Raw genomic sequence first — 57215 nt, 5'->3', positions numbered from 1 at the left:
TTGAGGATCACCACTTTCTCAGCGATGACCTCGATCTCACCGGTGGCAAGAGCGGGATTCTCGTTGCCTTCGGGACGCTTGCTGACGGTGCCCACGATCTGCAGCACGTATTCGTTGCGCAGGCCGTGGAAGACCTCTTCCTCGCGGACAACCACCTGGGCGACACCGGACGCGTCACGCAGATCGACGAAGGCCACGCCACCGTGATCGCGGCGGCGGCCTACCCAGCCTGCCAGGGTGACGGTCTGTCCAATGTGCTCGGAACGCAAGGATCCGAGGTCATGTGTGCGCAGCACAGCATTCCTTTCAACATGATTTTCAGCGGATCATGACAAAACGATCCCGTTCGAGTTTACCCGTATGGATGAAGCGTCGCCCCACCAGGCGCGGCGCCGACCGGTTGATGCCGGCAGGCTGGCGCCTGCGGGCATCGGCTCCCGGGTATCGGCTCGCGCCTAGCGCGTGGTGATGCGGACGTGCAGGTCCTCGGCGGACGGCTCCCAGCTGGCAGGATCCGCATCCACCTGTTCGCCGGTGCGGATGTCCTTCACCTGGTGCTTGCCGTCGTCGTCCGTGAACCAGACAAAGGGGATGCCACGGCGATCGGCGAACTTGATCTGCTTGCCGAATTTTTCGGCCTTGGCCGCAACTTCGGTTGCAATCCCCCGTCCGCGCAGCTGGGCCGCGACCTCCTGGGCGGCGGACCAGCTTTCGTCATTGTTCAGCGCGACAAGCACGGCCGTGGGAACCGAGCGGGACGCCGTCGCGAGTTCCTGGCTCAGGATCCGGGATACGAGGCGGGTCACACCGATCGACAGCCCGACGCCGGGGAACTTGCGGTTGCCCTTGCTGGCGAGGGCGTCGTAGCGGCCACCGGAGCAAATCGAACCGAGCTGCTCGTGTCCCACCAGGATGGTTTCGACGACGGTACCGGTGTAGTAATCCAAGCCCCGGGCGATGCTGAGGTCGGCAACAACCTTGCCGGGGGCACGCTGCACGGCAGCCTCAATGACTTGTTCGAGTTCGCTGAGGCCTTCCTCGAGCAGTTCGTCCGTCACACCGAGGGCACGGACCTGCGCCACAAACGAAGTGTCCTCAGTGCGGATGCTTGCAAGCTTCAAGGCAAGTGCCGCCTGCTCATCCGTGGCGCCAAGCTCGCTCCTGAGCAATTCGGCAACCTTCGCTTCGCCGATCTTCTCAAGCTTGTCGATGCTTCGAAGCACGCCCGCAGTGTCCGTGAGGCCGATGCCACGGTAGAAGCCCTCGGCCAACTTGCGGTTGTTGATGCGCAGGCGGAAGTCCGGGATGGGAAGGGCACTCAGGGCTTCTGCAATGACGAGCGCGATCTCGACGTCATAGCGGAACGGCAGCTCGCCGTCGCCCACGACATCGATATCCGCCTGCGTGAACTCGCGGGCGCGGCCTTCCTGCGGACGTTCCCCGCGCCACACCTTCTGGATCTGGTAGCGGCGGAAAGGGAAGGCGAGGTAGCCGGCGTTTTCCACGACGTAACGGGCGAACGGCACCGTGAGGTCGAAGTGGAGGGCCAGGGCGTGGGGATCTGTCTTGTCCGACTTCCCGCCCTCCGCGGCGGAGTCGTCCTCATCTTCCTGCAGGCGGCTCAGTCCGTAGACCTCTTTGTCGATCTCGCCCTTGCGCAGGAGCTGGCCGACCGTCTCGACGGCGCGGGTTTCGATGGAAGAAAAACCATGAAGCTCGAAGGTCTTGCGCAAGGTGTCCAGCACATGCAGTTCCACCAACCGCTCCTGGGGAAGCCACTCGGGGAATCCGGACAGGGAGGCGGTACGAGCCATGGTGGAATTTTCTCCTCAATGATTGCGCGGGCCGGACCCGCCCCAAAGAACCACGGGCCGATTCGGCTCAGGATAGGCGGGCGTCCAGCCAGTCATGCATAAACTATGTGCGGCAGCCAGTTTATGCTTTCGGCGCGTGCACATCTAATGCGGGCCCTTTGCTTGGGTTGCCGGTGATGGAAGCTTGTCCAGACAACCAGGAGGACTCTTGGCTACAAGGCCGCGGGACAACCGTGAAGCCAAACGGCGCATCAGGCAAATGCAAGCCAAGCGCGAGCTTCGGCGTGCGCAGGGCAAGCGGCGCCGCCGGGACAATGTGATCGCCGTCGGTGTGGGTGCCGCCGCACTGATTGCCGCCGCCGTACTTCAACTCACCGTGTTCAACTCGAACCCGAGCGAGTCCGAATTCGCAGCGGCTCAGGCCGGTCTCAGCTCACCGTCGGCGTCGCCATCCGCCACCGCGGCTCCCTCGTCGAATAGCGCGGACATTCCCAAAGCGGACACCGCGGCAGGCAAGACTTTCACCGGCCAACTCAGCCTCAACGGCGGGGCCGTCGGAGTCGAACTCGACGGCACCACGGCTCCCCAAGCGGCCGCCGTGTACAAATCCCTCACCGATGCGGGCTACTACAGCGGGCTCAAGTGTCCTCGCCTGACCACCGGTGACAATTTCGCGGTGCTGCAATGCGGTACCAAGGGCGCCGACACCACTGATGACCCCAACTTCCACTGGGGACCGCTGGAGAACACGCCCACCGACAACAAATACCCCGCTGGAACCATCGCCGTCGCGCGAACCGGGAACAACGCCTACGGCAACGGTCACCAGTTCTTCATCGTGTACAAGGACACCGTCATCCCTCCGGATTCCGCCGGCGGATACACGATCGTAGGCAAGGTCACCAGCGGAATGGATGTTGTGACGAAGATTGCTCAGGCGGGCGTCAATCCAGGCACCAGCGCCACGGACGGCTCTCCTGTGGCACCTGTCACGATAGACTCGTTTTCTCTGAAGTAAACAGTCCGGACAGCGGTCCAGGGCGCCTTACCTTAGTAATCCCTCCAAGCGAAAGACTTTTAGCGGTGACAGACAGTCAGAAATCCGACGAAACTGCAGTAATGGCCAACGAAGAAGAAATTCAGGCGCCGACACCCGGCGAAACCGGCGTTGAACCAGCTGCCCCGGCAGACGACGCGGCCGAGTCCGCACCGAAGCCGGCCTCTCCGGCGCCACGCCCGGCCTCCTCGCACGCACCGTCTCCTGCAGCTTTTGCTGCCCGTCCAAAGGCCCCTGCGAGCGTCATTCCGGCCGCACCGGCGGCCCAGCCCACCGCCGTGTCGCTCGCGGAGGCCGCCAAATGGGGGCGCGCCGAGGGCGATGGTCACGTCTTCCTGACCATCGACGGCGAAGAGCAGCCGGTGGGACAGTATCCCGGCGTGAGCACTGACGAGGCGTTGGCCTACTTCGCCCGGAAGTACGAAGACGTGGTTGCGCAGATCGTCCTCATGGAACACCGCGTGGAGTCCAAGGCCCCGGCCACGGATATGCAGAAGACGGTCGACCACCTGCGCGAGCAGCTGGCTGAGCGCAACATGGTGGGCGACATCCGCACCGCGGAAACCCGCCTGGACGCGTTGGCCGGACAGATTTCCGAATTGGAGAAGTCCGAGAAGGCCGCGCACGAAGCCGCACGCTCCGCGGAACTCGCGGCACGCGAGGCGATCGTTGCCGAAGCCGAATCGATTGCGTCCCAGGATCCGTCCCAGGTCCAGTGGAAGACGTCGAGCGCCCGGATGAACGAACTCTTCGAGAGCTGGAAGACAGCCCAAAAGAACGGCATCCGGCTTGGACGAAGCAATGAGGACGCGCTGTGGAAGCGGTTCCGCTCGGCACGCACCGTCTTCGACCGCCACCGCCGCGCCTACTTCTCCCAGTTGGACAGCACGAACTCGGCAGCGAAGGTTGCCAAGGAACAGCTGATCGTTGAGGCCGAAGCCCTCTCCAGCTCCACGGATTGGGGTTTCGCAGCCGGTGAGTACCGCCGCCTCATGGACCAGTGGAAGGCCACGCCTCGCGCCAGCCGCAAGGACGACGACGCCCTCTGGCTACGCTTCCGCGCCGCCCAGGACGTCTTCTTCAGCAACCGCCAAGCCGCCAACGATGAGATTGACCAGCAGTACACGGCCAACCTTGCCGTCAAGGAAGAGCTCATCAAAGAGGCCCAGGCCTTGCTGCCGATCACCGATCTGAACGCCGCCAAAAAGGCCCTTCAATCCATCCGCGACCGCTGGGAAGAAGCCGGCAAGGTGCCCCGCGCCGACATGGGCAGGATTGAAGCCGGACTGCGCAAGGTGGAGGATGCAGTCCGGGAAGCCGAAGATGACAAGTGGCGCCGGAGCAACCCGGAGACCAAGGCCCGCACCAACAGCGCCCTGTCGCAGCTGGAAGCTGCCATCGCCGGGCTGAAAGAAGACCTCGAAAAGGCGGAAAAAGCCGGGGACCAACGCCGCATCAAGGTTGCCCGCGAAGCCCTTGAAGCACGTGAGGCCTGGCTCGACCAGATCCAGCGCTCGGCCAACGACCTCGCCTAGGGCCATCTAAACTGACAGGCTCTGTCCCGGTTATCCACATAACCGGGACAGAGCCTGTTTTCATTGCGGCAGCCACGCGATGATTGCTGAATGGCCCTTGGATTCCCGCCCCCGCAACAGGACTTCCTCACCCAGGAAGTGTATGCGCCCAGCCCGCTGTTCACGTGGGCCGAGCTTCAATCAATGGCCGCCGACGGCGTGCTCACGCCACTCTACGAGAAGAGCTTCACCCCTCCTGGATTGGCTGTCACGCCACGGCTCCGCGCCCGAGCGGCCGCCTTGGTGGTACCGGATCGCATCCGCAGGAAAGTCATTGCCGGCCGGATGACTGCGGCCTGGATCTACGGCTGTGCCGATGCCCCCGAGAGGCTCTCGCTCCTGGTGGACGCGAAACACCGCATATCGAGCGTGCGCTCGGCCCGTGGCTGCATTCTGCACGAAGTCCGATTAGGCCAACTGGATGTGGTCAGCGTCGGCGGTCTGATGGTGACCAGTCCTCTCCGGACGGCGGTGGATGTGGCCCTGAACGTCGAAGCCGACAGGGCCCTGCCCGCCCTGAGAATGATGTTGTCCAAGGATGAACTGGGCGTCCGCCTGAGGCTACTCGCCCTCGCTGTGGAGGCATCCCCAAGGGTCCCCCACAAGAAGTCCGCGTTGCGCAAGCTCGCCGCGTTATCGACCCAGCCTCAGTCGCTCCCACCTGAGGCGGCCGCCTGACTTCCTACGGTTCAGCTTCTCCGGCGGTTTCCCGTCGTCCTGTAAACATCGAAGACGCCATCGATCCTGCGCACGGCACTAAGTACGTGGTGCAAGTACTTCGGGTCTCCCATTTCGAAGGCGAAACGCGAGATGGCCACACGGTCGCTGGAGGTATGCACGGAAGCGGCCAGAATGTTGACATGGTTCTCAGACAGCACGCGGGTGACATCCGACAGCAACGACTTCCGGTCAAGTGCTTCCACCTGGATCTCGACCAGGAAGACGCTGGACTGCGTGGGAGCCCATTCAACTTCGACGATGCGGTCCGGCTGGTCACGCAGATCCGAGACATTCGTACAGTCCGTGCGGTGTACCGACACGCCCGAGCCCCGGGTCACGAAGCCCAGGATCGGGTCAGGTGGGACAGGCGTACAACAGCGGGCCAGCTTGACCCAGACATCCCCGGCTCCCCGGACAATGACGCCGGAGTCCGAGTACTTGGTCTTCTGAAGTTGCGAGGGGATGCTGACTTCGTCCAGGTCCTCGTCGGGTGTTTCATGGCCGCCAAGGTGCTCCATGAGCTTTTCCATGACGGACTGCGCCGAAGTGTGCCCATCACCTACACCGGCGTAGAGACCCGAAATATCCACGTAGTGGAACTCCTCTGCCACCGTCGACAGGGCGTCATGCGTCATCAGGCGTTGCAGCGGCAAGTTCTGCTTGCGCATGGCGCGGGTGAGCTGGTCCTTGCCGCGCTCGATAGCCTCTTCGCGCCGTTCCTTGCTGAACCATTGGCGGATCTTGTTGCGGGCCCGGGCGCTCTTGACGAAATGCTGCCAGTCCTGGCTCGGACCTGCACCCTCGGCTTTGGAGGTGAATATCTCCACCCAGTCGCCGTGATTGAGCTCGCTGTTAAGCGGCACCAGTTTGCCGTTGACACGCGCGCCGATGGTCCGGTGACCCACCTCGGTATGGACCGCGTATGCGAAGTCCACTGGCGTGGAGCCTGCGGGAAGGGCCATGACCTCGCCCTTGGGGGTGAAGACGAACACTTCACGGGCATTGATCTCAAAACGGAGGGAGTCCAGGAACTCACCCGGATCCGAGGTTTCCTGCTGCCAGTCGACCAGCGAACGCAACCAGCCCATGTCGCCGTCCTTGGGACTTCCCGGGCCCACAGCCGTCCGGTTGGGCTGGTCCTTGTATTTCCAGTGGGCCGCCACGCCATACTCGGCACGGCGGTGCATCTCGTGCGTACGGATCTGGATCTCGACAGGCTTGCCGCCAGGCCCTATGACCGTGGTGTGCAAGGACTGGTACATGTTGAACTTCGGCATGGCGATGTAGTCCTTGAACCGCCCGGGCAGGGGGTTCCAGCGCGAATGCAAGGTGCCAAGAGCGGCGTAACAATCACGGACGGAGTCCACCAGAACACGCACGCCCATGAGGTCGTTGATGTCGTCGAAGTCCTTGTCCCGGACGATCATCTTTTGGTAGATCGAGTAGTAGTGTTTGGGCCGTCCCGTGATGGTGGCCTTGATCCGGGCAACCCGCAGGTCTTCGGCAATCTGGTTGCGGATGACGCTCAAGCTCTTCTCGCGCTCCGGGGTGCGGTCCCCCACCATCCGGACGATCTCCTCGTACACCTTCGGGTACAAGGCGGCGAAAGAAAGGTCTTCGAGTTCCCACTTGATGGTGTTCATGCCCAGGCGGTGGGCCAGAGGCGCAAAGATCTCAAGTGTTTCACGCGCTTTGCGGGCAGACGATTCAGCGGAAACGAATCTCCACGTGCGTGCATTGTGCAGGCGGTCCGCAAGCTTAATCATCAGCACGCGGATGTCCTTGGCCATGGCCACAACCATCTTGCGGACGGTCTCGGATTGCGCGGCTTCACCGAATTGAACCTTGTCCAGCTTGGTGACGCCGTCCACGAGCATCGCGACCTCGGGGCCGAAGTCACGGGTCAAGTCAGCGAGGGTGTAAGGCGTGTCCTCCACTGTGTCGTGCAAGAGTGCAGCAGCCAGGGTGGTGCCAGTGAGCCCGAGCTCAGCCAGGATCGTGGCCACCGCCACGGGGTGGGTGATGTATGGATCGCCACTCTTGCGCTTCTGCCCCTGATGGCTGCGCTCGGCTACCGTGAAGGCCCGCTGGATGAGGTCGAGGTCTTCCTTGGGGTTGTTCGCCCTGACTGTCCGCAGAAGAGGTTCAAGGATAGGCGAATACGTGCTCGCGCCGCGCCCTGTCAGTTTCGCCAGCCTTGAGCGCGTCCGTTCGCGCCGTCCGGGAAACGTCGGGCGCACGCCTGGGCTGTCCACGGGAACACCACCTGAGGTGCTGCCCGTAGCTGCAGAAGCGGTGCCGGGCACGCGGCTCAGGCCGTCTTCCCCGCCCGCCGGTGGCGCCGACGTCGTACGTTCCTCCACAAAAGCACCTCTCACGACTGACTTAATTCTCCCAGTCTATTCCCGCTGGTGACCTGTCCAAGAACCGGTACCCACATGACGGGGCAGGGAACGGAAAGGGCCGGCACCGCAATTCAGCGGTGACCGGCCCTTTCGAGGGATCCCAGGTTAGACGGGGGCAGTTTCCGAACTCGAGCTGGCGGCCGCCGCGCGTCGATTCGCCACCTTCTTGGCCTGCTTCTGGAGCTCCGGTTCGCTCTGGCGCAGCCACGCGTAAAGAGGTGCTGCGATGAAGATCGTGGCAGCGGTACCGATCAGGATGCCAACGAACAATGCCAGGGAGAGGTCACGCAACGTTCCCGCTCCCAACAGGCCGGCACCGATGAAGAGAATCGCGGCGACAGGAAGTACCGCCACCATCATAGTGTTGATGGAGCGCACCAAAGTTTGGTTGACGGCAAGGTTGACCTCTTCGGCAAAAGTGCGCCGGCTGGAGGTGCCGATGTCCGAGGTGTTTTCGCGGATCTTGTCGAAAACCACCACGGTGTCGTAGAGGGAATAGCTCAGGACCGTCAAGAAGCCAATAATAGCCGACGGTGTCACCTCAAAATCGCTCAAGGAGTAGACGCCTGCGGTGCTGAACATCGTGACCAACATGCCGGCAAGGGCGGAAACCGACATCTTCCAGGTGCGGAAGTACAAAGCCATCAAAAGAGCGGCCAAACCGACGAAAACCGCAAGGCCAATCAGGGCCTGCTTGGTGACATCCTGGCCCCAGGTGGGGCCAATGAAGGTTGAGGTGACCTCGTTGTCTGTGACGCCGTAGGCCTTCGCGAGGCCAGCCTTGATCTTGATGGTTTCGTCGTCACTGAGCTTGTCCGTCTGGATCCGCATGGTGTTGCCGGCCACGTTTGCGACGCGCGGGATCGCGCTCGAAACAACACTGTGAACAGTCTTTTCACCGACTCCGGGATCCGTCGTCTTGACGTTGGAGACCGTGAACTCAGAGCCGCCCCGGAAATCGATCCCGAGGTTGTAGCCGCCCTTGACCACCGGCAGGAGGATGGAAATCGCCACTGCGACTGCGGCGATGATGAACCAGATCTTCTTGGCACCGACGAAGTTATAGGAGCGCTTGCCCGTGTAGAGCTCGTTACCGAATTTAGCGAAGCTCGTGGTCATTACTTCTCCTCCTTGGTGCCGTTGGAAGAACCAGCCAGCTGCGCTTGCTTTTCCGCAAGCCGGCGTTCGGCGATGGTCATGCGGCGCTCTGCTTCCGCTGCGGCACCTGTGTTGCGGGCGCGCACGACGGCGGGCTTTTCCGTCGGCGTGCGGAGCCTGCCGGCACCGCGGTACAGCGGCACGGCGCCGAGGCGCTCAGGGTCCAGACCGGAGAAACGGTGGCCTTCCCCGAAGAACTTGGTCCGTGCCAACACCTGAAGGGTCGGGTGCGTGAACATGAACACAACCAGCAGGTCTGCCAAGGCGGTGAGGCCGAGGGTGAAGGCAAAGCCGCGAACGTTTCCAACGGCAACGAAGTAGAGAACCAAGGCCGCGAGCAGGTTGACCGCCTTGGAAGCCAGCACGGTTCGCTTGGCGCGCTTCCAACCATTCTCAACGGCCGATACGAGGCCCTTGCCTTCGCGCAGTTCGTCACGGATGCGTTCGAAGTACACAATGAACGAGTCGGCAGTCTGGCCGATGGCCACGATCAGGCCCGCCACGCCGGCAAGCGAAAGGCGATAGTTCTCCGTCCAGCCAAGGATCGCGATGGCGAGGTAGGTAAGCCCGCCCGCCACCACGAGGGAGGCGATGGTAACGAAGCCCAGTGCCCGGTACTGGAAGAGGGAGTAAACCACGACGAGCAGAAGGCCAATCACGCCGGCCATGAGTCCCAGGCGCAGTTGATCGCCACCGAGCGTAGCCGAGATCTGCTCCTCGGACTGGATGTCGAAGCTGATGGGAAGGGCACCGTACCGCAACTGGTCTGCCAGGGCCTTTGCGGATGCTTCTGTGAAGTTACCGGTGATCTGCGGCTTCCCATCAGTGATAACGGCAAGGGCACGCGGCGCAGAGATGACCTGATCATCCAAGACGATGGCGAACTGGGCCTTGGGGTCGTTGCCACCCTGTGCCTGCGAAGCCACGTAGAACTGGTTAAGCCTTTGGGTAACGTCCTTGAAGGTCTTGGTGGCGTTAGCGTCGAACGTGATGGTTACGCCCCAGGCATTGGTGACGGAGCCCTGGGCGCCCTGAACGGGATCGAAGGAGGACGACACGATGTCCTGGCCCTTCACTTCAACCGGGCCAAGGATGTACTTGACCGCAGGGGTGGTGGCCGTTGCGGGCTCGCACGTCACCAAGGGCTTGGCGGGATCGGACCGCGGCTGCTTGTCCTGGGCCGGATTGGCGCAGTCCAAGGCTTCGAATGCCTTGTAGACGTCCGCAGTTACCCAGTTGGTGTCACTGGCGTTCGTCGGCGCAGCCGTGGGCTTGGGCAGGCTTGCGTCCGGAGTCCGCGATGCCGCCGGTACCGCCGCAGGGTCTCCCGCCGTGATGACGGGACGGAAGTTCATATCCGCCGAGGCCTGGATCAAGGCACGGGTTTCCGAACTGGGCGTGCCAGGGAGGCTGACAACCACGTTCCGGCCGGACTGCGTGGTGATTTCCGCTTCGGCTACGCCTGAGCTGTCAACGCGCTGGCGAATAATCGCCACAGCTTGGTTCAGCTGTTCCTCGTTGATGCCCGAAGAACCCTCGACCTTCGGTGCGAGGATCATCTGCGTACCGCCCTCAAGGTCAAGCGCGAGCTTTGGTGCCCAGCTTGCATGACCAGTAATGACGCCGCCACCGAGGACTGCTGTCAGTACAGCGAATATTGCGACAAGCCAGATCAGCACCCTGCGGGCTGCATTTTTGTGGCCGGTTCGTGCCATGTTCGATCTTCCTGTTGATGACGGAACAGCCGCCGACGTGCACTGGTGAGCGCAGGCCGGCGGCGATTCATTGCCGTAGAACTTTTCCCGCTGGTGATGCGGGTACGGACTAGCTGTCCTTCTTGCCCTCATCGTTGAGGTGCTTGAGGGTTTCCTCCGGGGTCTCAGCAGGGGCTGGCGCGTCGGTGTCAGCGGCCGTCAGGGACGACGCATCATCAGGAACGTCAACAGCCGCTTCCTCGGCGGGCTCAACAATTTTGGTAACAGCCTGGCGGTGCACAGTAGCCAGGTTGCCGGGAGACAGTTCAAGGACAACTTTGTTCTCGGCGTCGTCCATCGAGACGATTCGACCGAACAGACCGAAGCTGGTCATGACGTCAACGCCAGGAGCGAACTGAGACTGCAGCTTGGCCTGCTGTTGCTGCGTCTTCTTGTTGCGGCGGAACATCATGAAGATGAAGACGCCAAGCATGGCAAACAGCAGGATTGTCATTGGATCCACAGGGAAGTTCCGTTCTTTACTTACGTTTTTGGTTTCACGGCCATGTCTGCCCGGTGGATCCGACGGCCGTGGAGCTTTCCCCACTTGGCCGCACAATGCTCCGACGGGCGGGCATAGAACCAAGGACTCGAACGTGCCGAGTGTCATACCAGTCTAGGGGCTAAAGCTGAATAGATCGTGCTAACGCCCGGTATCGATGATTTCGGACTCGTTTTCGCTGACCTCGAACAACGCCAGCGGATCCTGCCCGAACACTCCGGCCGGCACGGCATATCCAAGGTGGGTCCATGCGGACGCCATGGCAATCCTGCCCCGCGGTGTCCGCCCAAGAAGCCCTTCACGAACAAGGTAGGGCTCAGCCACGGTCTCAACCGTCTCGGTCTCTTCCCCGACAGCGATCGCGAGGGTGGACAGCCCCACCGGACCCCCGTTGAACTTGGTGATGAGAGCTTCCAGGACGGCGCGGTCCAAACGGTCCAGTCCGCGCTGGTCCACTTCGTACATGTCCAAAGCGGCAGAGGCAGCACGGGCGTCGATCTGTTCGATTCCGTGGACCAAGGCCCAGTCCCGCACGCGGCGCAGCAGACGGTTGGCGATACGCGGTGTTCCACGGGAACGGCCGGCGATCTCGCTGAACCCGGCGGAATTGACCTTCAAGTCAAGAAGTCCTGCTGAGCGGCGCAGAACCAACTCAAGCTCTGCCACCGAGTAGAACTCCAGATGTCCGGTAAATCCGAAACGGTCACGCAATGGTCCGGGTAGGAGTCCGGCCCGGGTAGTCGCCCCCACGAGGGTGAAAGGCGGCAGCTCCAGCGGAATAGCGGTTGCCCCTGCCCCCTTGCCCACCACGATGTCCACCCGGAAATCTTCCATGGCCATGTACAGCATTTCCTCGGCGGGCCGGGACATGCGGTGGATTTCATCGAGGAAGAGCACTTCGCCTTCTGAAAGCGAGGAGAGAATAGCAGCCAGATCCCCGGCATGCTGGATGGCCGGTCCGCTGCTGATACGCAAGGGAGCGTTCATCTCGGCAGCGATGATCATGGAGAGCGTGGTCTTGCCCAGTCCCGGGGGGCCCGAGAGCAGCACGTGGTCTGCGCTGCGCCCACGCATTCTCGAGGCCTCCAGGACGAGTGAAAGTTGCTTGCGAACACGGTGCTGACCGACGAAGTCGTGGAGGTTCTTCGGGCGCAGCGCGGCCTCGATGATCCGCTCCTCGGGCTCCTCTCCCCCCGCAACGAGGGACTGCTCAGCCACGGCTGCCTACCCGGTTTCCTGCGCGGGCGCCATCCTGGCCGAGCCAACGCAGGGTAGCGCGCAGGATGTGGGCGACATTACCGGCGTCCGCAAGCTCCGGGGAATCCGCCATTGCCTTGTCGATGCTGCCGGCGGCATCCTTCTCAGACCAGCCGAGACTCGTCATGGCCGCGACCACTTGCGGCTTCCAAACCGTTTCGGCGGCGACGGCGGGGGCAGCCCCCGGCGCGGTGCCGTGCGGTACAAGCTTGCCCGCAAGCTCCAGGACGATCCTGCCGGCCACCTTGGGCCCGATGCCGGGAACTTTGGTGAAAGACTTGGCGTCACCGGAATGGGCGGCAACCCGAATTGCTTCGGGTTCATGAACGGCCAGTACGGCGAGGGCCAACCGCGGCCCCACCCCGCTCACACTGAGCAGGACATCGAAAACTTCCCGCTCGTCGTCGTTCGAGAAACCAAAGAGCGTCAGGGAGTCCTCCCGGACGATCAACGAGGTGAACAGCTTCGCTTCCTGGCCGACATGCAGGTGGCTGAGGGTCTGGGGCGTGGCATAAACGCTCATTCCGGCACCGTTGAGATCGATAACAGCCGTGGACAGGCTGACGTGTGCCACGGTTCCGCGGAGAAAACTGATCAAGACCCGGCTCCTGAAGTACTGCCCGTGCGTGCTGCGCCGCGGGCTATCCGAACATATCTACGAATACCCTAGCAAGGGCCATGGACAATTACCGGGCGCGGCGCGCCTTCGCCTCGGCTTCGGCCCAGGCCCTCTGGGCGGGCGTCAGCGCGCTACTCCCTGGTCCGGTGGTCGCAACGGCGGCGCCGCTGCCCGCCCGCCACGCGTGCGTGACGGCAAGGGCCAGCGCGTCTGCGGCGTCCGCGGGACGGGGCGGGGCGTCGAGGCGCAGGATCTTGGTAATGAGTTTCGTCACGGCCTCCTTGTTGGAGGTACCGCTACCCGTGACAGCGGCTTTGACCTCCGACGGCGTATGGAGTGCCACCGGGATACCGCGTCGCGCGGCGGCGGCGATGACCACGCCGGACGCCTGGGCCACACCCATGACCGTGCTCACGTTCAGCTGGGAGAAGACCCGTTCCACCGCAAGGACGTCGGGTTTGTAGAGGTCGAGCCATTCATCGATCGCCTCAGCGATGACCAGCAACCGCTGGTCCAATGACTGCTCCGGCGAGGTTCCCACGACGCAGACGGCCACCATGGTGGCGCGCCGGTTCCGTTCGACGTCGACCACTCCGATGCCGCAACGGGTGAGGCCCGGATCGACTCCCAATACGCGAAGAGTCAAGTCCGGGCCTCCCTGTTTGTTATGAAGCTGTGTTGCAAGGGGCGCTACTCGGCTTCGAGGGCAGCCTGGACTTCCTCGCTCATGTCCGCGTTGGTGTACACGTTCTGGACGTCGTCGAGATCCTCAAGGGCATCGACGAGCTTCATGAACTTCTTGGCGCCGTCGAGGTCCAGTGGCACCTGCATTGAAGGGACGAATTCAGCTTCGTCCGTCTCGTATTCGATGCCGGCTTCCTTGAGCGCTTCGCGGATGGACTGGAGGTCGGTGGGCTCCGAGTGGATTTCCCAGTTCTCGCCGCTGTCCTTGACTTCCTCGGCGCCGGCGTCGAGCACGGCCATCAGGATGTCGTCTTCGCTGAGCCCGTTTTTGGGCAGGTTGACGACGCCCTTGCGGGTGAAGAGGTAGCTCACGGAACCGGGATCGGCAATGGTGCCGCCGTTGCGGGAGATAGCCAGCCGGACCTCGGAGGCGGCACGGTTCTTGTTGTCCGTAAGGCACTCGATCAGGAGGGCGGAACCCTGCGGGCCGCGGGCTTCGTACATGATCTCCGTGTAGTCGACCACTTCGCCGGTCAGGCCGGCTCCGCGCTTGATGGCGCGGTCGATGTTATCAGCGGGGACCGATGTCTTCTTGGCTTTGGTGACAGCCAGTTCCAGGCTGGGGTTGCCGGCAAGGTCTGGTCCGCCCATGCGGGCCGCAACTTCGATGTTCTTGATCAGTTTGGCGAACGACTTTGCCCGGCGGCTATCGAGGATGGCCTTCTTGTGCTTGGTCGTCGCCCATTTGGAGTGGCCTGACATGCTTTAAACTTCCCCTCTGATCATTCGAATAAACAATTCATGCACGCGCTTCTCCCCAGTCACTTCCGGGTGGAAGGAGGTGGCCAGCAACCGACCTGAGCGCACTGCAACAATTCTAGCCAACCCGTGCAAAGTGTCGGTGTGGGTGGCTTTTCCCGGTTCCACCTGGGCAAGGATTTCGACGCCGGGACCCACGCGTTCCACCCACGGTCCGCGGATGAAGACGGCGTGGACGGGGTCGACGCCGGACTCGCCTGCGCTGAACTCGAGGCCTTTGAAATCAAGGTCGGTTTCGAAAGACTCGCGCTGCCGGCCGAAGGCGTTGCGACGGACCGTGATGTCCAATCCACCGAAAGTCTGCTGGGGGTTCCCGCCGAGGTCCGTGGCGGGATCGGCGATGTCGTCCGCCAGCAGGATCATGCCGGCGCAGGATCCATAGACCGGCAGCCCGGACGCGATCTGTTTGCGGATGGGATCGGCGAGTTCAAAGATGCGCGCCAGCTTATCGATGGTGGTGGACTCACCGCCGGGAATAATGAGGCCGTCAATGTCGTCGAGTTCTGCCGGACGCCGGATGCCGACGCCAGTGGCACCGGCCGCTTCGACGGCGTGGAGGTGCTCACGGAAATCGCCTTGTAGGGCGAGGACGCCGATGCGCAGGCCGGAACCCACGCTTGATGACGCCTCGGAAGGGGGATTGGTCATTCGACCATCATAATGCGCCGCTGATGCCAGGCTCGCCCCGGGGCCCAACCACGGGCTCACGGCACGTGGTCCATGCCCCAACTGGGATATATTACAGAGCATGTTTTCGTTCACCGTTCCACTCGGCAAGCTGGTCCGTGCTGTGTCCCGGCTTCGCGGCGGAGGTTCGGCTCTGCCTGGCCTCGTGGTCGAGAAGATCGACCCCGGCTTCATGCAACGGACGCTGTCCTCGCTCCCCCATGGCGTGGCAGTGGTGAGTGGGACCAATGGCAAGACGACCACCACCAAGATGGTGGTGGAACTGCTTGAAAGCCAAGGCTTGAAGGTCTTTACCAACCGCACGGGCAGCAACTTCACCCGCGGCGTGGCAGCGGCCCTCCTGGGTGAGGTGGACTGGCGCGGCAGGCTGGACGCCGACGTCGCGGTGTTGGAACTTGACGAGGCACATGCCGTGCACTTCGTGAACAAGGTCCCGCCGCGCTATTGCCTCCTCCTCAATGTTCTTCGCGATCAGCTGGATCGTTTCGGCGAAATCGACACGACTGCGCTGCTTCTTCAGCGCATCGCCGAAAGAACCACGGGAACCGTGGTCTTGAACCGCGAGGATCCGCGGGTCGCCCGGATCGCAGGAGCGATAAAGGGTCCCGAGGTGCTCTACTTCGGTTTGGACGAATCGCTGCGCAGCACCTTCCCGAACGACGACGACATGCGCGCGGCGGCTCCCGGAATAAGCGCTCAAGGTGAGCTTCCCGCCGTCGAAGCGGCCGACGTCGTGCTCCGCCGGGTCGGTGCCGACGACGCCGACTTCGAGTTCGACGGAACCCTGGTGACGACGCACATGAAACTCCGCGGCGTCTACAACATCTTCAATGCGGCCGCCGCACTGGTGCTGGCCAGGAGCATCACCGGCGCAAGCGGACGGCCCGGCGACGCAGCCAAGCTGGTCAAGGCGCTCTCCGAGGTGGCTCCGGCCTTTGGCCGCGGGGAGAGCCTGACGGTGGATGGCCAGCCCCTTGAGTTGGTGCTGGTCAAGAACCCGAGCGGTTTCCGCCTGGGCCTGAAGTCCTTCCCGGCGAAGGGCTACGCCTCCATGATCGCCATCAACGACAACTACGCCGACGGCCGCGACATGTCCTGGCTCTGGGATGTTGAATTCGAGTCACTCCGCGAGGACGGTGTCGAGGTCCTCACCGGTGTCCGCGCGTACGACATGGCCCTGCGGCTCCAGTACGACGACGTCCGTTTCGGTTCCGTGGACACCGACATCCCCGCGGCCCTGACCGAATTCATCCGGGGTTCGGCGGGCAAGCCGAAACGGGTTTTCTGCACTTACACGGCCATGTTGGCCATCCGCCGTGAACTCTCCAAAATCACCACAGTGGAGGTGGTCTCATGACCCCGGCCGAAGACACCGCACAACATGCAAGCAAGGGCACCATCCGGGTGCTGCAGCTGTATCCCCGCGACATGAACATCTACGGGGACTGGGGCAACTCCCTGGTCCTGCGGCAGCGCCTGCTCTGGCATGGCTACACACCTGACCTCCTTGAGTACAACGTGGGCGACGACTTCCCCGAAGATGTGGACATCATTGTGGGCGGCGGCGGCCAGGACAGCGGCCAGCTCGTCATTCAGGACGACCTCCAGGCACGCGGCGATCAACTCCGCGGGATGGCGGAGGACGGAACGCCCATGCTGGTCATTTGCGGGCTGTACCAGCTCTTCGGCAAGTTCTTCAAGACGAAGGCGGGCCCGGTGATCCCCGGGATCGGCATCCTGGACGTCGAAACCGTGGGCACCGACGAGCGGCTCATCGGCAACGTCGCGCTCACCTCGCCGGAGTTCGGCGAAATCCTGGGCTACGAAAACCACAGCGGGCAGACCTCGCTTGGCCCCGGCGTCGAGCCCCTCGGCACCGTGTCCAAGGGCGCCGGCAACAACAGCAAAGACGGTCATGAAGGCGCGCGACACCGCAACGTCGTTGCCAGTTACCTGCACGGATCCTTGCTGCCCAAGAATCCGGCCATCGCCGACTTCCTCATCCGTACCGCCGTCGAACGCAAGTACGGCACCTTTGTTCCCGGGGCGCCCGACGACGGCTTTGCTCGCCTGGCGCGCGAACACGCGGCGCGGCGCCCGCGCTAACCGCGCACCGTGCGAACGGGCTGGGCAGCGCAGCTATTTCTCCTTGGTGATGAGGAGTTCATGCGCTCCGGCCGCTGCCGCGCCCATGGACTCAACCACTGTCCTTGTTACGTGCCCGTGTTTCCGCATCGGCGGCAGGCGTGGCACAAACGCCCTGTGGAGCGTCGCTGGCAACCGAACACCATCGGTACGGATTTCGCACGATGACCGAAGGCGCCCACGCGAGGTCCGAGGCAGTCCACTTGCCACCCTGATCCTGGCTGAACTGCGCCCTCACTAGCAAGCCCTCATTGTTGACGACATACCAAGGCGACAGTTCCGTCACGCCATTGCCGAGGCCATACACGATCCACGTTCCCTTGTACTTTTCGATCGGCAGCACCGAATGCGTGTGGTGGCCATAGATCATCGTGAATTGCCCGCTGTCCACCAAGGCGTGCGCGACGTCCTGCTGCTGGGCGTTGGCTTGGCTCGCATACTCATCACCGGCATGCATGACGCCCAGCACGATGTCGGCGCCCATCGAACGCGCCTTCTTGGCTTTCTCGATCATGATGACAGGATCGAGCATGTCCACTTGCCAGTTATATGCCGGAACCTGGCCGTTGAGCCCATAGGCCCCGGCAATCACTGCGACAGTGGCAGAGTCAGCCTTCAGGAGCAGGATGCCTTCGGATTCCGCCTGCGTGCGATACGAACCCGTGTGCTTCAGTCCGGCCGCGTCCAGTGCGTCGAGGGTCCGGACGACTCCGGCTGTTCCCTGGTCGATCGTGTGGTTGCTGGCCGAGGTGCACGCTTGGTATCCCACCGCTTTGGAAGCGGTGGTGATCTGGGGCGGGACGTTGAAAGACGGGTAGGCCGAGAAAGGGCCCTGCGGGACAGCAACGGGAGTCTCGAGGTGGCAGATGGCCAAATCACTCTGCTTGATGTATTTCCGTTGCCCCTCAAGGAGCGGCCCAAAATCGTAGCCGGTCCCGCCCGCGGCGATGGCATCCTGCTTCGCTTGCTGCCAAAGCTGCGCGTGCACCAGCATGTCTCCCGTGACCAGAACGGAAGCACAGCGCAGGGCGACGCACTCAGGCCCCTTGCCGGGTGTCGGCGTCGGCGTGGGTGCCGGGGTGGAAGTGGGAGTCGCTGGGCCCAAAGTGGCCTGAGCTGCACTGGATTTCTTGGAGTCGAGATCGGCAACCACTCCGCATCCCACAGCCGCGGTGAGCAAAGCGGCAGAGGCCGCAGCTAGTACTGACAAACGCTTGCGGGTGGGTGCGGCCATGGCCCTCATCCTACGACGGCGGGCACGCGGAATCGCGCAGGACATCGTTGTGAACCGGGGCCCTGCATGAAAGGGTTGCTTGATGACGAACCCTCTTTTGGAGCCGAGCAAGCTTCCTTTCGGATTGCCACCCTTTGCAGAGATCCAGGACCGCCACTACGCAGAGGCAGTGGATGCGGGCATCGCTGGGCACCTGGCCGAAATCCAGTCCATCGTGGACAATCCTGAGCCGGCATCCTTCGAGAACACGGCGATTGCGATGGAACGCTCCGGCCGCCTGCTGGAGCGGGCAGCGGCATCATTCTTCACCTTGGTTTCCGCCCATGCTTCCGAGGCTATCCAGAAGCTCGAAACGGAACTGTCTCCCCTCTTCGCAGCGCACCAAGACGCCGTGTACCTGAACCGCGAGCTGTACGAGCGGTTCGCAGCCATCGACACTTCAGGGCTCGATGACGAGTCCATCCGGCTGGTGCAGGAATACCTGAGGGAATTCCGCCAATCCGGGATTCAACTCGATCCCGACGACCGGGAAAAACTCACGAGCCTCAATGCCGAACTGTCCCGGTTGGGCACGGAATACGGCCAACGCGTCAAGGAAGCCATGAAGGACGCGGCCCTTGTGCTGGACGACGCCGCAGCACTTGCCGGTATGCCGGCGGACGAGATCGCCAGCGCTGCCGAGGCAGCACGCACTGCAGGATATGAGGGGAAAAACCTCCTGACTCTTATCCAGCCGAGCAACCAGCCCGCTCTGGCTTCTTTGGAGAACCGCGAGCTCCGCCGCCGCTTGTTTGAGGCATCCGTCGCTCGGGGCAGCGACGGCAGCAGACTGGACGTCCTGGAGCTCGCGAAGTCGATGGCGCGCTTGAGGGCTGAAAAGGCAGCCCTTCTGGGGTTCGGAAACTACGCGGAACTATTCATGGACCGGCAGACAGCTCCTGATTTTGCGGCCGTGCAGGCAATGCTCAACCGACTCGCTCCCGCCGCAATCCGCAATACTGACGCCGAAGCCGGTGCGTTGGCGCAGAGCGCAGGACACCCGCTGGAAGCCTGGGACTGGGCGTACTACTCCGCGAAGGTCCGGCGGGAACGATATGCGGTAGACGAGCAGCTTTTACGGCCCTATTTCGAACTGGACGGGGTGCTGGTGGATGGAGTGTTCTTCGCAGCCACGAGCCTCTTCGGTATTACCTTCCATGAGCGCAAAGACCTTGAGGGGTACCACCCAGATGTCCGCTTCTGGGAGGTACGAAACGAAGACGGCTCCGAGCTTGGCCTTTTCCTGGGCGACTACTACGCGAGGGACTCCAAGCGCGGCGGCGCCTGGATGAACTCGCTCGTCGAACAGTCAGCGCTCCTGGGTACCAAGCCAGTGGTGGTCAACAACCTGAATATCTCCAAACCGCCAACCGGAGAACCGACCCTTCTCACTTTGGACGAAGTCCGGACGACTTTCCACGAGTTCGGCCATGCGCTGCACGGACTTTTCTCCAACGTCACCTACCCAAGATTCTCCGGAACCTCGGTTCCCCGGGATTTCGTGGAGTATCCGTCACAGGTCAACGAGATGTGGCTCATGTGGCCCGAGATTATTAGCAACTATGCCCGGCACTACGCCACGGGCGAGCCGCTCCCCCAGGAGATCGTTGAACGCCTCAACGAGTCCAAGCTCTGGGGCGAAGGTTTTGCCACCACGGAATACCTTGGGGCGGCACTATTGGACTTGGCTTGGCACGTGCTGGACGCGGAAGATGTTCCGCAGGACGCGCAGGATTTCGAGGCCAAGGCACTGGCTGCGGCCGGCGTAGCACACTCCCTCATACCGCCCCGCTACCGCACGGGGTACTTCCAGCACATCTTCGCCGGGGACTTCTACGCAGCCGGGTACTACTCCTACATCTGGAGCGAGGTGCTGGACGCGGAAACGGTGGACTGGTTCACGGAAAACGGCGGGTTGCTGCGCCGGAACGGTGAACGATTCCGCTCGGAACTGCTCTCCCGTGGTAACAGCCGGGATCCGCTGGAATCCTTCCACGCGCTCCGGGGACACGATGCTTCCCTGGAGCCGCTCCTCAAGCGCCGCGGGCTGTACTAACCCCTGTCAAAAGACGACGCCGGTCGGTCACCTTTCGTGGTGACCGGCCGGCGTCATACTAAGCCGCACTACATGGAGGGGGGGCACGGATCCGGCAGCGTGCGTAAAAGGGGCCCTGCGTCCGGCTCGCCGCGAAGCGGCCTAGCCGTGCGTGGGGAATAGCACGCAAAGGATCGGGGCCCGCCGGCGCGCCAACCGCGCGTGGGAATAGCACGCAGAGGATCGGGGCCTGCCGGCGCCCTCCCCCAAGGCGAGTCCTACCAGCCGCGTTCTGCGAGGCGGTGGGGTTCGGGGATTTCCTCGACGTTGATGCCCACCATGGCTTCGCCCAGGCCGCGGGAGACCTTGGCGATGACGTCGGGGTCATCGAAGAACGTGGTGGCCTTCACGACGGCGGCGGCGCGCTGTGCCGGGTTGCCGGACTTGAAGATGCCCGAGCCGACGAACACGCCGTCCGCGCCCAGCTGCATCATCATGGCAGCGTCGGCCGGGGTGGCGATGCCGCCGGCGGTGAACAGCACCACGGGGAGCTTGCCGGTGGCGGCGACTTCCTTCACGAGCTCGTACGGGGCCTGCAGTTCCTTGGCCGCGACGTACAGCTCGTCCTCGGGCAGCGTCGACAGCCGGAGGATCTCGGCGCGGATCTGGCGCATGTGCGTGGTGGCGTTGGAGACGTCCCCGGTGCCGGCCTCGCCCTTGGAACGGATCATGGCCGCGCCCTCGTTGATGCGGCGCAGCGCCTCGCCGAGGTTGGTGGCGCCGCAGACGAAGGGAACCGTGAAGTTCCACTTGTCGATGTGGTGGGTGTAGTCGGCCGGGGTCAGGACCTCGGACTCATCGATGTAGTCCACGCCCAGGGACTGCAGGACCTGTGCCTCGACGAAGTGGCCGATGCGGGCCTTGGCCATGACGGGGATGGATACGGCGGCAATGATCGCATCGATCATGTCCGGGTCCGACATGCGGGACACGCCGCCCTGGGCGCGGATGTCCGCGGGAACGCGCTCGAGCGCCATCACGGCTACGGCACCGGCATCTTCGGCGATGCGGGCCTGCTCGACGTTGACGACGTCCATGATGACGCCGCCCTTGAGCATCTCGGCCATACCGCGCTTGACGCGGCTGCTGCCCGTAACGCTGGCTGCGGACGAACCGGCTTCGTTGCTTACATCAGGTGTAGACACAAAAACCCCTATGGGTAGATAGAAGACCTTGGCCGGGGCGCAGGCGGACAGGGGCCACGCACAGCGCACACCGGATTTCCAGGTCACATTGACCAAGTAACTTCAATACTAGTCCCCTGCGCTGGGCCCGTCGTACTTGATTACCAGCTTCCGGCCACGCAGATCCGCAAGTGGCTGGAGGCGCTCGGCGGGTGCCGCACACCGCCTAGGCCGGAGTCCCACCGTCGACGTCTGCCATGGCCTGCGCACGGACAGCTGCCATCCTCTGGATGACCGTGACGCCCGTAGCCGCGGCGAGCACCACAAGGGTCACCAGCAACACGACCGGAGGTAGCCCCAGGCCGGTCAGCCCGGTGACGAGCAGCACCGAGATGAGCCGCTCGGCACGCTCGGCGATTCCCACATTGGCGTAGAAGCCCAGTGATTCAGCCTTGGCGCGAGCGTACGAAACCACCATCCCGAGCACCAAGCAGGCCAGGGACGCAATAGCAATCGCGCTGTTACCGCCGCCCGTGAAGAACCAAATGGCGACGCCGGCAAAGATGGCGCCGTCGGCCAGCCGGTCTAGCGTGGAGTCGAGGAAGTTTCCCCAAGGGCCGCTGCGGCCCTGCTCCCTCGCCATGATGCCGTCCACGACGTCGGACAAAGCGAAGACCGCGATCAGCAGCGAACCCCACCAGAGCTGACCCATCGGGTAGAGAATCAGGGCACCGAGCACTACCCCAACGGTCCCGACGACGGTAATCGTGTCGGGCGAGACCCCCACTTTGAGCAGGAACCGGGCAAGGGGCGAGAACAGTCCGGTGAAAAACCCGCGGGCGTGCCGATTAAGCATCCGTCTCCCCGGACAGATCCGACTCTTCCGGCCAGGCGTCGGCTACCTGCTGGCGAACCTCGTCAAGGGTCTGCGTGATGGCCTTCGTCTGGGCGATGATGGGGAAGAAGTTTCCGTCCCCACCCCAGCGCGGAACCACATGCTGGTGTAGATGAGCGGCGATTCCAGCCCCGCCGGCCACACCCTGGTTCATGCCCAGGTTGAAGCCGGCCGGGTTGGCCACCTTGCGCAGCACACGCATTGCGGTCTGCGTGAGCTCCGCCATTTCAGCCGTTTCCTCCACGGTGATGTCCGTGTAGTCCGGTACATGCCGGTATGGGCACACGAGAAGATGGCCGGGGTTGTACGGAAACAGGTTGAGCACCACGTAACACGTCTTGCCGCGGTGCACGATCAGGGATTCCTCGTCTGTGCGGCTTGGAGCCACGCAGAACGGGCAATCGTCCTGATTCTTGAACTGGTTCGGCCCGCCCTTGATGTAGGCCATCCGGTGCGGAGTCCACAGGCGCTGGAAGGCGTCAGGAACACCTGCTAGGCCGAAGTCGTCGGTCACTTCGGCATCGCCCGGATAGTCAGCTGTCATGCCCGTGTTCTCCTGCACTATTCCCGCCCCCGCGTTGCCCGGCTCGTCAGCTCTCGCGGTTCTTGACGGCGTCCACAATCCTACGGACGGCCTCGGCAACGGGCACCCCGTTGTCCTGGCTGCCATCACGGAAGCGGAAGGACACCGCACCGGCCTCCGCGTCCTCTCCACCGGCAATCAGGACAAAGGGAATCTTGTCCTTGCTCGCGGTGCGGATCTTCTTCGGGAAGCGGTCCGAGGAAATGTCTACCTCGGCACGGATGCCAGCGGCCTTGAGCTGGTCCACGACGTCGAACATGTAGTCGTTGAATGCCTCCGCCACCGGAATGCCGACAACCTGTACCGGCGCGAGCCAAGCCGGGAAGGCCCCTGCGTAGTGTTCGGTGAGGACACCCATGAAGCGCTCCACCGAGCCGAACAGGGCCCGGTGGATCATCACCGGACGCTGGCGGGTGCCGTCGGCCGCCTGGAACTCGAGCTCGAAACGCTCAGGCAGGTTGAAGTCCAGCTGGATGGTGGACATCTGCCAGGTACGGCCCAGCGCGTCCTTGGCTTGCACGGAGATCTTCGGGCCGTAGAACGCGGCTCCACCCGGATCCGGAACCAGCTCGAGCCCTGAAGCCTCTGCGACTTCAGCCAGGGTGCGGGTTGCTTCCTCCCAGGCAGCGTCTTCACCAACGAACTTGTCTTCGTTCTTGGTGGACAGTTCAAGGTAGAAATCGTCCAGCCCGTAGTCCTTGAGCAGGCCGAGGACAAAGTTCAGGGTTGTGGTGAGTTCGTCCTTCATCTGCTCGCGGGTGCAGTAGATGTGGGCGTCGTCCTGTGTCATGCCCCGCACGCGGGTCAGTCCGTGCACAACGCCGGACTTCTCGTAGCGATACACAGAGCCGAATTCGAAGAGCCGAAGGGGCAGTTCCCGGTAGGATCGGCCGCGCGAGCGGAAGATGAGGTTGTGCATGGGGCAGTTCATCGGCTTCAGGTAGTAGTCCTGGCCGGGCTTGCGCACGGTGCCGTCCTCGTTCAGCTCCGCGTCGATGTGCATCGCCGGGAACATGCCTTCCTTGTACCAGTCCAAGTGTCCGGAGACCTCGTAAAGGTGCCCCTTGGTGATGTGCGGGGTGTAGACGAACTCGTATCCCGCATCCACGTGGCGCTGGCGGGAGTAGTCCTCCATGGCCTTGCGGATGATGCCGCCCTTGGGGTGGAACACCGGCAGGCCCGATCCCAGCTCGTCCGGGAAGGAGAACAGGTCCAGCTCGGCCCCGAGCTTGCGGTGGTCGCGGCGCTCTGCCTCGGCAATGCGCTCCTGGTAGGCCTTCAAGGCGTCCTTGGTGGGCCAGGCGGTGCCGTAGATTCGCTGCAACTGCTGGTTGTTCTGGTTGCCCAGCCAATAGGCCGCCGAGGAGCGGGTCAGGGCGAAGGCATTGGAGATCAGTTTGGTGTTGGGCAAGTGCGGTCCGCGGCACAGATCGCACCAGACGCTGTCCCCGCTCTTGCGGTCCACGTTGTCGTAGATGGTGATGTCTCCGGCGCCCACCTCAACGTTGACGCCCTCGCCGGCGTCGGCGGCGTGGTTCTTCTTGCCCAGCAGTTCGAGTTTGTAGGGCTCGCCGTTCATGGCCTCGCGGGCTTCGTCTTCGGTGACGACGCGGCGCACGAACTTCTGGTTCTGGTTGATGATCTTCTGCATCATCTTTTCGAGCTGGCGCAGGTCTTCAGGAGTGAAGGGCTCAGTAACGTCGAAGTCGAAGTAGAAACCGTCAGTGATGTAGGGGCCGATTCCGAGCTTGGCGTCCGGACGCAACTGCTGCACGGCCTGGGCCATGACGTGTGCGGTGGAGTGGCGCAGGACGTTCAGGCCGTCCGGCGAGTCGATGGTGATCCCTTCAACCTGAGCGCCTTCAGGCAGCACCTGGTCAAGGTCCTTGAGTTCGCCGTCGACACGGGCCACGACGACGTCGCGGCGCTCAAAGAAGAGTTCCGCGCCGGTGGTCCCCTCCGTCACCTTGGTCTCTTCGCCATCGACGATGAGGGTGATCTGCTGGGCATCTGACACGGGTGTCTCCTATTCATTGATAAGGCTTCATAGCTTGTGGCGTACGGGGACCACAGCCAGCCATCGTCCATCGTATCCGCTCCGGCGGGGGCCACCAAAGCAAGCGGGGGCGTGCCGTTTCGGGGCATGGAAGGCTCGACCTCAAGCGGATATTTGCCGATGGGTCGCCACAAGGACGGCACTGGGCGCAACTCCGAGTCCGGCGTCACCTATGTCGTCGCGTACGCGACGAAAGATGCCGGTGCCGCCCTGACTCATGAGGGCCTTCACCCTGTCAGCGGCTAGTGGCTTTCCTCAACTCGTGCGTCCGCCATGCGGGCTGATGGAGGAGATGCAGCCGGTGAACCTGCCGCTCAAGCGAAGGGGTCCACTTTCCGTGGCTCCGGTCTTTGATAAGGGCCGTTCCGGCGATCTCCCTGAGTGTGGATATCCCGCGGACAGCCAACTGCTTGGTGGCGAACGTCGTGGACATCGCGAGAATGTCGCCGTCGCCGTCGCGCAATGCAATCCTGTACCCGTCATCGGGTGCGTCGACCAGCTCAAAGTACCCAGCCATTGTGCAGCCTCCTTTGAATCCTGCGGTTAACCTAGGACACCCCCAGTCTACCGAGCCACGCCCGCTTGGGCAGTGGCTTTTTGGCGGTAAGCTGACGGGCATTGGCGCGTCCCCCTCAGGGCTTGGCCTCCAGCAATGCAAGGAGAGCCTTACCGTCCGGGCTGCCCAAACCGGTGCACGGATCCCAGCCGGTCCCCGCATGGTAGCTTCCGTTGGTGCCGGTAGTGATGTCGTGGAAGCCCGACGCCGGATGGGTCCCGTTTTGGTAGAGAAGCGGCTGAATCAACCCGAAACGCCTGTTGGTGGCCTGGGCGAGCCGGGCGACCAGCGCGGCCCAGAGTGGTGCCACCGCGCTGGTTCCGCCGATCACCATGTCCTTCCCGTCGACGCGAACTTGGTAGCCGGTCTGCGGGTCGGCGACGCCACTGACATCGGGCACGCCTCGTCCGGGCTTCTTGGGGGCGGGCTTGTGCTTGGCGTGTCCGGTCACGCCCGACTGCCAGGACGGAACGGGAAAAACATCGCTGTACCCTCCGCCGGTAGCTGAGTTGGGGCCGTCGTTCCAAACAGTCTCCGCGCTGATGACACCCGTCGCGGCATTTGCTTGAAGACGGGTTCCGCCGCAGGCAAGCACATGCGGGCTCGACGCCGGGAAATCGGCGTGGTCCTTGCTGTCCGTTGCGCCGTCGGCACTGCCGTTGTCCCCCGCTGCCGCTGTCACCGTCACCCCGAGCGCCGCGGCGTCGGCCATGGCCTGGTCGAACGCCGTCCGGGCCTGGGCTGTCCACGCGTCCTCGTTCTGCCCCCAACTGATGCTGATCGCGGCGGGCGCCGGGCTGGCGTGGGACGCCGCGACGATCGCGTCCAGGAATCCAGCGTCAGTGTTGGGTGCGAAGTAGACCACAATATTGGCTTTCGGGGCCAAGGCACCCACAACTTCGATGTCGAGTAGGACTTCCCCATCGGCACCGGTCGGATCCTGCCCCGGCTGGTTCGCTCCGCCGTCGATTCCCACTGCGGTAATGGTCGGTGTGGGAATACCGAGTCCCTGGAAATAGGTCTCGAGGTCTTGTTGCCCGAACCCGCCGCCAAGTTCGAGGATGGCCACGGTTTGGCCTGTCCCGTCCGTTCCGTCAGGGAAGTTGTAGATCTTTCCCAACTGGGGCGGGGTGTAGCTGGTGCCCGTTGCAGCCAGGGGAATGACGCGAAACTGAGCCCGGGCCTGGGGTCGGTCGTCAAGGCCAAGGACTGCGACAACGACGCCGTCGAGGGCGGCGGGGACCTGCAGGCCTCCGGTCCGGTGCCGGTGAGTGACCGCAGTGCCGTCCGGGCTGCGGCTCGTCAGCTCATCCAGGGACGTTCCGAAAACACTGCTCAGCTGCTCCACCGTGCCAGCCAGCCGAATCCTGCGGCTGGCTGCGTCCGACTCGACAACGTCGAGACCCAAGTCGGCAAAAGTGCGGACGGCGAGATCGAGATCCGCCGCCGATGCGCCATACCGCGAGGCCAGTTCGTCCCGCGAAAGAGGGGCGGACGGAACTTCGGTCAATTCCCCTCGGCGCCGGAGGATGACCGTCGCCTCAATCCGGCGCGATGGGTCTACAGGACCGAGAATGTCCCTGACGCCCGGGGCGGGGGCCCTTTCTGATCCAGGCAGCGGGACGCTTCGCGTTCCCACCGGTTGGCCGCCTTCCGGGGTGTCCTGCATCGACATTGTTGCCTCCTACGATCGCGGTGACAGAGCTACGTCCCCTGCGATTATGCCCCTACAGCCTCTTTGGCACCATGCCTTGGGGCTTGGGGGCGGCGACCACCCGCGGTAGCGTGGCCTTGGCAGGCCGTGGCACCGCCCACGGCGAGCGCCGTGGCGAGTCAAAGGAGCGAACCATCAATAGGTCACACCGAACATCAGCCCATGAACCCGAGACTGCAGTTGAGCTGAATCCGGTGTTCAGCCGGCCGGGAGAATCGAGCATCTTCCCGCGCTTCACGATTCCGGACGGCGAGTCCTTGCCTTCGACTGCTTACCAAGTTGTCCACGACGAAGCCATGTTGGACGGGAACAGCCGGCTCAACCTCGCGACGTTCGTCGGGACGTGGATGGAACCGGAAGCGTCCAAGCTCTACGCCGAGACATTCGACAAGAACATGATCGACAAGGACGAATACCCCCAGACGGCGTTGATCGAGACCCGTTGCTGGCGCATGCTCGCAGATCTGTGGAACGCGCCCGATCCCGCCAAGTCCGTTGGGACTTCAACGATCGGTTCATCGGAGGCGTGCATGCTAGGCGGCCTGGCTTTGAAGCGTCGCTGGCAACACACACGGCGGGCGGCTGGCCTTTCGACGGGCAAACCCAACCTGGTCCTCAGCTCTGCCGTGCAGGTGTGCTGGGAAAAGTTCTGCAACTACTGGGACGTGGAAGCCCGGTACGTTCCAGTGTCAAAGGAACCCCCGGTGCTTGACGGCTACGAACTGGACAAGTATGTGGACGAGAACACCATTGGCGTTGTGGCCATCATGGGCGTCACCTACACAGGGGCTTATGAACCTGTCGAAAAGATCTCCGAGGCGCTGGACGAAATACAGGTACGGCGCGGCCTGGATATTCCGATCCACGTGGACGGCGCATCCGGTGCCATGATTGCCCCTTTCTTACATCCGGAGACTATGTGGGACTTCCGTTTGCCAAGGGTTGCCTCGATCAACACCTCGGGCCACAAGTACGGCTTGGTCTATCCAGGCCTTGGATGGGTCATCTGGCGGGATGAGCAGGCGCTCCCCGAGGATCTGATCTTCCACGTCAGTTACTTGGGTGGGAACATGCCCAGTTTCGCCCTGAACTTCTCGCGCCCCGGCGCTCAGGTGCTCTTGCAGTACTACTTGTTCCTCCGCCTCGGATACGAGGGATACAAATCCGTTCAGTCAACCTCCCAGGACGTGGCGCTGTATCTCTCCAGTGAAATAGGGGCTATGGAGTCATTCACTTTGTGGAGCAACGGATCGGACATCCCGGTCTTTGCCTGGCAACTCGCTGACGGCTACACGGAGAACTGGAACCTTCACCACTTGTCCGAGCGGCTCCGGATGAATGGATGGCTCGTCCCCGCGTACCCGATGCCCGAGGGACTGAGCGAGATTACTGTCCAGAGGATCGTTGTCCGCAATGGCTTCACGCGCGACCTCGCATCCAGTTTTCTGGCCGATCTCAAAAAGGAGGTTGCCTATTTGGATAGCCTCACCGCACCAATGCCCGCCGGTGGGCAAACACAGGCGTTCCACCACTAGCCAGCAGCTTTATGCAAGGAGCGCCCATGTGCCGATTGTTCGGTTTGCATGCCGGTTCGCAGCCAGTCCGGGCCACCTTCTGGCTCTTGGACGCACCGGACAGTCTCGCTGACCAGAGCCGGCGCGAGCCCGACGGCGCCGGCATCGGTACCTTTGACGCGGACGGTAGTGCCCACGTGGCAAAGCAGCCGCTCGCCGCATGGGAGGACCACGCCTTCGCGCGTGAGGCGCGGGTCCTGAAGAGCACGACGTTCCTGGCCCATGTGCGGTATGCCAGCACCGGCGCGCACACCATGGTCAACACGCACCCCTTCGAGCAGGACGGGCGGCTGTTCGCCCACAACGGCACCTTCGCCGATCTTGAACGGCTGGATCATCGGTTGGCTGAATTCGGAGTTGCGGATCTGGTGCAGGGTCAGACCGACAGTGAGCGCCTCTTCGCGCTAATCACGGCCGAGAGCCGACGTGCAGACGGCAACATCGGGAAAGGCATCACCCAGGCGATCAGCTGGATCGCCACCGAGCTTCCAGTGTTCAGCCTGAACTTCATCCTGACGACGGCGACCGAACTGTGGGCGGTCAGGTACCCGGACACGCACGAGCTGCACATTCTGGAACGATTGCCGGCCCGCCCCGACGAGGCAGTTCCCCTCGACGCGCGGAGCACCCGCATCCGCGCGCACAGCAAGGATCTCTCCCCTTCGGGGCACGTCCTCATCGCCACCGAACCGATGGATGACAACCAGGGGTGGAGTCCGCTGGATGCCGGCGCACTGGTCCACGTCAGTCCGGACCTGGGGGTGACTACCAGCTACCCCTTCCCCGAGGCGCCGAATCATCCGCTTTCGCTGTCCGATCTCTCCCCCTCCGCGGCTGCATCCCAGAAGCCGTGATGCCGAACATAAGGCACCCCTCGGCGTCTTACCCTGAAGGCCGCGTGTTCAGCGCGTCCGCGCACCTCGCCGCACATAAGATTGAACCATGACCGCTGAAGTCGAATCCGAAACCGCCTTCGTCCCGGCCGTGCAACTGGACGGGCAGATGAGCATCAACGACATCCTGCTTGAATTGGGGCGGGAGCCCGTGGTGTACCCGTCCGCGAACGCCGACGCCGGCGACTTCCACATTTTCTAGACTTCGGAAGCCTTTGCCGATAGAGATACTGGCAGGAACTCCCTCAACGCGGACGATCGTAACTATCGTTGATCGCATGGACAACCGGAATGACGTTCGCGATTTTCTCGCCTCCCGGCGCGCGAAGCTCACGCCCGATCAGGCGGGGGTACCGGCATCGGGCGGCAATCGGCGAGTGCCCGGACTTCGCCGCGGCGAAGTCGCGAACCTAGCCGGGGTAAGCGTTGAGTATTACACGCGGCTCGAACGCGGAAACCTTGCCGGAGTGTCCGAAAGCGTGCTGGAAGCACTGGCCCGGGCTCTGCAACTTGACGAGGCCGAGCGTGCGCACTTGTTCGATCTGGCCCGCACCGCCGGAACAAGCAAGCGACAGCGGCGAACGTCACCACAACACGTCCGGCCGAGCGTTCAGTTTGCCCTCGACGCCATCACCGACGCGCCGGCATTTGTTCGCAACGCGCGCATGGACATCCTCGCCGCCAACAGACTCGGCCATGCCTTGCACTCAGAGATGTACGTCAATCCTGCCCGGCCGGCCAACTACGCTCGCTTCATCTTCCTTGATGAAGAGCGAGCGCGGCGGTTCTTCCCGGACTGGGAACTTGCAGCCAACAACATGGTGGCCATCCTTCGGACCGAGGCAGGCCGGGACCCATTCGACCGCGGGCTGAGCGACCTCGTTGGAGAGCTCTCCACCCGCAGCGACGAATTCCGGATCCGATGGGCCGCACACAACGTGCGCCGCCACTACACCGGATTCAAGCATTTCCACCACCCCGTGGTGGGTGAACTCCGTCTGCTGTTCGAAGCGATGGAGCTCTCAGCGGACACCGGCCTCTCGCTGTTCATCTATCCGGCAGAACCTGGCTCGCCCTCTGCAGACGCACTGCGCCTACTCGCGAGTTGGGCCGCCACCCAGGAACTGGCCGAACAACCTCAAACCACACCTACGGCCGGGGGCGCGTGACCGCTGCCTAAAGCGTCGATCAGGCCGCGGCCCATCGGCTGATCAGGCCTTATTCGTCGCTTTCGTCGTCGCGCCTATCGGAGGACGTATCACGCCTATCCGATGGATTGCCGGCATCAGGGTCCAGGGCTTCCGCGCGCCGGAGCCTGTCTTGCGAGACTTCGTTGGCTCGCTCGGAAGCCTTTTGCTTCTCCATGGCCTCCTTGTGCAGCCGTTCCGCCTCGTTCTCCGCCCGGGCAGCGTCGGCCTCTGCGCGGGCCGCCTCGGCGCTGCGCTCGTGTGCTCCGAGGGCGTCGGTGCGGGCTCGTTCGCGGAGTTCCGCGGCACGCTTGCGGTCAACCGCGTTCTTTGCGCGGCGACCAAAAACCACGACGGCGACCACCAGTGCGATAACCACGATCGCCACAACGATCCAGATCCATTGTTGCCCGTCCATTTCCAGCCTTCCTCGACGTTGACTGCGTTGTCCTCGGCCCGGCACCGATTCCCGTTCCCCCTGACGTCCATGGCGCGCGGCTGGCCGCCAAGGATCCGTCCTCGGTCAGGCCGCGGATGTTGGTTTCTTGAGTCAACATCCTTGTGTACAGCATGGCGCGAGTGGCGTGTACCTGTTTTTTAACGCAAGACGGGGTCACCCCGGAAGTGGCTATTGCCGGAGGTGCTGTTACCTGGTGGTTTTCGGGCGAACACCAGTCTCAAACGTCAACGCTGGTTCGTCTGCAGTAGCGAGGGTCAACACTGCCTCCTCCACTGTCTCGTGGTCCTCGAGTTCACGCTCCACACGGCGCAGGGCTACCGCTACCTCATGCTCGCGGAGATCTCCCTTGATATCCACGGCTGCCACCAAGTAGAGCTTGCGTGGCCCCACAAATTCCAAATGCAAGTACGTCAGACGCTCGATCTCCGTGTGTTCCAATAACCGGAGCGCCATGGACTTTTCAAGCTCCGGGGTGACGCCTTGACCCACGAGGAACCTACGATTGCGATCAATCAGCACCACCGCGATAGCACCGAGAAGAATGCCAACGAAAATGGATCCGAGAGCGTCCGGTAGAGGTGATCCGGTGAGTTGGTGCAGGAAGACACCTATGAACGCGATGACCAGGCCTATCAACGCGGCACCGTCCTCCGCGAAGACGGCGCGCATCGTGGGATCCGAACTCTTCAGGACCTGCTCCAAAGTACGGCGTTCGAGCCGTTTTGCCGACTCGCGGGCCTGCCGGAATGCCTGAATAAACGAGGCTCCTTCCAGCACGAAAGCGATGGCGAGGACAACATAAGCGACCGGGAAGTCATCTGCCGGTTCCGGCGCGAAGACCTGTTGGATGCCGTGCATCAGGGATACCACGGCACCCGCGGTGAACAAGCCAAAGGCGGCGAACATCGACCACACGTACGCTTCCCTGCCATAGCCCATCGGATGGGCCACGTCCCGCTGTTTTGAAGATCTCCTCTCAGCAATTAGCAAGAAGACTTGGTTTCCGGTGTCAGCCCAGGAGTGGGCAGACTCGGCGATCATGGATGCGGACCCGGTAATCACGGCAGCAAATGTCTTTGCCGTGGCGACAAGAAGATTTGCCGCAAAGGCCAAGATCACCGTCATCAGTGATGAAGATGACATCTTGACCTTCTTGGTGTGGCCCATGGAATCCACCGTACCCAACAACTGCCCGAAACGGTCCATGGTTCACCCCTCCCAAGTGGCATGAGACCACCGAGCCCGGAGCTAACTGTTGCCGAGGAATGCGCGGAGAGTCTGGGCATTACGGACCGCGTTCCCGCCGCCATCGTTGTTGAAGTAGACGAAGACATCCTTGCCCGCCGCCTCCCATTCCACAATCCGTTCCGCCCACCAGCGCAGGTCCTGCTCGGAGTACGAACCGCCGTAAAGGTTGTGGCGGTCCGGTCCGTGCATCCTGACATAGACGAACGGCGCTGTGGCACGTAGTACGCAAGGGAGTTGAGCCCCGCTCATGACGCAGTACGCGATGTGGCGGTGCTCGAGCATGGCGTAAACCGCGCCGTCGTGCCAACTATCATGGCGGAATTCGACGGCGACCTTTATCCACTCGGGGATCAGGTCAAGGAAATAGGCCAAGCGTGCGTCGTCGCGTTCCATATCGGGAGGAAGTTGGACCAGCAGCACACCACGCCTCGCCCCAAGTTCGTGCCACGCCGACTTGATCCGTTCGACCCAGGCTTCCGGGGCGTGGAGACGCTTTCCGTGGGTCAGGCCACGGGGAGCCTTGACCGAGAGCAGGAAGCCTTCAGGTAGCCGTTGCCGCCAGCTGGCAAAAGATGCTTCGCGTGGCCAGCGATAGAAACTGGCGTTGAGTTCAACGGTGTCGAACTGCTCGACATAGTATCCGAGCCTGTTGCGCGAGGGAGTTTCCGCTGGGTAGAGCACGTCCTCCCAGTGGACGTAACTCCACCCCGACGTCCCTATGTGAGTTTCCACCCTGCCTCCATCCACCGGGTGCCGCTTCCGATCCTAGACAGTGGACACTGACCGGACGCACAACGAGGACGGCGGCGACAGTCGCCGATGGCGGTCGACCCGGAGCCTATTGTCAATGCCACTTTATAAGTAAGCTGATGATATCCGGGATTGATGAGAGGTTGGTCGAAGGGCAGATGCGATTGGGGTCGATTATCGGGCTGATCGTGGTGATCTGGTTCGTCATAGGAGCGGTAGCCGCCGGCCAACGTGGCTACTACAATGCGGTTCCCGCACAGTGTTCCCAGTTCGCAACGATCACTTTGAACATTGTTGCCGGTCCACTGAATTACATGGGATTGAACCCCGTGGCAGGTTGCGAGCTGCCGAAGCCATCATGACCCGGTCGGAGGATCCGTTGCCGCCTGTGCCGCAGGGCGACACTCGACATGAGTCGAAGGACCAGCGGATGGACCGCAACTGGAACGAGCTGCTCCAAGAACTGCGTGTCCTGCAGACCGGCGTCCAGATTATCGGAGGCTTTCTGCTGACTCTTCCATTCCAGCAGCGATTTGGCACCTTGACCGAGCTGGAAAAGTGGTTGTACTTGGTGCTGGTGGTCCTCGCAACAATGACCACCGGACTGATGCTCGTACCGGTCAGCCTGCATCGCAGGCTCTTCCAGCACCATGTCAAATCCCGCCTGGTGGCCGCAGGGGACAAAATCGTCAAGTCCGTCCTCGCCTGCGTCGCCTTGCTGATCGCGGGATGCGCGTGGTTAATCTTCAGCGTTGTCCTCGGTCCGGAAGCGGGCACTGCCGCTGGCGCCAGCATCCTCCTGGCCCTCGCGGCGCTGGTGCTGCTATACCCCCTGCTGTCCTGGTCTCCCAAGTACAGCCGACTGGAACCGAAATCAGGCACGGGCTCCGATAACCAGAGTCCCTGATTCGGGAGCTGGAAATCGGACTAATCCACGCCTCATCGATCTATATAGTAAGTTTACTGATCAATTTTCCCGAATCCATGGACAGAGTCCGCCCGGGCCACTAGTTTCGATGTGGTAGGTGGTGACGCGAAGGTTGAAAAGCCGACGAAGAAGGTGATCATGAACCAGCCAGAATCGCAGCAAGCTGGAGTGGAACAGGCCGATATCGCACAGCTTTCCCCGCCGAAGGATCCGCGTTCGGGCTACCACTCGGGGTCCTTCCCCCAGCAAGAACAGAAGCAGCCGGGGTTGACCGGCCTGATGGATCCGGCTCCGGACCACGGCGAGCATTCCTACGCGGGCCACGGCCGATTGACGCACAAGGCAGCCCTCATCACAGGAGGTGACTCCGGGATCGGAGCAGCCGTGGGGATCGCCTTCGCCCGGGAAGGCGCGGACGTGGCGTTCTCCCACTTACCGGAAGAAGCCGAGGACGCCCGGAACACGACGGATTGGATCCGGAAGGCGGGAACCAGGGCCTTGCCCCTCCCGGGCGACGCCCGGTCCGAAGAATTCTGCCAATCCACCGTGGAACGCGCCCTTGACGAATTCGGTCGGCTGGACATCCTGGTTCTGAATGCGGGATACCAAAAGAACCGGGAAGGGATTGCGATGCTGCCCACGGATGAAATAGACAGGGTATTCAAGACCAACCTGTATTCCCTGATCTGGACGGCCCGCGCGGCAGTCCCCCATATGAAGGCCGGTGCCTCGATCATCGTCACGGCCTCCATCCAGGCGTTCAATCCTTCACCGCAACTGATCGACTACGCCATGACCAAAGCTGCGCAAGTGGCCTTCACCAAGGCCCTCGCGCAGGAGCTCGGGCCCAAGGGCATCAGGGTAAACGCCGTGGCCCCGGGACCCATCTGGACGCCGCTGATTCCCGCGACGGAATGGCCGGACAAGCTACCGGGCTTTGGGCAGGACACTCCCCTCGGCAGGGCGGGGCAGCCGGCGGAGTTGGCTCCCGCCTATGTCCTTCTTGCCTCCGACGAAGCATCGTACATCTCTGGCGCCGTTCTACCGGTCACCGGAGGAAAGGGTCTCTAGCGGCCGCTCCCCTGATTTCCATTAACAGGTTCAACCAGCGCGGAAAGGACGACATGGACACGGACCATGAGCACTCAGCCGAGGAAGAGGTCGCAGGAGGCTATGGAACTCCTACGCCGGAACAAGAAACAGCAGGACCCGGCGACCAGAAGGCGAAACCCGAGGACAGCGAAAGCGGATCGATATCGGAAGCGGTCAGCGACGGTTTGGCCTCTGTACCGTCAGCCGATGCCGAATTGGACGAGTCGAATACCGGATCAACCGAGGACAACCCAAAGGAGCATGAACATGGCTACCGTTAACCAAGCAATTGATGTGGAAGTGCCCGTATCAGTGGCATACAACCAGTGGACCCAGTTCGAGACTTTCCCGGAATTCATGAAAGGCGTTGAGTCGGTCCAACAGATCGACGAAACCGCATTGCATTTCTCCACCAACGTCGGCGGCATCAAGCGCGACTATAACGCCCAAATCCTGGAGCAGGTTCCGGATTCGCTGGTCAGCTGGGCAAGTATTGACGGTCCCCGGAACGCAGGCTCTGTGCGCTTCGAACCTCTGGGCCCGGATCGCACCCGAGTCAACGTTGAGATCGAATGGGAGCCGGAGAATTTCGCCGAGAAGACCGGCGCGCTCGTCGGCATCGACGACTTGCGGGTTTCTGCCGATCTGGACAAGTTCAAGAAGTTCATCGAGGCACGGGGCCAGGAAACGGGCGCCTGGCGAGGCTCCGTGACCAGCGGCGACGTCGATGACAGCGGGGAAGCGTCCGGCGTCGAGACCACCTCGGAACTACCACCCATCGATCCTGATCTGACGGCGCCCGCCGCCACGAACGAGGACCTGCGCGTTGGCCAGTACACCGAGGGCGACTACGGTGCGGAAAGGGTCCCGGATGTCCCCATTGAAGGGATTCAAGGCGACTACGCCACAGAGGAGCCGCCCACTGTTGCCCCTGACGAGCGGGATGTTGAGCGGCCCGATACCGAGACCAAGCCGGGAACATAGGCCGCAATACCGTCAGGGCCGGCTAGCGAACGGGCCGGCTCTGACGCCGCCCGGTTTTGATCCATTCACGATTCGAGGAGCAAGCAATGAGCGAATTCCCTCCCGATCCAACGCGAGACCCGGATCCCACCAGGGAACCCGGCCCAACTCCAACACCGGAGCCGGTGCCGCTGCCTGAGCCGGGTCCAACTCCCGTCCCGACCCCGGGCCCCGAACCCCAACCAGGGCCTCAGCCGGGAAGCCCCGAGCCGGTTCCCCTGCCTGAGCCAGGCCCTTCCCCGGTCCCCGATCCGGACCCGGACTTGCCCTTCCCGCCCACCCACCCTTTGGGAGAACCGCCCCTCACGATCGAGTAGGCCATTCGGGAATCACTCTGGTCCGGGTAATTTCGACAACCAATTGGTGAATTTCTTTTCAAGGAAGCGAGAAAGTGATGGGATTTTTAGGATTTCTTTTGCTGGGACTCATCGCGGGTGCAATTGCCAAATTGCTGATCCCCGGCAGGCAAGGCGGCGGCTTGTTGATCACCATGCTTTTGGGGGTCGTGGGCGCCATCCTCGGCGGGTGGATAGGCGGCCTGATTTTCGGTGGCGGCCTCCAGGAATTCTTCTCGGTACGGACTTGGCTGCTCGCCGTCGGTGGCTCGGTAGTAATACTGCTGATTTATGGCGCAATCGTCGGCAGGAAGAGCCGGACATAGCCCGTGTCTGAGGATGGAGGTTGAAGCCATGGTTGTGAAACTCAACAAGAAGGCATTCGAACATGCGAAGAGCCTCATCCGGGACGGCAAACTGGTCATTGATACCCGTGACGATTGGAGCGAGCACGCACCCTCAACACAGGACGAGAACAAGTTCCTGGATAAGAATGGGGACACTGAATATTCGAGATGGTTTCTCGGCATGGATGATGAACATTCGGAAGGCCAGAAGGGCCGCTACAAGTTTCCCTACGGCGACTTCAAGAGAATCCACCGGTGTGCGGTGATTTCAGCCGAAAGCAGGGCAAGCCAATACGACTATGACGACATCCGCCAGGCCCTCGGAGAATTGCTTGACCGGTTGGACGCGCACTGACGGGCCCTGCGGTTAGAGAAAGCACAGGGAGTCTCAGCACTTGGGCTGCTCCCGCGGGGCGAATAGTCAGGACAAAACGGCCGCCCTGGGTGTATGGAAGGCAACTGAAGTGACAAAAGATCCAAGAATATCCCCTGCACCTTTGGAGACCGGAGAAGCCGATTTCATCAGGTCCCTGGCCACGCAACTTCGGGTGGACTCCATCAGGTGCAGCACGCGTGCCGGCTCAGGCCACCCCAGCTCGTCTTTGTCGGCCGCGGATCTCATGGCCGTCCTCCTCACTCGGCACTTACGCTACGACTGGAATCGCCCTTCTTTGCCGAACAATGACCACCTGATTTTCTCGAAGGGGCATGCTTCCCCGCTCCTCTACTCGATGTACCGGGCCGTGGGTGTTGTCGATGAAGATGAGCTGCTCAACACATATCGCCAGTTCGGTGCCCGGCTCCAGGGCCATCCAACTCCGGTGCTGCCCTGGGTTGACGTGGCGACCGGCTCCCTGGGACAGGGCTTGCCGGTCGCGGTGGGCGTATGCCTCGCAGGACGATCGCTGGACAGGCTGCCGTTCCACACATGGACGTTGTGCGGCGACAGCGAACTCGCCGAAGGATCCGTCTGGGAAGCCCTCGACAAGGCGGCCTACTACAAGCTCGGCAACCTCACCGCCGTCGTGGACGTCAACCGGCTTGGCCAGGATGGCCCTACCGAACTGCAGTGGGATATGGACGCCTACGCCAGGCGGGTAGAAGCCTTCGGGGCCAAGGCCCTCATCATCGACGGACATGATCTTTCCGAGATCGACGACGCGCTGGGCCGGGCTCGGAGCGATCCTGATCAGCCGACAGTCATTCTGGCCAAAACGATCAAAGGCAAAGGAGTGCTGGAGATCGAAGACCAAAACGGCTGGCACGGCAAGGCGCTGCCTGCCGACATGGCCGAGAATGCCATCGCAGCCCTCGGCGGACCAAGCAGCGTCCACGTAACCACACATCCTCCGGAGTCCGGCGCTCCAGCAATCACGCCGGACGCCCAGGCTACGGTCACGCTTCCACACTGGAACGTTGGCGAAAAAGTCGCCACCAGGGCCGCCTTCGGCGCAGCCGTGTCAGCGCTCGCGGTCCGCCCCGAAGTGGTGGTCCTCGACGGGGAGGTGGGGAACTCGACACACGCAGGGGACTTCAAGGAGGTAGCCCCGGAGCGGTACTTCGAAATCTTCATCGCCGAGCAGCAGCTCGTTGCCGCAGCCATCGGCCTTTCGGTGCGCGGATATGTGGCTTTCGCTTCAAGTTTCGCTGCGTTCTTGGTTTCGCGCCCGTTCGACTTCATCCGGATGGCGGGGGTCTCGGAGGTGAGCATCCGCCTCGTCGGCACGCATGCCGGCGTAGAAATCGGGCAGGACGGCCCTTCGCAAATGGCGCTGGAGGACATTGCCGCCATGCGGGCGGTGCACAGTTCCACGGTGCTATACCCGGCCGACGCCCCGTCCACAGCACAACTCGTGAGCGCCATGGCAGACAACCCCGGAATCTCCTACCTGCGTGCCACTCGTGGAGCCTATCCGGTGATTTACGGTCCGGACGAACAATTTCCCCTTGGCGGAAGCAAGGTCCACGGAGCGGGCCCGGACGACCAGGTGGCGCTCATCGGCGCCGGCGTCACACTCCACGAATGCCTCGCAGCGGCCGAGCAACTGGCCCAGTCGGGAATCAAAGCCCGCGTGATCGACCTTTACTCCGTCAAGCCGATCGACGTCGACACCCTGCGCCGGACGTGCCTCGAAACCGACGGTCGGATTGTTGTCGCAGAAGACCACTACGCCCAAGGCGGCATGGGTTCGGCCGTCCTCGAAGCCCTCGCGAGTGCCAACACTCCCAAGCTCCATCTGGCACTGCTTGCCGTAAGGGAACTTCCGGGCTCCGGCGAACCCAAGGACCTGCTCAATGCCGCAGGTATTTCCGCACGCCACATCGCTGCTGCCGCGCGCGACCTGGTCATGGACTGACAAGCAACGGTGCGACCGCCAGCGTGGCGCACCCGCCCGCCGTCGTCGTCGTTCCCTGCTCGGATCTAGACTCTCGCGGTGCGCGCCATCGCGACCGATCCCCGCCGGATCAGCCGGGCGGAAAATTCAGGTCCGTCGGACGCGGGCTTCCGACCCTCGATTTGCCGGATCAGCGCATCGGCAGCGGCCACACCCATTTCGTACACGGGTTGGGCAATGACGGTCAACGGCGGGCTGGTCAAGCGTGTCCAGGAAAAGTCGTCATACATCAGGAACGAAACATCGGAGGGAATCGAAAGGCCCAGCTCCTGAATGGCTTCGACGACGCTGAGTGCTATGAGGCCGTCGGATGCCACAATGGCGGTGGCCGGTTCCGGCATGAGCAAAAGCTCGCGGGTGATATTCCGGATCGAATCCGCGTCGCCGGCGTTGAGCCTCACCTGGTCTTCCGAGAGCGTCAAGCCGATTTCCGTGAATGCCCGCCGCATGCCCTCCAGACGCTCGGAGATCTGCGAGGAGTCAAGCGCCATTCCGGCCCGGTACGGAGAGCCGGCTTTGAGGGTGGAGATAAACGCGATCCGACGGTGTCCGGCCTCGAGGAGGTACCGGGTGGACTCGTAGGAAATCTCGGCCATGCTCACCGCGATGGTCTCCACGTCCAGCCGCTCGGCCTTTCGGTCCAGGAGTACCAAGGGACGTCCGGTTTCGTGAACGTATCGTAAATGTTCTGTTTCAACAGACGACGCCGGGGCCACGATCAGCCCGTCCACGCGCTTATCGAGCAGGACATGAACCGCCTCGATTTCGGCGGTGAGTTCCTCGTCGGTGTTGATCAGGATGACGTTGTAACCGCTCTTCTTGGCGGTGTCCGTGATGCCCCTCGTCGCCAGTCCGAAATGCGGGTTTTCGATGTCGCCCACGACGACCCCGATGGTGTTGGATTTCCCCGTGTTCATGCTGCGGGCCAGCTCGTTGGGCCGGTAGGAAAGCTCCTCCGCCGCCGCAAGGACCCGGCCCCGAACCTCTTCACTGACGGCGCCGTAGTTTCCGAGGGCGCGTGCGGCCTGCGCCTTGGATACCTGGGCCGCCTTCGCGACGTCGGCGACAGTAATCTCGCGCCGCCTCGAACTGTTGCTGCTCATGCATGCCTTCCGAAGGGGCCTTGACGGCCAGTGTGGTTTGGGTTACATTTTTTGCAACCCCCTGTGAGTCCGGTCTCAATCATAATCACTGAGACCGGACTCAGCAAGGGAATTCTTAAAGGGCCTTGGGCCGTTTCCTTCTTCTCATGATTGGAAAATTTGCTGTGACTAAACGACTGAACTTCCGCCCAGGTGTGATCGTTGCGGCTGCTGTCGCAGCCCTCCTGGCGCTGAGCGGGTGTGGCGGATCGACCCCTGCCTCGTCGTCGACGGCCGGGAACCCTTACGGCCTCATCGAACCCGGCACCATCCGCGTGGCCAGCCTGGGCGATGCCAAGCCCTATACGTTCACGGACGCGACCGGAAACTTCACGGGCTTCGACGTGGAACTGTTCAAGGACGTCGCGCACCGCGCCGGCGTGGACAAGGTCGTCTTCACCGGACAGGACTTCTCGGCAATCCTGCCCGCGGTAGCCAACGGCCAGTTCGACGTCGGGGTTGCGGCCATCGGCATCACGGACAAGCGCAAGCAGACCGTGGACTTCTCCAACGGCTACCTCGCCGGATACCTGACCGTCCTGACGACCAAGACCTCAGGGATCAAGGATGTCAATGGCCTGGCCGGCAAGCGGCTCGGCGTGGTGCAAGGCACCCTCCAGGAAGCCTATGCCGTGAAGAACTTCCCCTCCGCCAACCTCGTACGTTTCCCGGACAACAACTCGGCGATCTCGGCCGTGAACAGCGGCTCGGCAGACGCGCACTTCCTCGACTACGAGGCCGCAAAGTCCTACGAACAGCAGTTCGGCCTGGTCAGCGCCGCCGACATTCCCTCCTTCGACGCACCGGCCGGGTTCGCACTGGCCAAGGACAAGACTGCCCTGAAGGACGCCTTGAACAAGGGACTGGCCGCGGCCATGGAGGACGGCACGTGGGAGAAGCTCTACCAGAAGTGGTTCCCGGGCTCCCCGATGCCTACCCAGTACCTGCCCAAGGCCGAGCAGACCGCCAGCCCGGCGCCCAGCAAGTAAGCCATCTGCTAGCAGGCGGGCGGACCCCACCCGGTCCGCCCGCCCAACAGCCAACTAAGTCTGAGAGCAAACCATGGACTGGTTAAGCACCATCACACGTACATTCTTCGATTTCGGCGCGATGGCCGAAGTCCTGCCGCAGCTGATCGGCGTCGGCCTGTTGAACACGCTGATCATTTCGGTCTCCGCCACAATCATCGGCGTCGCATTAGGCATGGTAGTTGCCGTCATGGGGATCTCATCCTCCGCATGGTTGCGCGTCCCTGCCCGTATCTACACCGATCTGTTCCGGGGCCTCCCGGCGATTCTCACGATCCTGCTGATCGGACAGGGCTTCGCCCGGCTGAGCCAGTCAATCTTCGGCCCCTCCCCCTACCCGCTCGGCATTATCGCCTTGAGCCTGATCGCCAGCGCCTACATCGGTGAGATCTTCCGGGCCGGCATCCAAAGCGTCGACAAAGGCCAGGGCGAGGCCTGCCGGGCCCTGGGCATGAGCTACGCCAAATCGATGCGGCTCGTGGTAGTGCCGCAAGGCATCCGCCGGGTCCTGCCGGCCCTGGTGAACCAGTTCATCGCGATCGTCAAGGACTCTTCGCTGGTGTACTTCCTCGGACTACTGGTCAGCGAACGCGAGCTCTTCCGGGTGGGCCAGGACGCCGCCGTACTCTCCGGAAACCTGTCGCCCTTGGTCATGGCCGGCGTCTTCTACCTCGTCATCACCGTGCCACTGACCCACCTCGTGAACTACTTCGACAGCCGCTTCCGCACGGGCCGCCGTCGTCCGAGCGCGCCGAGCAGCGGCCTGAAGGAAGTCACAGAACTCGACGCGGCATCGCCGCTGATCACCGGGAGCAACACATGAGCGCCAGCACGAGCACCAACAACACCGCCGCCGGTGTCCAGACATTCCACGGTTCCAGCCTGGAGCTAAGAAACCTGACCATGGCGTACGGCGACATCGGGGTGCTGCGCAACGTCAGCCTGAACGTTGCGCCCGGCACCACCACGTGCATCATCGGCCCCTCCGGATCCGGCAAGTCGACACTGCTCCGTGGCGTCAACAGGCTTCACGAACCCAAGAGCGGCGACGTCCTCCTAGCCGGTGAAAGCGCGCTCACGGTCAAACCGGACATCCTGCGCAGCCGCATCGGCATGGTGTTCCAGCACTTCAACCTCTTCCCGGACCACACCGCCCTCGAGAACGTGGCCCTGGCGCTCTGGAGCGTGAAGGGAATGTCCAAGGCCGCAGCCAGGGAACGTGCCCACCGCAGCCTCGCCGAAGTGGGGCTCGCCGAACGCGCGGACCATCGCCCCCGCGATCTCTCCGGTGGCCAGCAACAGCGCGTCGCCATCGCCCGGGCCCTGGCCATGGAACCCGAGGTCATGCTCTTCGACGAGGCCACGAGTGCGCTGGACCCGGAGCTCGTCAAGGGAGTGCTGAACCTCATGGCCGGCCTGGGCAAACGCGGAATGACCATGCTGGTTGTCACCCACGAGATGGGCTTCGCCCGCAAAGTCGCCGACCAAGTGGTCTTCATGGACGAAGGAGAAGTCGTGGAATCAGGCACCCCTGCCGAACTCTTCGACAACCCCCGCAGTGAACGGCTCCAACGATTCCTTTCGGAAGTCCTGTGATGCGGAACCCTGCACGCGCTACCATCCGCACGGCCGTCGTCGGGTTCGGGATCTCCGGCAAGGTCTTCCATGCGCCGCTGATAGCTGCTGACCCGAGCTATTCCCTCGACGTCATCGTCACGGCGAACCCGGAGCGCGCCGCGGAAGCGGCCGGGATCTACCCCGACGCACGGATTGTCCCCACTCCGGAAGCACTATTCGAGCTGGCCCCGGACCTTGACCTCGTGGTCCTTGGCACTCCCCCGATCACCCACTTCGATCTCGCCGCAACTGCGATCGCCCACGGCCTACACGTGGTGGTGGACAAGCCCTTCGTCGCGACGTCCGCCCACGGTGACGAGCTCATCGAGAGGGCGTCCGACGGCGGTGTGCGGCTGACGGTCTTCCAGAACCGCCGGTGGGACGGGGACTACCTGACGCTCCAGAAGGTCATCCGGGAAGGTGGCCTGGGAGAGATCCGAAGCTTCGAATCCCGATTCGAGTGGTGGCGTCCCGAAGGCTTCGGCAATTGGCGGGACAGCGCGTCCCTGGCCGAAGGCGGCGGCATCCTCCATGATCTTGGTGCCCATTTGATCGACCAGGCCGTGCAGCTTTTCGGTCGCGTTGAAGATTGCTACGGCGAGACAGCAAACCACGGACAACACCCGGCGGGCGCCGATACCGAGGCTTTCGTGTCCCTGTTCCACACCTCGGGAGTGCGGACCAGGCTGTGGATGAACGGCGTGGCTGCCCAGGTAGGACCGCGGTTCCACGTTCTGGGTTCGAAGGCCGGTTACACCAAGTGGGGACTGGACAGCCAGGAGGCGGCCCTCGCAGCCGGCCTGTCGCCGTCGGATCCCGCCTATGGCGTTGACCCCGTAAGTTCATGGGGCGTCCTGGGGACTGACGGAGACCAGGAGCCCGTGCCTGCCGAAACCGGCGCCTACCCCCGGTTCTATGCCGAACTCGCAGCCGCCATTCGGGGGGATGGACCGTTGCCCGTGGACCCCGCGGAATCACTTGAAACCCTCAAAGTCATCGAAAGAATCCACGCCTTCGCGTAGGCAGGCAGATCTTTCCAGCTATGCCACGGTTCGCCCCGCGCGGCCAACAACCAAACCCCAAAGAAAGGGAGAGCCATGTCCTCCACGCCCCCTACCAAACATGTCGTCGTCATCGGCGGCGGCATCCTCGGAGTCTCCACTGCGGTCCACCTGCTCCGCGAAGGCGCGTCCGTTGTCCTGCTGACAGAAAAGGGCCTCGCGAGCGAGGCCAGCGGCCGCTCGCTGTCCTGGCTCAACTCCGCCGGAGAACGCTCCACCCCTTACCACCAGTTGCGCCTCACCGGGGTCGACCGTTACCGCACATTGTTCGCCGCGGATCCCGGCCGTGAATGGCTGCAATTCGGCGGCGGGCTCATGTGGAACGCCGCCGGACAGCAGGCCGTCACGGAAGCACGCCACGCTTACGAGAAGTCGGTGGGGTACGACTCCAAGCTGCTGACACCTGAAGAGGTTGAATTCGCCACCCCAGGCATCAATGCCAGCGCAGTGCCGGATTGCGCCATTTTCAACCCCGGCGAAGGCTGGGTCAGCCTGCCGGACCTGATCGAATTCCTCATGGAAGAATTCCACGCCCGCGGAGGCCACCTTGTCCTCAACGCAGGCAAGGCTTCGGTCACGGTCGACGGCGGCCGTGCCACCGGCGTCGAGACCGCCGGCGGCGAAACCTACCAAGCCGACGCCGTCCTCGTGGCTTGCGGTGCCGCCACCCCTGCCGTCGTCGCACCCCTCGGCGTCGACATCCCCAACGGCTCCCCCGTCTCCATGCTCGTGCTGACCAAGCCGGTGGACCACGAAGTACAGGCCGTCATGAACACCCCCCGCGCCGCCATCCGGCCCAACCCGGGGCACACCTTTGCGCTGGACCACGACTGGTACGAAGAGCACATCACCGAGCACGGGGACGGCTCCTTCAGCATCCCTGATGGCATCGTCCAGGAACTCGCTGACGAGGCGTCCAAGCTCATCGCCGGCAACCGCGAGCTCAAGCCGGCGTCCTGGAAGATCGGTTACAAGCCCATTCCGGGCGACGGTGAACCGGTGCTCGGCGAACTCGGTCAAGTGCCGGGCTGCTATGTTGCCTTCACCCACTCCGGGGCGACGCTCGGGCTCATCGTCGGCGAACTGCTGGCTGATGAAATCCTCACGGGAAGCAAGCACCCCATGCTCTCCACCTTCCGCCCCGGCAGGTTCTCATAGTCGACCATGCAGGATGGCTGGCGCCACAAAAAGGGGGCCCAGCCATCCCCCAATTGCGTTCGCGTCACAAACCGCCGTTTCGAGGCCATATTCATCGTTCTGATCCCCAAGCAATGAACAATCCGGGCGCCCTTATTACTATCTAGAGTGGATGGGGGCGAATTCCGGACTCACCCGGGACCGGCCGGGATGACTATTGGGGAGCTGGCAGTGTCGGAACCTTTGGAGTCTCAAGACCCACTCGTCGAGCCGGAACCGGTTCTGGTTCCCGGTGACGGCAGTGATAGCTTGGCCGGCCTGCGTCAGCAAGCGCAGGACATCATCGACGAAGTCCTCAGCGGAACCGAACCGAGCGGCGAACACCTCAGGGCAAAACTCAGGTCCAGCATTGCCCGACATCCCGGATTCCCGGAACTGGCACTGCTTGAGCACCTGATGAACCGGGCCAGCGGCAACTGACCTGCCCGGTGGTTGCACACGTTTTACACAGGGTTTACTCACGCGGTCTTGTTAGCCTCAACGCAGTCAGCGCAGACTGAATATCACGTGAAAGACGGTTCACGGTGGTTGTTCAATCAGAGCAGCGGACGCGGAATGCAGTGATGCTCCGTCCCGCTCGTGGTGGAGTCGCTACTGAGCAGGATCCGCAGACCGGGAGGTAGCAGTGGCCGGCATATTTGAAGTGTTTATTGATGGGGAGTCTTTTTTCAGGTTCCGTATCAAATCACCTGACGGAGCGGTCATCGCTGTTTCGGAGCCGTTCGAGGACAAGCCCGCGGTTGTCGCCGGCATCGCCGCTGCGCGGGAGTGTGCAGGTATGGGACTGGTCACCGACCTTTGCCCGGCGGCCGTCGTACGCGAACCCGCCGCGACCGTTCGTCCGAGCGCGGTTCCCCACGGTGCTGGTCCCCAGGCACGTCACGAACCGCGGAAGGCCGCAGACGGATTCCGCACCCGTGCCAAGGAACTCCGGCGAGCGTCAGCCGCGCCGAGATGGACCGGCGCGGCGTAAGAGGCCGACAACGTCAGGACCGACGGCGCACTGGGGGACTCACCTGGGTCTCAGCAGGCAAGATGCGCCGCCGGCCGTTTTGGTCCAGCCCTCATTCTTCCACCTTTGTCCCATCGTGACTATCCTCACGATGACGCGTGGCGCTGCACTTTGGGACGGCGTAGTTGGTCAGTCATGCTTGCGCGCTCGACTTGGCTGTACACGCGGTGGTTCACCCGGCATCTTCGGGTAGTCGGGCGGGAACGGCAGCTCCCCGAGCCCGGCTCCGAGATCGCGTTCCCACCATTGAAGCAAGAGGTCAATTTTCCCTGCTTTGGAGTTCATGTCACCCCAAGGGTCCCCCACGGATTTCAGCCTTCCAGGCACGGTGAGGATGGTGAAGTTCTTCGGGTCGGCAGTTTCCAGTTCCTCCCAAGTGATTGGACATGAGACCGGCGCATGAGCGAGCGCGCGCGGGCTGTAGGCGCCTGCTATGGTGCGGTCGCGGTTGGCCTGGTTGAAGTCCACGAACACCCGTTCGCCTCGTTCTTCCTTCCACCAAGCCGTGCTGACCTTGCCCGGCATCCGCCGCTCGAGCTCCCGGGCGGCGGCAATCACGGCATGCCGAACGTCCAGGAACTCATGCGAGGGTTCAATCGGAGCATAGACATGAAGTCCCCGGTTTCCTGAGGTCTTGATAAAGGTGGTCAGCCCGGCCTCCGCAAGCACGTTCTTCAGCTCAAGCGCGGCGGGAATCGCGTCGTCGAAATCTGTTCCGGGCTGCGGGTCCAGGTCGATCCGCAACTGGTCGGGGTTATCCGTGTTTTCGGCGCGTGACGGCCACGGGTGGAAGACCACCGTGTTCATTTGGACGGCCCACACGGCCGCGGCTGGCTCGTCGAGGACCAATTGGGGATGCGAGCGCGCACTCGGATAGATCACCTTTACCGACCGGACAAAGTCTGGGGTTCCTTTCGGCGGATTCTTGGAGAAGAACTGTTCTCCGTCTATGTTGTCCGAAAAGCGCTGCAGGGAGACCGGCCGGTCACCGTTCGCCGCTATGAATGCTTCCCCGACATCAGCAATGTAATGCGCGAGGTCCAGCTTGGTCAGGCCCACCTCCGGCCAGAGAACCCGGTTGGGACTGGAGATCCGCACTTCCCGGGAACCGTTCGGCCCGTCAACGTTGAGGGTAGTTGCTTCGGTAGCCATGGGGACAAGTTACCCCAGGGCCGCCCTTGGCGTCAGCACCACAGCGGACCGAATGGACGAGGCCCGGTGGTTCCGGCTCATCGAGATGGGTTCAACACCATCGCCGAGCCTCCTCCCCGTCTGACCGGCTCGGCGGCGGCGATCATGCGCCCGTTGGGCCTGAACTCGATCGCTGTTGCCGCACCGATTTCCGCAGCTGAGGTGAAAGCGTCACCGGATGGCGTGAATTGATGGCCATACGGTGTCAGTTGGCTCCCGTATGCCTTGATGAAGTCCGGCTCGGCAGTGACCTTGGCAGTGTTCCGTTGTGAAGCACGCGGGGCGGCGATCGCGTCGGAAATGCTCATGCCCAGGTCCACCCTGTTCAGGATGGTCTGCAACACGGTGGTGATGATTGTCGATCCGCCGGGTGACCCGAGGGCGAGGAACGGTTTGCCGTCCTTGAGGATGATGGTCGGCGACATCGAGGAGCGCGGCCGCTTGCCCGGCTCGATCCGGTTGGGATCGCTAGCGCTGTAGACGGCCGAGAAATCGGTCAGCTCGTTGTTGAGCAGGAACCCCCGCCCTGGAACGACGATGCCCGATCCACCAGTCTGCTCGATGGTGAGCGTGTACTCAACCACGTTTCCCCACTTGTCCGCGACCGTCATGTTGGTCGTCGAGATGTTTTCCGTGTCCTTCTCATCGGCGAGCTCGGCAGCAGAAGCCGGGCACACGCCGTCGTACCCGGACACATCCCCCGGTGCGACGGGCTTCGTGGCCGCGTGCAGCGGGTCGATCTGGCAGGCGCGTTCCTTGCCGAACAGCGGGTCAGTGAGCGCGGCGGTGGGAACGTCAACGAACGCGGGGTCGCCCACGTACTTTCCACGGTCGGCGAAAGCGAGCGCGCTCGCCTCAAGGTAGTAGTGCAGGGCAGCGGGCTTGGACATCTCCGAAAGGTTGACGGTGTCCAGGATGTTCAGGGCCTCGCCTACCGTGGTGCCCCCGCTGCTCGACGGGGCCATGCCGTACAGGTCAAGTCCGCGATAGTCGACGTGCGTGGGTGCCTGGTCCAGGGGTTTGTACGCCGCGAGGTCTTCGGTGGTCATGTGCCCCACGGGGATCGGCAGCGTGGTGGTGGCCGTCTTTGGCGGCGCCTGGACTGTTGCTGCGATCTCAGCAGCGAGTGGGCCGCTGTAGAAGGCGCTGGTGCCCTGCTTCGCGAGGAGCCGGTACGTTGCGGCGAGGTCGTGGTTCTGGAAGACGCTTCCGACGGCGGGTGCGTCGCCTCCCGGGAGGAACAGCTTGCTCGTGGAGCTGAACGCCGCGAAGCGGAGCTTGTTGTCGAGTGTCTGTTGGCGGAAGGTGGGATCGACCACGAAGCCTCGGGTCGCGACCTTGATGGCGGGTTGGAGGGCGTCGCCCAGGCTCAAAGTACCCCAGCGGTCCAGTGCGCGTTCCCAAGTGGCCGCGGTTCCGGGGACACCCACGGAGACGCCGCTCGTGACGAGTTCGGGGGTGAAGTTATACGGCTTGCCCGTGGCGGGATCGATGAATGCGTCGTGCGTCATGGCCGCGGGGGCGGTTTCGCGGCCGTCGATCGTGCCGATCTTGCCGGTCTTCGCGTTGTAGAACACGAAGTAGCCGCCACCTCCGATCCCGGCACTGTACGGCTCAGTGACGCCCAGGGTCGCGGCCGCTGCGACGGCGGCGTCGGCTGCGTTGCCGCCCTTGCGAAGCACCTCGATCGCGGCGGCGGATGCCTCAGGGTCAACGGTGCTCACCGCACCGCCATATCCGGTGGCGGTAGCGGTCTTTTCAGTCTGGCGCGGATCGGCAAACGCAGGACTGGCGACGGCGCCGCTCGTCACGCTCAGCGCAAGTACTGCCGTCATGGTGGCCAGTCGAAGTCTCAGATGTGGCATGGTCGTTCCTCATCAAATAGTGCGAGTTGGCGGTGGGGCCACCCTACTCCGCGACTACGCGACGCTCAACGGACCCAGGCAACTTTGGGCTGAGCAACAACCTCAATGCAAACTCTTGACAAACTTGTACAAGTATTTCCATACTTGCAGGACAAGGTTTCAACGAAGCAACTGGAGGACAGATGTCGGCAAAACTCACGGATGTCGCAAAGCTGGCAGGGGTATCCTTGGCAACGGCGTCGCGCGCATTCGGAGACCCCGGCCGCCTGGCAGCCGAAACGCGGCAGAAGGTCATGGCCGCGGCCGAGCAGCTGGGCTACGACGTGCCCGGAGTCACGGGCAGCCGAACGTTCGGCGTCATCGTCCCGGATATCTCCAACGCAGTCTTCGCGGCCCTGATCAAGGCCATCCAGGACCAGGCATGGCACGGCCGCCACCGAATGGTCCTCGCCGACACCTCGGAATCCTCTTCCCGGGAACGGGCCCACCTTGAGTCCTTCGCGACGGGCGTGGACGGCATCATCCTCTGCTCGCCCCGGCTGCCTTCCGCACAGATACACGAGCTCGCCGGGAGTGCTCCGCTGGTTGTCATCAATGGCGAGGCCGAGCACGCGGCACGGGTACTCATGGAGGCCGGCGAAGGAATCCGCCAGGCCGTCGAGCACCTTTACGCCCTCGGCCACCGCAAACTCGCCTACATCCCCGGACCCTTATCGTCATGGGCCAACGGCCAGCGCCTTGCCGCCATCACCCGCTTCTGCGCTGATTGGGGCATCGAACTCGTCACCGTGGGCAACCAGAACGCAACCGTCGACGGCGGACTGGCCGCGGCGGCGTCGGTAGTCGCCAGCGGCGCCACCGCAGTCATTGCCTACAACGATCTGGTCGCCATCGGCATGCTCGCCGGCGCCCGGACCCTCGGCTACCACTGCCCGGAGGACATCAGCGTTGTGGGCATCGACGACCTCGACATCGCCGCCGCGGCAGAACCCGGACTCACGTCTGTCCGCGTACCCATCGACCGAAGCGGCGCACTCAGCCTCGAGCTCCTGCTGGAGCAGATGGCCGGAAAGCCGATGGCCACGGAAGCCGTCCACCTCAGCTCCCAACTCATCGTGCGTGGCTCCACATTCGCCGCGCGAACTGCCGAGCAAGCCCTCCAGGGAAAGTAGCCATGAGAATCGTCATCGCAGACCCCAATCTGATGCCCCAGCGGTCCACCTTCGAGGCCGCCCTTCCTGAGGGATCCCTCACGTCTTGGCACGACAGCTGGAACGAGCATGCCGTCCTGACAGACCTCAAGGATGCCGACGCCTACGTGGGTCCACGCTTCACCGAGGCCATGGGCGCAGCCGCCAGCAACCTTCGCCTGGTCCATGTGGGCGGTGCCGGTTACGACGGCATCGACGCCGATGCTTTGCCCGCCGGGGCGGTCTGCGCCAACACCTTCCACCACGAAAGCTCCATTGCCGAACACATCGCCGCGGTCCTGGTGGCCTTGCGCCGCAACCTGATCGGCCAGGACGCGGCGCTTCGGAGCGGCGTCTGGTCTTCCTCTGTCTACTCCCCCGAGATCCGGCAGCCTGAAACACTCCGCGGTGCTGTGGTGACATTCCTCGGGTTCGGGCACATCGGCGGCGCCGCCTGGTCGCTCCTCAAGGCCTTCGGCGCCGAGGGTATCGCCATCACCCGCAGCGGCAGCGTAGACGCTCAGGCCAACTCCCTGCGCTGGGCCGGCACTACCGAACGGCTTGGCGAGGCACTCAGTGAATCGGACATCCTCGTGGTCAGCATTCCGCTCTCGGAGCAAACCACCGGCATCATCAGCGCAGCTGAACTCGACGACCTTGGCCCGGACGGGTTGCTCGTCAACATTGCACGCGGACCCGTCGTCAACGAACCCGCGCTCTACGAAGCGCTGAAAGACCGGCGGATCGCGGGGGCCGCGATAGACGTCTGGTACCAATACCCGGGCGCTGACGGCCGCGGTGAACCGTCCGCACTTCCTTTCGGCCGACTGGACAACATCATCATGACCCCGCACTCCTCCGGCGTCACCGCTGAAACCTTCCGCAGCCGCGCTCTCGAGATCGCCGAAAACATCACCCGCCTTTCCAAAAACCAGCCGCTGAAGAATGTAGTGATTTCCCGATGACCCGAAAAATCGTCGACGTCGACGTCCTGGTAACCAGCCCCAGCCGCAACTTCGTCACCCTCAAGATCACCACCGACGACGGCATCGTCGGTTGGGGTGACGCCACGCTGAACGGCCGCGAGCTCTCCGTCGCGAGCTACCTCCGCGATCACCTCGGACCGGCCCTGCTAGGCAGGGACGCAGACCGTATCGAAGACACGTGGCAATACTTTTACAAAGGCGCGTACTGGCGCCGCGGCCCGGTGACCATGGCCGCAATCGGCGCCATCGACCTCGCCCTCTGGGACATCAAAGGCAAGGCCCTCGGCGTTCCGGTTTACCAGCTCCTGGGCGGCGCAGCCCGCGACAAGATCCTCACCTACACGCATGCCACCGGCTGGGACCTGCCGGAACTGCTGGACTCAGTGGACCAGCGCCGCGAACTAGGCTTCCGCGCCGTCCGCGCCCAGTCCGGCGTCCCCGGGCTCGACAAGGTCTACGGAGTCACCAAGGGCGCCGCGAGTTACGAACCTGCCGGCCGCGGCGCTGGTCCAGTCGAAGAAGACTGGGATACCTCCGCCTACCTGCGCCACGCACCAGAAATCCTCTCGGCAGTCCGCGAGCACGTCGGACCCGAGTTGAAGCTCCTCCACGACGTCCACCACCGGCTCAATCCCACCGAAGCCGCCCGATTGGCCCGCTCCCTGGAAGACGTGGACCTGTTCTGGCTCGAGGACGTCACCCCCGCCGAGAACCAGCGGCTGCTGCGCACACTGCGACAGCAGACCACTATTCCGCTAGCTATCGGGGAAGTCTTCAACACCGTCTGGGATGCCGAGTTTCTCATCACTGAACGGCTCATCGATTTCATCCGCACGGCTGTCGTCCACGCCGGAGGCATTTCCCACGTCCGCAAGATCCTGGCTCTCGCTGAGGTGTACCAGATCAAGGGCGCACCCCACGGGCCGTCCGACGTCTCCCCCATCAACCTGTCCGCATCGCTGCACCTCGGCCTCGCCACGAGCAACTTCGCCATCCAGGAATACATGGGCTACGACCCCTTGGTGTCCGAGGTCTTCCAATCGAGTTTCCGTTTCGAAGACGGTTACCTGCACCCCGGCGACGAGCCCGGGCTCGGTGTCCACGTGGATGAAGAAGCCGCTGCCCGGTTCCCTTATACGCAGGCCTACCTGCCCGTCGCCCGGGAGCTCGACGGCTCCATGAAGGACTGGTGAAGCATGGCCACGCCAAGCCTCCCGCCACTGAACGCCGAAACCTCCGGAATCCTGCGCCGAACCGCAGCTCCAGCCCCGGGCATCGTGCACCTCGGCTTCGGCAACTTCCATCGTGCGCACCAGGCGGTCTATACGGATGTCGCCGTCGCGGCGCACGGCGGCGACTGGGGAATCATCGGAATTTCCAGCCGTTCCTCAGCCATCACCGATGCCATGCATGCCCAAGACATGCTGTACACCGTCGTCGAGATCTCGCCGGAAGGCTCAAAGTTCTCGACGCCACGCGTGCATACGGACGCCTTCGTCGCAGCACAGGACCCTCAACGCGTCGTGGCCACCATTGGCGCCGAGACCACACGCATCGTGTCCCTGACGGTTACGGAAAACGGCTACACCTACAGCCCGGCAACGGGCTCGCTGAACGTTGCCGATCCTGACGTCCAACACGACATCGCCACAGCAGGCAGACCCCGCACGCCGATCGGGCAGATCGTCCGCGGACTGCAGCAGCGGGCACGGTCCCACGGCAAACCAGTGACGGTCCTCAGTTGCGACAACCTCGCAGACAACGGGCACCACACCCAACGCCTGGTCCGCGAATTCGCATCACTGTTGCCGACGGCTGAAGCCGCCGAAACGTTGCATTGGATCGGTGCCAACGTCACCTTCCCGTCGTCCATGGTGGACCGGATCGTACCCGCCACGACAGACCACTACCGTAGCCTTGTCGCCGAGCAACTCGGCTACGCCGACCAGATCCCCGTACCTGCCGAGCCCTTCACAATGTGGATCCTAGAGGACAACTTCATCGCGGGCCGCCCGGCCTGGGAGGCTGCGGGGGCCATCTTTACGGACGACGTCGCGGCGTACGAGCAGCTCAAGGTCCGGCTCCTCAACGGCACCCATTCGCTGATCGCCTACCTCGGAGCGTTGTCCGGCGCAGCGACCATTCCGGATGCCACGGGCACGGACTATATCGAGGCAGCCGCCCGCCGCGTACTCCGCGATGAGTACCTTCCGAGCGTGACTGTACCCGCCGCCGTCGACGTCGACGCCTACGTGGAGCAGCTCTTCTCGCGTTGGCGCAACTCGGCATTGGGGCACCGGACCAGCCAGGTGGGCAGCGACGGTTCCGTCAAACTCCGCCAGCGGATGCCGGTTCCAGCCCTGGAAATGCTCGACGCCGGCGCGATGCCCCACTACCTCGCCCTCACCACGGCCGCATATCTGTCATGCATCGCACCCCTCCAGGGTTTCGACCCCGGCAAACACGCCAACGAAATGCAAGACCCCGCGCGGGAAACACTCCAGAAGCTCGCAGCGGGATCCTCCTCCGGACGGGACCTCGCCGCCAAGGTACTCGGCGAACACCATCTCTTAGGTGACGAACTCGCCACCCGTGGAGACTTCATCCGCCGCACCGGTGAACTGATCGACATCGTCCACCGGCAAGGACCCCTCGCCGCCGCAAACGCGGCAGCCGAGTCAACCTCACTTCCCGCCCAGATCCGGAGCATCCGATGACCACCCAAGCAGTCCGCCGCGCCGACGGATCCTCTCTCCCGCTGACCACGGAAGCGGCCGTCCTGCACGGCGCAGGAGATCTCCGCATCGAACAGAAATCCCTGAAGTCCCTCGGACCGAACGATGTCCTGGTCGAGATGCGCTCCGGCGGGATCTGCGGCTCGGACATGCACTATTTCGCCGACGGTCGCAACGGCACCAACGTCCTTCGCCAGCCCACGGTTCTCGGCCATGAAGGTGCCGGCGTCGTCGTCGCAGCCGGTGAGGCAGCCAGCATCGCCGTGGGCACCGCCGTCGTGATTGAACCGGCGCTGCCCTGCTGGAACTGCCCAACGTGCCTCTCCGGGCGCTACAACCTCTGTCCGACGGGGACGTGCTTCGGTTCCCCGCCGACCGACGGGCTGTTCGCCCGCCACGTGGTGGTGCCCGAGGCCGCCCTTCACGAACTTCCGGCCAACATCCCGGCCGACATCGGGGCAGCGATCGAACCGCTCGCCGTCGCGGTCTGGGCGGTTGAACGGGCGCAGGTCCAGGCCGGACACCGGGTCCTGATCACAGGCACAGGGCCGATCGGCCTGCTCGTGGCGCAAGTGGCGGCCTCCCGCGGCGCGTCGGAGATCATCGTGACAGACGTCAATGACGACCGCCTGGCTGTTGCGGCCCGGTTCGGCGCCACTCTGGCCATCAACACCTCAGCGACGGCCTTGGAGTTGAAGGACCTGGATCGCCTGATCGAGTGCTCCGGCAATACCCGCGCCCTGGCCGATGGCATCCAAACCCTGGCCCCTGCTGCCCGGGCAACGGTGGTCGGCCAAGCACGGCCCACCGTGGACGGGATCCCGCTCGGATTCCTCCAACGCTACGAAATCGACCTCGTGACCGCGTTCCGGTACGCCAACGCCTTCCCGACGGCGATCCAGCTCGCTTCATCGGGAGTTGTGGCCCTCCGGTCCATCGTCACTTCCACGTTTGACCTCACCAACGCCGCGGCCGCGCTCGCGGCCCCGGTGACAGACCCCACCAATCTCAAAGTCCTCATCACTTACTGACTCGGCTCACGAACGGGCCAGCGGACATCCATTCAAAGGAGTATGGAAATGACCACAGCAGCAAACCTGCCACCCACACCGGTGGACCAAAGCAAGGTGCGGAAGGCCGCCGTCGCAGGACTCATCGGCACCACCCTGGAACTCTACGATTTCGTCATCTATGGAACGGCGTCGGCGCTGGTTTTCAGCAAGCTCTTCTTCCCCAACATTTCCCCCGCCGCGGCACTCCTGGCCAGCTTCAGCACCTTCGCCGTCGGCTTCCTGTTCCGGCCACTCGGCGGAATCTTCTTCTCCCACTTCGGCGACCGGCTTGGCCGCAAGTGGATCCTGGTGGTCACCCTGCTTCTCATGGGCGGGGCGACGCTGGCGATCGGGCTCCTGCCGACCTTCGACCAGATCGGGCTCTTTGCCCCGGTCCTCCTGTGCCTCTGCCGCGCAGCCCAAGGCTTCGGCGCCGGCGCCGAACAATCAGGTGGCGCAACGCTGCTCACGGAATCCGCCGCCCCGGGAACCCGAGGCAAACTGGCCTCGCTGATTATGGTTGGCGCCGCTGCCGGAACGGCGTTGGGCGCACTCGTGTGGATCGCAGCCCAGTCCCTGGCACCCAACGACATGCTCACATGGGGTTGGAGGCTCGTCTTCCTCTCCAGCATCTTCGTCACGATCGCCGCGCTGGTCATCCGGCGCAAGCTGGACGAGTCACCGGTGTTCGAAGAAATCAAGCAAGCCCGCACGGAGCCCCCGGCACCCCTGAGGGAAGTTGCCAAGTACGGCAAGGCGAACGTCCTGCGCGTCATCCTCATGAACCTCGGCGTCAGCACCCAGTCCTACACCATCCAGGTGTTCATGGCTTCGTACCTGATCTCGGTAGTCGGGACGGACCCCAAATTCATCCCGCCCGTGCTGTTGATCGGTGCACTCTGTGGAGGTGTGGCGGCCGTTTCCTTCGGGACCCTGTCAGACAAGATCGGACGCAGGCGCGTTGTCTCCCTCATCACCGGCGCCCTCATCCTCTTCCCCGCCCCTGCGTTCCTGCTCCTGACCACCGGCTCACCGGTCGCCATCGTGCTGGTGATCGTGGTCGGATTCGTCCTGGCGTGCCAAGGCGTGGTGGGCGTGCACATGAGCTACTTCCCTGAGATCTTCGGCAGCCGCTACCGCTACGCAGGCGTTACCTTGGGCCGCGAATTCTCTTCCATCATCGGCGGAGGCATCGCTCCCATGATCTGCGCTGCCCTGCTGGGCATGTTCAGCAACTCATGGATTCCCGTAGCGATCTACATGTCGGCGACCATGCTCGTCAGCTTCATCGCCACCCGCATGTCGCCGGAAACGCTCAACCGCGACCTCACGGATCCTGAGGACGCAGCCCACGGCAAAAGCGGTGTTGTCCCGGTGACCTCCGAAGCGCAGCACGTCCAATAGCACCCGACGGT

55 protein-coding genes (1 of these 55 running past the window's edge) are annotated in these 57215 nt (G+C 63.2%); 31 read left to right on the top strand and 24 right to left on the bottom strand.

Features of this window, described 5'->3' with window-relative positions; genetic code table 11:
* Both aspS and hisS read right to left on the bottom strand, forming a co-directional pair.
* Positions 1–296: the start of an aspartate--tRNA ligase gene (gene aspS, locus HNP00_RS01110; protein WP_184735013.1), read on the bottom strand. The gene continues 1501 nt to the left of window position 1, outside the view; only the first 296 of its 1797 coding nucleotides appear in the window; the start codon lies at positions 294–296; its stop codon lies beyond the left edge, outside the window.
* Between the two features lie 159 nt (positions 297–455).
* Positions 456–1814 (bottom strand): histidine--tRNA ligase, encoded by a 1359-nt coding sequence (hisS, locus tag HNP00_RS01105; RefSeq protein WP_184735011.1) that lies wholly within the window; start codon positions 1812–1814, stop codon positions 456–458.
* Positions 1815–2022: 208 nt separating this feature from the next.
* On the opposite strand from hisS, the gene HNP00_RS01100 reads away from it, so the two are divergent.
* From HNP00_RS01100 to HNP00_RS01090, 3 genes are all read left to right on the top strand, one after another.
* On the top strand, positions 2023–2832 hold the full coding sequence (locus HNP00_RS01100) for a peptidylprolyl isomerase (RefSeq protein WP_260404705.1): 810 nt from the start codon (positions 2023–2025) through the stop codon (positions 2830–2832).
* 65 nt (positions 2833–2897) lie between these two features.
* Positions 2898–4406, top strand: coding sequence for a DUF349 domain-containing protein (locus HNP00_RS01095; protein WP_184735009.1), 1509 nt, complete (start codon positions 2898–2900; stop codon positions 4404–4406).
* A 90-nt stretch (positions 4407–4496) separates the two neighbouring features.
* Positions 4497–5123 carry a type IV toxin-antitoxin system AbiEi family antitoxin gene (locus tag HNP00_RS01090; protein WP_184735007.1) on the top strand — a complete coding sequence of 209 codons (627 nt, stop codon included), beginning with the start codon at positions 4497–4499 and terminating at the stop codon, positions 5121–5123.
* An 11-nt stretch (positions 5124–5134) separates the two neighbouring features.
* Here HNP00_RS01090 and HNP00_RS01085 read toward each other — a convergent pair whose 3' ends face one another.
* The 9 genes from HNP00_RS01085 to pdxT form a co-directional block, all read right to left on the bottom strand.
* Positions 5135–7528, bottom strand: coding sequence for a bifunctional (p)ppGpp synthetase/guanosine-3',5'-bis(diphosphate) 3'-pyrophosphohydrolase (locus tag HNP00_RS01085; RefSeq protein WP_184735005.1), 2394 nt, complete (start codon positions 7526–7528; stop codon positions 5135–5137).
* Positions 7529–7675: 147 nt separating this feature from the next.
* Complete coding sequence (gene secF, locus HNP00_RS01080) at positions 7676–8689, bottom strand: protein translocase subunit SecF (RefSeq protein WP_184735003.1); 1014 nt, start codon at positions 8687–8689, stop codon at positions 7676–7678.
* Entirely contained in the window at positions 8689–10443 is a 1755-nt protein-coding gene (gene secD, locus HNP00_RS01075) for a protein translocase subunit SecD (protein WP_184735001.1), read from the bottom strand. Before secD ends, secF begins: the two co-directional genes overlap by 1 nt.
* 109 nt (positions 10444–10552) lie before the next feature.
* Entirely contained in the window at positions 10553–10936 is a 384-nt protein-coding gene (yajC, locus tag HNP00_RS01070; protein ID WP_184735626.1) for a preprotein translocase subunit YajC, read from the bottom strand.
* Positions 10937–11125: 189 nt separating this feature from the next.
* Entirely contained in the window at positions 11126–12202 is a 1077-nt protein-coding gene (gene ruvB, locus HNP00_RS01065) for a Holliday junction branch migration DNA helicase RuvB (RefSeq protein ID WP_184734999.1), read from the bottom strand.
* Positions 12195–12839 (bottom strand): Holliday junction branch migration protein RuvA, encoded by a 645-nt coding sequence (gene ruvA, locus HNP00_RS01060; protein ID WP_184734996.1) that lies wholly within the window; start codon positions 12837–12839, stop codon positions 12195–12197. The genes ruvB and ruvA overlap by 8 nt, the downstream gene beginning before the upstream one ends.
* Positions 12840–12927: 88 nt before the next feature.
* Positions 12928–13506, bottom strand: coding sequence for a crossover junction endodeoxyribonuclease RuvC (gene ruvC / locus HNP00_RS01055; RefSeq protein ID WP_184734994.1), 579 nt, complete (start codon positions 13504–13506; stop codon positions 12928–12930).
* Between the two features lie 44 nt (positions 13507–13550).
* Positions 13551–14306, bottom strand: coding sequence for a YebC/PmpR family DNA-binding transcriptional regulator (locus HNP00_RS01050; protein WP_184734992.1), 756 nt, complete (start codon positions 14304–14306; stop codon positions 13551–13553).
* A gap of 3 nt (positions 14307–14309) precedes the next feature.
* The gene (gene pdxT, locus HNP00_RS01045) at positions 14310–15011 is read right to left on the bottom strand and encodes a pyridoxal 5'-phosphate synthase glutaminase subunit PdxT (RefSeq protein ID WP_184734990.1); all 702 of its coding nucleotides are present in this window, start codon (positions 15009–15011) and stop codon (positions 14310–14312) included.
* Positions 15012–15111: 100 nt separating this feature from the next.
* On the opposite strand from pdxT, the gene HNP00_RS01040 reads away from it, so the two are divergent.
* Both HNP00_RS01040 and HNP00_RS01035 read left to right on the top strand, forming a co-directional pair.
* Positions 15112–16407 (top strand): Mur ligase family protein, encoded by a 1296-nt coding sequence (locus HNP00_RS01040; protein WP_184734988.1) that lies wholly within the window; start codon positions 15112–15114, stop codon positions 16405–16407.
* A complete protein-coding gene (locus HNP00_RS01035; RefSeq protein ID WP_184734986.1) occupies positions 16404–17156 on the top strand; it encodes a type 1 glutamine amidotransferase in 753 nt (250 codons plus the stop codon). Before HNP00_RS01040 ends, HNP00_RS01035 begins: the two co-directional genes overlap by 4 nt.
* A gap of 91 nt (positions 17157–17247) precedes the next feature.
* Here the strand turns inward: HNP00_RS01035 and HNP00_RS01030 are convergent, their stop codons facing one another.
* Positions 17248–18429, bottom strand: coding sequence for a CapA family protein (locus HNP00_RS01030; protein ID WP_311770462.1), 1182 nt, complete (start codon positions 18427–18429; stop codon positions 17248–17250).
* A gap of 82 nt (positions 18430–18511) precedes the next feature.
* On the opposite strand from HNP00_RS01030, the gene HNP00_RS01025 reads away from it, so the two are divergent.
* A complete protein-coding gene (locus HNP00_RS01025) occupies positions 18512–20524 on the top strand; it encodes a M3 family metallopeptidase (protein WP_184734984.1) in 2013 nt (670 codons plus the stop codon).
* A 257-nt stretch (positions 20525–20781) separates the two neighbouring features.
* Here HNP00_RS01025 and pdxS read toward each other — a convergent pair whose 3' ends face one another.
* The 4 genes from pdxS to thrS all read right to left on the bottom strand — a co-directional run bounded on the left by pdxS (position 20782) and on the right by thrS (position 25182).
* Positions 20782–21708 (bottom strand): pyridoxal 5'-phosphate synthase lyase subunit PdxS, encoded by a 927-nt coding sequence (pdxS, locus tag HNP00_RS01020; protein ID WP_184734982.1) that lies wholly within the window; start codon positions 21706–21708, stop codon positions 20782–20784.
* A gap of 205 nt (positions 21709–21913) precedes the next feature.
* Positions 21914–22543: a phosphatidylinositol phosphate synthase gene (pgsA, locus tag HNP00_RS01015; RefSeq protein ID WP_184734980.1), complete on the bottom strand. Its 630-nt coding sequence runs from the start codon at positions 22541–22543 to the stop codon at positions 21914–21916.
* Positions 22536–23144 carry an HIT domain-containing protein gene (locus HNP00_RS01010; protein ID WP_184734978.1) on the bottom strand — a complete coding sequence of 203 codons (609 nt, stop codon included), beginning with the start codon at positions 23142–23144 and terminating at the stop codon, positions 22536–22538. Before HNP00_RS01010 ends, pgsA begins: the two co-directional genes overlap by 8 nt.
* Before the next feature lie 28 nt (positions 23145–23172).
* Entirely contained in the window at positions 23173–25182 is a 2010-nt protein-coding gene (gene thrS / locus HNP00_RS01005) for a threonine--tRNA ligase (RefSeq protein ID WP_184734976.1), read from the bottom strand.
* A 126-nt stretch (positions 25183–25308) separates the two neighbouring features.
* Here thrS and HNP00_RS01000 point away from each other — a divergent pair, with 126 nt between their 5' ends.
* Positions 25309–25467 carry a hypothetical protein gene (locus HNP00_RS01000; protein WP_184734974.1) on the top strand — a complete coding sequence of 53 codons (159 nt, stop codon included), beginning with the start codon at positions 25309–25311 and terminating at the stop codon, positions 25465–25467.
* Here HNP00_RS01000 and HNP00_RS00995 read toward each other — a convergent pair.
* Positions 25457–25738: a YegP family protein gene (locus tag HNP00_RS00995; RefSeq protein WP_184734972.1), complete on the bottom strand. Its 282-nt coding sequence runs from the start codon at positions 25736–25738 to the stop codon at positions 25457–25459. The two genes, HNP00_RS01000 and HNP00_RS00995, sit on opposite strands and share 11 nt — an antisense overlap.
* A 115-nt stretch (positions 25739–25853) precedes the next feature.
* On the bottom strand, positions 25854–27452 hold the full coding sequence (locus HNP00_RS00990; protein WP_260404704.1) for a protease pro-enzyme activation domain-containing protein: 1599 nt from the start codon (positions 27450–27452) through the stop codon (positions 25854–25856).
* Positions 27453–27625: 173 nt separating this feature from the next.
* Here HNP00_RS00990 and HNP00_RS00985 point away from each other — a divergent pair, with 173 nt between their 5' ends.
* The 4 genes from HNP00_RS00985 to HNP00_RS00970 all read left to right on the top strand — a co-directional run bounded on the left by HNP00_RS00985 (position 27626) and on the right by HNP00_RS00970 (position 31127).
* On the top strand, positions 27626–29026 hold the full coding sequence (locus tag HNP00_RS00985; protein ID WP_184735622.1) for a glutamate decarboxylase: 1401 nt from the start codon (positions 27626–27628) through the stop codon (positions 29024–29026).
* Positions 29027–29052: 26 nt separating this feature from the next.
* Entirely contained in the window at positions 29053–29919 is an 867-nt protein-coding gene (locus tag HNP00_RS00980; protein ID WP_184734970.1) for a class II glutamine amidotransferase, read from the top strand.
* A gap of 88 nt (positions 29920–30007) precedes the next feature.
* Positions 30008–30160: a hypothetical protein gene (locus tag HNP00_RS00975; protein WP_184734968.1), complete on the top strand. Its 153-nt coding sequence runs from the start codon at positions 30008–30010 to the stop codon at positions 30158–30160.
* A 76-nt stretch (positions 30161–30236) separates the two neighbouring features.
* Complete coding sequence (locus tag HNP00_RS00970) at positions 30237–31127, top strand: helix-turn-helix transcriptional regulator (protein ID WP_184734966.1); 891 nt, start codon at positions 30237–30239, stop codon at positions 31125–31127.
* 49 nt (positions 31128–31176) lie between these two features.
* Here HNP00_RS00970 and HNP00_RS00965 read toward each other — a convergent pair whose 3' ends face one another.
* The 3 genes from HNP00_RS00965 to HNP00_RS00955 form a co-directional block, all read right to left on the bottom strand.
* Positions 31177–31563 carry a hypothetical protein gene (locus tag HNP00_RS00965; RefSeq protein ID WP_184734964.1) on the bottom strand — a complete coding sequence of 129 codons (387 nt, stop codon included), beginning with the start codon at positions 31561–31563 and terminating at the stop codon, positions 31177–31179.
* Positions 31564–31791: 228 nt separating this feature from the next.
* The gene (locus HNP00_RS00960) at positions 31792–32772 is read right to left on the bottom strand and encodes a cation diffusion facilitator family transporter (protein WP_184735619.1); all 981 of its coding nucleotides are present in this window, start codon (positions 32770–32772) and stop codon (positions 31792–31794) included.
* Positions 32773–32853: 81 nt separating this feature from the next.
* Positions 32854–33585, bottom strand: coding sequence for a DUF72 domain-containing protein (locus HNP00_RS00955; RefSeq protein ID WP_184734962.1), 732 nt, complete (start codon positions 33583–33585; stop codon positions 32854–32856).
* 376 nt (positions 33586–33961) lie between these two features.
* Between HNP00_RS00955 and HNP00_RS00950 the strand changes: the two genes are divergently transcribed.
* The 7 genes from HNP00_RS00950 to HNP00_RS00920 all read left to right on the top strand — a co-directional run bounded on the left by HNP00_RS00950 (position 33962) and on the right by HNP00_RS00920 (position 39685).
* Positions 33962–34510: a DUF6328 family protein gene (locus HNP00_RS00950; protein WP_184734960.1), complete on the top strand. Its 549-nt coding sequence runs from the start codon at positions 33962–33964 to the stop codon at positions 34508–34510.
* A gap of 159 nt (positions 34511–34669) precedes the next feature.
* Positions 34670–35602, top strand: coding sequence for an SDR family oxidoreductase (locus tag HNP00_RS00945; RefSeq protein ID WP_184734958.1), 933 nt, complete (start codon positions 34670–34672; stop codon positions 35600–35602).
* A 53-nt stretch (positions 35603–35655) separates the two neighbouring features.
* The gene (locus HNP00_RS00940) at positions 35656–35904 is read left to right on the top strand and encodes a hypothetical protein (protein WP_184734956.1); all 249 of its coding nucleotides are present in this window, start codon (positions 35656–35658) and stop codon (positions 35902–35904) included.
* Positions 35891–36607, top strand: a complete 717-nt coding sequence (locus HNP00_RS00935) for an SRPBCC family protein (protein WP_184734954.1) — start codon at positions 35891–35893, stop codon at positions 36605–36607. Before HNP00_RS00940 ends, HNP00_RS00935 begins: the two co-directional genes overlap by 14 nt.
* Positions 36608–37040: 433 nt before the next feature.
* On the top strand, positions 37041–37307 hold the full coding sequence (locus HNP00_RS00930; protein ID WP_184735617.1) for a GlsB/YeaQ/YmgE family stress response membrane protein: 267 nt from the start codon (positions 37041–37043) through the stop codon (positions 37305–37307).
* 28 nt (positions 37308–37335) lie between these two features.
* Complete coding sequence (locus HNP00_RS00925; protein WP_184734952.1) at positions 37336–37683, top strand: hypothetical protein; 348 nt, start codon at positions 37336–37338, stop codon at positions 37681–37683.
* 109 nt (positions 37684–37792) lie between these two features.
* The gene (locus tag HNP00_RS00920) at positions 37793–39685 is read left to right on the top strand and encodes a transketolase (RefSeq protein ID WP_311770461.1); all 1893 of its coding nucleotides are present in this window, start codon (positions 37793–37795) and stop codon (positions 39683–39685) included.
* 65 nt (positions 39686–39750) lie between these two features.
* Here the strand turns inward: HNP00_RS00920 and HNP00_RS00915 are convergent, their stop codons facing one another.
* The gene (locus HNP00_RS00915) at positions 39751–40827 is read right to left on the bottom strand and encodes a LacI family DNA-binding transcriptional regulator (protein ID WP_184734950.1); all 1077 of its coding nucleotides are present in this window, start codon (positions 40825–40827) and stop codon (positions 39751–39753) included.
* Between the two features lie 164 nt (positions 40828–40991).
* On the opposite strand from HNP00_RS00915, the gene HNP00_RS00910 reads away from it, so the two are divergent.
* The 7 genes from HNP00_RS00910 (at position 40992) to HNP00_RS00880 (ending at position 46742) form a co-directional block, all read left to right on the top strand.
* Positions 40992–41855 carry an ABC transporter substrate-binding protein gene (locus HNP00_RS00910; RefSeq protein ID WP_395893766.1) on the top strand — a complete coding sequence of 288 codons (864 nt, stop codon included), beginning with the start codon at positions 40992–40994 and terminating at the stop codon, positions 41853–41855.
* 73 nt (positions 41856–41928) lie between these two features.
* A complete protein-coding gene (locus HNP00_RS00905; RefSeq protein WP_184734945.1) occupies positions 41929–42717 on the top strand; it encodes an amino acid ABC transporter permease in 789 nt (262 codons plus the stop codon).
* Positions 42714–43490, top strand: coding sequence for an amino acid ABC transporter ATP-binding protein (locus HNP00_RS00900; RefSeq protein WP_311770460.1), 777 nt, complete (start codon positions 42714–42716; stop codon positions 43488–43490). The genes HNP00_RS00905 and HNP00_RS00900 overlap by 4 nt, the downstream gene beginning before the upstream one ends.
* Positions 43490–44533, top strand: coding sequence for a Gfo/Idh/MocA family oxidoreductase (locus tag HNP00_RS00895; protein ID WP_184734943.1), 1044 nt, complete (start codon positions 43490–43492; stop codon positions 44531–44533). Before HNP00_RS00900 ends, HNP00_RS00895 begins: the two co-directional genes overlap by 1 nt.
* Positions 44534–44608: 75 nt before the next feature.
* Positions 44609–45730, top strand: coding sequence for an FAD-binding oxidoreductase (locus HNP00_RS00890; protein ID WP_184734941.1), 1122 nt, complete (start codon positions 44609–44611; stop codon positions 45728–45730).
* A gap of 210 nt (positions 45731–45940) precedes the next feature.
* Positions 45941–46189 carry a hypothetical protein gene (locus HNP00_RS00885; RefSeq protein WP_184734939.1) on the top strand — a complete coding sequence of 83 codons (249 nt, stop codon included), beginning with the start codon at positions 45941–45943 and terminating at the stop codon, positions 46187–46189.
* 205 nt (positions 46190–46394) lie between these two features.
* Positions 46395–46742 (top strand): YegP family protein, encoded by a 348-nt coding sequence (locus HNP00_RS00880; RefSeq protein ID WP_184734937.1) that lies wholly within the window; start codon positions 46395–46397, stop codon positions 46740–46742.
* 168 nt (positions 46743–46910) lie between these two features.
* On the opposite strand, the gene ligD is transcribed toward HNP00_RS00880, so the two are convergent.
* Positions 46911–47933 carry a non-homologous end-joining DNA ligase gene (gene ligD, locus HNP00_RS00875; protein WP_184734935.1) on the bottom strand — a complete coding sequence of 341 codons (1023 nt, stop codon included), beginning with the start codon at positions 47931–47933 and terminating at the stop codon, positions 46911–46913.
* 77 nt (positions 47934–48010) lie between these two features.
* Entirely contained in the window at positions 48011–49837 is a 1827-nt protein-coding gene (gene ggt / locus HNP00_RS00870) for a gamma-glutamyltransferase (RefSeq protein ID WP_184734933.1), read from the bottom strand.
* A 182-nt stretch (positions 49838–50019) separates the two neighbouring features.
* Between ggt and HNP00_RS00865 the strand changes: the two genes are divergently transcribed.
* Genes HNP00_RS00865 through HNP00_RS00840 form a run of 6 tightly spaced genes read left to right on the top strand, consistent with a single transcriptional unit; the run spans position 50020 to position 57204 of the window.
* Complete coding sequence (locus HNP00_RS00865; RefSeq protein ID WP_184734931.1) at positions 50020–51009, top strand: LacI family DNA-binding transcriptional regulator; 990 nt, start codon at positions 50020–50022, stop codon at positions 51007–51009.
* Positions 51010–51011: 2 nt separating this feature from the next.
* Positions 51012–51992, top strand: coding sequence for a 2-hydroxyacid dehydrogenase (locus tag HNP00_RS00860; protein WP_184734929.1), 981 nt, complete (start codon positions 51012–51014; stop codon positions 51990–51992).
* The gene (gene manD, locus HNP00_RS00855; protein ID WP_184734927.1) at positions 51989–53206 is read left to right on the top strand and encodes a D-mannonate dehydratase ManD; all 1218 of its coding nucleotides are present in this window, start codon (positions 51989–51991) and stop codon (positions 53204–53206) included. The genes HNP00_RS00860 and manD overlap by 4 nt, the downstream gene beginning before the upstream one ends.
* A 3-nt stretch (positions 53207–53209) precedes the next feature.
* Positions 53210–54730 (top strand): mannitol dehydrogenase family protein, encoded by a 1521-nt coding sequence (locus HNP00_RS00850; RefSeq protein WP_184734925.1) that lies wholly within the window; start codon positions 53210–53212, stop codon positions 54728–54730.
* Positions 54727–55779 (top strand): NAD(P)-dependent alcohol dehydrogenase, encoded by a 1053-nt coding sequence (locus HNP00_RS00845; RefSeq protein WP_184734923.1) that lies wholly within the window; start codon positions 54727–54729, stop codon positions 55777–55779. The genes HNP00_RS00850 and HNP00_RS00845 overlap by 4 nt, the downstream gene beginning before the upstream one ends.
* Positions 55780–55827: 48 nt before the next feature.
* Positions 55828–57204, top strand: coding sequence for an MFS transporter (locus HNP00_RS00840; protein WP_184734921.1), 1377 nt, complete (start codon positions 55828–55830; stop codon positions 57202–57204).
* Positions 57205–57215: the final 11 nt, after the last annotated feature.

The organism is Arthrobacter sp. AZCC_0090 (genome assembly GCF_014207375.1).
Classification (GTDB): Bacteria; Actinomycetota; Actinomycetes; order Actinomycetales; family Micrococcaceae; genus Arthrobacter.
The sequence above is the reverse complement of the archived record's forward strand: the minus strand, read 5'-3'. Positions and strand labels throughout refer to the sequence as shown.

Bases quoted from the DNA above. Each gene is read 5' to 3' on its own strand.
- hisS (WP_184735011.1), bottom strand. From the start codon at position 1,814: ATGGCTCGTACCGCCTCCCTGTCCGGATTCCCCGAGTGGCTTCCCCAG.
- HNP00_RS01090 (WP_184735007.1), top strand. From the start codon at position 4,497: ATGGCCCTTGGATTCCCGCCCCCGCAACAGGACTTCCTCACCCAGGAA.
- secF (WP_184735003.1), bottom strand. From the start codon at position 8,689: ATGACCACGAGCTTCGCTAAATTCGGTAACGAGCTCTACACGGGCAAG.
- secD (WP_184735001.1), bottom strand. From the start codon at position 10,443: ATGGCACGAACCGGCCACAAAAATGCAGCCCGCAGGGTGCTGATCTGG.
- yajC (WP_184735626.1), bottom strand. From the start codon at position 10,936: ATGACAATCCTGCTGTTTGCCATGCTTGGCGTCTTCATCTTCATGATG.
- HNP00_RS01050 (WP_184734992.1), bottom strand. From the start codon at position 14,306: ATGTCAGGCCACTCCAAATGGGCGACGACCAAGCACAAGAAGGCCATC.
- pdxT (WP_184734990.1), bottom strand. From the start codon at position 15,011: ATGACCAATCCCCCTTCCGAGGCGTCATCAAGCGTGGGTTCCGGCCTG.
- HNP00_RS01040 (WP_184734988.1), top strand. From the start codon at position 15,112: ATGTTTTCGTTCACCGTTCCACTCGGCAAGCTGGTCCGTGCTGTGTCC.
- HNP00_RS01035 (WP_184734986.1), top strand. From the start codon at position 16,404: ATGACCCCGGCCGAAGACACCGCACAACATGCAAGCAAGGGCACCATC.
- HNP00_RS01030 (WP_311770462.1), bottom strand. From the start codon at position 18,429: ATGGCCGCACCCACCCGCAAGCGTTTGTCAGTACTAGCTGCGGCCTCT.
- HNP00_RS01025 (WP_184734984.1), top strand. From the start codon at position 18,512: ATGACGAACCCTCTTTTGGAGCCGAGCAAGCTTCCTTTCGGATTGCCA.
- pgsA (WP_184734980.1), bottom strand. From the start codon at position 22,543: ATGCTTAATCGGCACGCCCGCGGGTTTTTCACCGGACTGTTCTCGCCC.
- HNP00_RS01000 (WP_184734974.1), top strand. From the start codon at position 25,309: ATGGAAGGCTCGACCTCAAGCGGATATTTGCCGATGGGTCGCCACAAG.
- HNP00_RS00995 (WP_184734972.1), bottom strand. From the start codon at position 25,738: ATGGCTGGGTACTTTGAGCTGGTCGACGCACCCGATGACGGGTACAGG.
- HNP00_RS00990 (WP_260404704.1), bottom strand. From the start codon at position 27,452: ATGTCGATGCAGGACACCCCGGAAGGCGGCCAACCGGTGGGAACGCGA.
- HNP00_RS00980 (WP_184734970.1), top strand. From the start codon at position 29,053: ATGTGCCGATTGTTCGGTTTGCATGCCGGTTCGCAGCCAGTCCGGGCC.
- HNP00_RS00975 (WP_184734968.1), top strand. From the start codon at position 30,008: ATGACCGCTGAAGTCGAATCCGAAACCGCCTTCGTCCCGGCCGTGCAA.
- HNP00_RS00970 (WP_184734966.1), top strand. From the start codon at position 30,237: ATGGACAACCGGAATGACGTTCGCGATTTTCTCGCCTCCCGGCGCGCG.
- HNP00_RS00965 (WP_184734964.1), bottom strand. From the start codon at position 31,563: ATGGACGGGCAACAATGGATCTGGATCGTTGTGGCGATCGTGGTTATC.
- HNP00_RS00960 (WP_184735619.1), bottom strand. From the start codon at position 32,772: ATGGGCCACACCAAGAAGGTCAAGATGTCATCTTCATCACTGATGACG.
- HNP00_RS00950 (WP_184734960.1), top strand. From the start codon at position 33,962: ATGACCCGGTCGGAGGATCCGTTGCCGCCTGTGCCGCAGGGCGACACT.
- HNP00_RS00945 (WP_184734958.1), top strand. From the start codon at position 34,670: ATGAACCAGCCAGAATCGCAGCAAGCTGGAGTGGAACAGGCCGATATC.
- HNP00_RS00940 (WP_184734956.1), top strand. From the start codon at position 35,656: ATGGACACGGACCATGAGCACTCAGCCGAGGAAGAGGTCGCAGGAGGC.
- HNP00_RS00935 (WP_184734954.1), top strand. From the start codon at position 35,891: ATGGCTACCGTTAACCAAGCAATTGATGTGGAAGTGCCCGTATCAGTG.
- HNP00_RS00930 (WP_184735617.1), top strand. From the start codon at position 37,041: ATGGGATTTTTAGGATTTCTTTTGCTGGGACTCATCGCGGGTGCAATT.
- HNP00_RS00925 (WP_184734952.1), top strand. From the start codon at position 37,336: ATGGTTGTGAAACTCAACAAGAAGGCATTCGAACATGCGAAGAGCCTC.
- HNP00_RS00915 (WP_184734950.1), bottom strand. From the start codon at position 40,827: ATGAGCAGCAACAGTTCGAGGCGGCGCGAGATTACTGTCGCCGACGTC.
- HNP00_RS00905 (WP_184734945.1), top strand. From the start codon at position 41,929: ATGGACTGGTTAAGCACCATCACACGTACATTCTTCGATTTCGGCGCG.
- HNP00_RS00900 (WP_311770460.1), top strand. From the start codon at position 42,714: ATGAGCGCCAGCACGAGCACCAACAACACCGCCGCCGGTGTCCAGACA.
- HNP00_RS00895 (WP_184734943.1), top strand. From the start codon at position 43,490: ATGCGGAACCCTGCACGCGCTACCATCCGCACGGCCGTCGTCGGGTTC.
- HNP00_RS00890 (WP_184734941.1), top strand. From the start codon at position 44,609: ATGTCCTCCACGCCCCCTACCAAACATGTCGTCGTCATCGGCGGCGGC.
- ligD (WP_184734935.1), bottom strand. From the start codon at position 47,933: ATGGCTACCGAAGCAACTACCCTCAACGTTGACGGGCCGAACGGTTCC.
- ggt (WP_184734933.1), bottom strand. From the start codon at position 49,837: ATGCCACATCTGAGACTTCGACTGGCCACCATGACGGCAGTACTTGCG.
- HNP00_RS00865 (WP_184734931.1), top strand. From the start codon at position 50,020: ATGTCGGCAAAACTCACGGATGTCGCAAAGCTGGCAGGGGTATCCTTG.
- HNP00_RS00860 (WP_184734929.1), top strand. From the start codon at position 51,012: ATGAGAATCGTCATCGCAGACCCCAATCTGATGCCCCAGCGGTCCACC.
- manD (WP_184734927.1), top strand. From the start codon at position 51,989: ATGACCCGAAAAATCGTCGACGTCGACGTCCTGGTAACCAGCCCCAGC.
- HNP00_RS00850 (WP_184734925.1), top strand. From the start codon at position 53,210: ATGGCCACGCCAAGCCTCCCGCCACTGAACGCCGAAACCTCCGGAATC.
- HNP00_RS00845 (WP_184734923.1), top strand. From the start codon at position 54,727: ATGACCACCCAAGCAGTCCGCCGCGCCGACGGATCCTCTCTCCCGCTG.
- HNP00_RS00840 (WP_184734921.1), top strand. From the start codon at position 55,828: ATGACCACAGCAGCAAACCTGCCACCCACACCGGTGGACCAAAGCAAG.